The sequence below is a fragment of the Arthrobacter sp. THG-b23 genome, assembly GCF_059091265.1.
Window position 1 is genome coordinate 114,175 of sequence record NZ_JBNHGM010000005.1, and the last position, 57,671, is coordinate 171,845.

Genomic DNA, 57,671 nt, shown 5'->3' on the forward strand with positions numbered 1-57,671 from the left:
ACCTCGCCCAGGCTCCGCCCCTCGATATCGGCGAGCACATCGATGCGGCGCGAGGTGTCGTCGTGATGGATGACCGTTTGGTTCGGGCTAATGCGCACGTCGGCTACGTCGCCGAGCCGCACGCTGCCGCCATCAGGAGTATCGATGGACAGGTCGCGGACACTGGTGAGGCTTCCGCGGGTAGCTTCGTCGCCCTTGACGATCACCTGGAACACCTTTTGCTGCTCGAAGATGAACCCGACCTCGATTCCCTGCAGGATGGCGGCAGCGGCCCGGCGAACGTCACCCGGTTTGATGCCCACCCGTTCGGCCGCGTCCAAGTCGACCTCGATCTCCGCGATCGGCTGCTCCACCGCAATGTCCAGCCGCGAATTGGCTACACCGTCGATACCGGCCATGACCTGTTGGAGTTCCTCGGCCTTCTCCCGCAGGATGGGCAGCTCGATTCCGTAGACGCGTACTTGAAAGCCCTGCTCGTTGGCCTGCCGAACCCGGTCGACCTGGCCTTCCGGATAGGTCAGCACCCGGTTCGCCAGGCCGGGGTAGCCGTCGACGATTCCTTGTACGTCGGCTTTGACCCGGTCGAAGCTCGCGCCGTCCTCGAGCGTCACCCAGATCTCGCTGGAACTGACGTTCGCCTCGGTATCCGACGTGATGGCCCTCCCCACGTGGCCGCCGACGGCAGCGACGCCGTCGACCGTCCTAAGTTCATCGCTGGCCCTGGCGGTAATGCGGTTCATCTCGGTATTGGCGGTGCCGGGGGCGGCGTCCCACTGAATCAGCAGGGTGCGGTCCGGCACGGAAGCCACCACGGGGTTTCCGGCAGCGACGAGCGGGATCGCAGCCAGGGCAGCGATCCCGAGTATGGCGACTACGCCGGCTGCCAGCCAGCGCCGCCCCTCGGCGGCGGAGGCGAGCAGGTGGTCCAGCCTGCGCTGGATCTTCTGCACGGCGGCGGGGACCGGCCTCGTCTTCTCCCGGGCGGGCACGAGAATGCTGGCCAGGGCAGGCGTGACGGTGTGGGCCACGATAAACCCGACGGCGACGGCCAGCAGGTAGGAGAGTATCAGGGGCCTCAGCAAGGCGCCGTCGACGCCCCGGATGAACAAGGCCGGGGCCAGCGCGAGCAATGTTGCCAGGGCCGCGAATATCATGGGCATTCTCGACCGCCGCAGGGCCCGGGCCAGCAGGCTTTCCCGGCCGTCGGTCGCCGTTGCCTCCGCCGGTTGCTGGTTCCCGCCGAAGCCGGCCGGGTCGCCTGCCGCCGTTTCCTGCCCCGAAGGGTGCGCGGGGGCCGGCGCCACGGTTCGCGCAGGCTGGCCGGTGTCTTTGTGCCGGACGCTGTGCAGGTCGGCGATGACGTCGCCCACGCCGACGATCAGCGCCAGCACGATGCCTGCGAAAGCCATGGTGTTCAGCACGGCTCCCTGCCACTGCAGTATCAGCGCCGCAGCCACCGCCGACAGGACGATTGCCGCCAGCCCGATGAGGGCATACCGCCAGGATCGGAAGGCAAGGCCGATGCCAACGGTCACCACGAGCAGGCCGATGAGCAGCGCCAGTCCCAACTGGTTCGCGGCGGACTCCAAAAAGCTTGCCGGGCGGAAGATCGTGGAATCCACCTCGATGCCGGGCAAGCCGGGGCGAAGCTCGTCCAATGCCTCCTCGAGGTGTTTGGTGACTTCGACGACGTTGGCATCGGGGAACTTTTCGATGACCAGGATGAGTCCCGGGGCGTCTCCGGTGACCGCGTCGCCGATCAACGGCTGGTGGTCCTCCCTCAACTCGGCCACATCGGAGAGCTGGAGCGGTTTGTCGCCGGTCCCCTCGACGCTGACCTTGCCCAGGTCCTCGGCGTTCTGGATCGGCAGCACGTGCTGGATACCGATGCGCTGGTTGGCCGACTCCAGGAATCCGCCGGTGCCCGGGGTCGAGGCTTCCAGGAAGCTCAGCGGGGACACCCATACGGAATTTCCCGTGGTCTCGATCACTTGGTTCAGCGTCACGTCCTGTGCGCGGAGGCGCTCCGGGTCCACATGGACCTGGAGCTGTTGTTCACGCTGGCCCCAGATCGACACGTTGGCCACCCCGGGGACGCCCATCAGCACGGGCTTGATGTTCCAGCGGGCCAGCACCGACATGTCGATCACCGACTGCTCGGCCGAGCTCAGCTGGACCATCATGACCCGGCTGTTCGACGACAGCGGCTGCATCAGCACCGGTGCCGTAGAGACGTTCGGCAGCGCGAAGGCCTGCGTCAACCGCTCCGCCACCAGCTGCCTGGCCCGCAGAATATCGGTGCCGGGTTCGAAGATCATTTCGATGGAGGACAAACCCGGGACGGAGACCGAACGGATTTCATCCAGCCATGCCACGCCGTTGAGCAGGTCGGCCTCCATCGGAGACGTGATCAGCTGCTCGACTTCTACGGCCGACAGACCCAGCGCCTCGGTCTGGATTTCGACATGGGGCGGGGCGAATTCGGGGAGGTTGTCCACCGGCATCGACGGCAGGGTCACCAGTCCCAACCCGAGAATGCCCGCCGCGGCAGCCAAAACCAGCAACCGGAATTTGAGGGTCCAGCGAACCAACAAGCCAGACATAAACACGCCCCCAACGGCGCAGAGCGTTTCGGGTGACTACCCGTCCCCGCTCACCCATGATGCTTGTGCGGACGCCCGGTCCGCACGGTAGGAGCTCATCCTGTCCCGGCGTAGCTCCGGTCCCCATCGAGGCGTTGGCCGCCTGGCGTGTTCCCCAACGGATCACTCAAAATACTGTCCTCAGTGTGGCACAAACGGCCAGCGGGCGACAAGGAAATTCGCGAAGAAGTTTGACCGTCTTACGCCGGGCACCTAGACTGTGGCCCCGCGAACGCCCGGTAGCTTTCCGACCGGCAGCCAAATTCCTTCGCGGCGAGGAGGCCTCATGCGTCCGGCTCGGCTGGCTGCCATAGCCCTGACCGCCCTGCTGCTGCCGTGCTGCAGCAGCGCGGGGCAAGGCTCCCCCGCCCCGGCGCCGCCAGCCTCGGCGGGCTTTCCCATGACCTCCCGCGCGCCGGCCGCCCCGCCGGTTACGTCACCACCTGCCTCAAACCCGGCCGGCCCGGCGGCCCCCGGGCCTCGGACAGGCGGCAACTCCGCGGAAAGCCTGAAATTCGCGGCTGCCGGGGACTTCGGCTTCGACGAAGGTGCCGCGCAGGTGCTGGAAGCGATGGCGGGAAGCGGTCCCCGTTTCGGACTCGCGCTCGGCGACCTGTCCTACGGGCTTCCCGGCACAGAACCGGGGTGGTGCAGTTTCGTCACCGACCACCTGGGGCCGGATATCCCCCTGCAGTTGGTTTCCGGAAACCACGAAAGCGATGGCCGGAACGGTTCGATCGACGAATTCGCGCGCTGCCTTCCTCCCCGCTTACCCGGTGTCCACGGCACCTATGGGCGCCAATGGTTCGTGGACATCCCGCAGCGGGATCCCCTGGTGCGGCTGATACTGATTTCGCCGGGCCTGGAGTTTCCCGAATCCGGCCGATGGGACTACCTTCCCGGCACGGAGCATTACCGGTGGACGGCGGCTGCCATAGACTCGGCCCGCACGGCGGACATTCCGTGGGTTGTGGTTGGCTCCCACAAGCCCTGCCACTCGGTGGGCCGCTACGAGTGCGATCCCGGCCCGGCCGTGACGGATCTGTTCCTGGACAAAAAGGTGGACCTGGTGCTGCACGGGCACGAACACCTCTACCAGCGGACACACCAACTCGCCCTGGGCCCGAACTGTCCGTCGCTGCTGCCCGCGCACAGCAATAATGCCTGCATCTCCGACATCGATGCCGACTTCGAGTCGGGTGCCGGCACGGTCTTCGCGACGGTCGGCACCGGCGGGCAACCGCTGCGCGACATCAACGGCTCCGATGCCGAGGCGCCCTACTTCGCCGCCCGCTCCGGCGCAAACGCCGACCCCACGCACGGGTTTGTGGAGATCGAGGTGACCGAGGACTCCCTGAAGGCTACGTTTGTCGGCGCCGGCGACGGGAACTTCACCGATTCGTTCACACTGGGGAAACCCTGAGTGCGGCCGCGTACTCCTGCGGTCCGTGGGCTGCCTAGAGGCGCTTGACGAAGACCAGCAGCCGGATATCCGTTCCGGGCACCGGCCAGTCCCGTTCCGGCGCACGGTCGAATCCCAGCGATTCATACAGCCGGTGTGCCGCGGTCCAGTCGCTGCCGGTGGTCAGGCTCACGGCGTTGATGCCCTGCAGCGTGCGCGCGTACTCCACGATGGCGTCCACGAGCGCCCGGCCGACGCCGGAGCGCTGCAGCCCCGGATCCACGGCCAGCATCCGGAACTCCAGTTCACCCTCCCGGGCGATGTCGGCGTACTCCCCGCCAGCCTGCGCCAGCGTGACCGCCCCGGCCACCTTTCCGCCCCGCTCGGCCACCCAGATCTCGGCATGCTGTGCCCGGTGCGCCACGTCGGAAACGTGCACCAGATACGGGTGGTCGGCTGCCGGGAAGTGTCCCGCGGCCAGGTACGCCTCGCGCGTCAGGCGCTCAACGTCGTCGAAATCGGTGGCGGTGGCAGGGCGGATGGTGATCTGCATGTGCTTGGGCGGTGTCCTTGCGGGTATTGAAAGTACGACGTCGGGGCTTGCCTGACCAGTTTCCCGCACCGCGGGCGGTGCGCGCCAATACGGGTTCAGGCCTCGCCGCCGTATTGCCGTCCCGCCGGCGGTCCCGCCGCCGGGCGGGGCAGGGGCGGGAGCAATTCCGGATTGACCCGCCGCTGCAGGGCGGCGACGGCCTCGGCCGGCAGCGCCAAGAGACCGTCGAGCTCCTTGCGGGCCCGCGCGTAGGCCAACTGCCGCTCGGCGGGGGTGGCCGCCCGGTCCACCGCGATGGTCAGCAGCCGGCGTGCGGTGTTCAGCCGCAGCCGTTCGGGGCCGCTGAAGTGCTGGTCCTGAATGCGGCGGGCCTCGCGTTCGGCGATGTCGAAGGCCACCTCATAGGCCCGCACCGCCTCGCGGTATTCGCGCAGCCGCTCGTCGGTGGCAACTTCCGCGGCGGTGACCGGCCGCAGCCCGTCCGCGGTCCGTTTGGCGCGCAGGAACGCCACCGTGAGCGGCTCGCGGACATCGGACATCATGGGGAAATCGATCAGCTTGGCCACGTCCAGCTCGTAGTCCAGCCAGCGCGCGTTCACCGCGTCATGGTCGGCCATCACCGCCGCGGTGTCGCGGAGCCGCTGCTGCTCCGCGGCGGCGGCGGCGCGCATCCGTTCGGCCTCACGCCGGGCCGCCTCCGACCGTGCGCTTTCGCGCCGCCGGCCACCGGTCCGGTTCCAGCCCTGACCGCGCCGGGTGCGCTTGGCACGCTGTCCCAGACCGGAGACCACGGCGAAACCGACCCAGATGAACCACCAGGGAAAACCGTCGGCAAAGAACTCGTTCATGGCTCACCTCGCACATCCATCGTCCCATGGCCGGTGATGCCAGTCACGATAGTTTCACGAGGGCGCCGGGATGTCCGCGCGTTTCGCGAAGTGGCTGCCGCTGCTTTCGGCGCAGCTTTCCGCTGCTACTGCTGCCCGGGGCCGTTGGCGCGGCGGTTCGCGATCCGATAGGCGCTGCCGTCCGGCTCGCGGTCCAGGAAACCGTAATCCACCAGGGCACGGCGGAGCATCGGTACATCGGGGGTGAAGGCGGCCAGCCTGGCGTTCAGTTCCTTTTCGGCCATGACCTCGCTGCCGGAAATGATGCGGTCGCGTATATGGCCCAACAGTTCCAGCCGGTCGGAGGCACGGGATGGCAGCACCACCAGCTCGCCGGCGAGGAACCTTTCCGGGCCCGTCTGCTGGGGTTTCCGTGCCGCGGCCAGCGCGGCCTTGAACACACCGGGCTCAACTGTGAGGGCACCGCCGTCGTCCGTCACGAGGCCGGAGGCGAGCAGCTTCTGCCGTTCCTTGGCGGTCATCTCCGGCTGTTGGCCCAGCACCAGGGCAGCGTAGAGCCCGCGCAGGCGGTGGCTGGCCAGGGCGGAGAGCAACTGCTGCCAGCCGGCGCCGGGCCCTGGCCGCTCCCCCGTCACGCCTTGCCGGTTTCCAGCAGCCGGCGGAAACCGTCCTCGTCCAGCACCGTCAGGCCAAGGGACTCGGCCTTGTCCAGTTTGGTGCCCGCGTTCTCGCCGGCCACCACATAGCTGGTGTTCTTCGAGACGGAGCCGGAGGCCTTGCCGCCGCGGATGATGATCGCTTCCTTGGCCTCGTCGCGGCTGAAGTTCGGCAGCGTCCCGGTGACCACCACGGTCAGCCCCTCCAGGGTGCGGGGCATGCTCTCGTCCACCTCGTCGGCCATTCGCACGCCGGCGGCGGCCCAGGCGTCGACAATCCCGGCATGCCAGTCCTCGGCGAACCACTCTTTCAGCGCCGCCGCGATGGTGGGGCCCACCCCGTCCACGTGCGCCAACTGGTCCTCGCTGGCGGCCCGGATGGCGTCCATCGACCCTAACGCGGTGGCCAGGGCGCGGGAAGCGGTGGGACCAACGTGCCGGATGGACAACGCCACCAGTACCCGCCAGAGCGGCTGGGTCTTGGCCTTCTCCAACTCCTCGAAGAGCTTCCTGGTGTTGGCCGTGGGCACAGAGGGCTTCTTGGCGGTGCCCTTGGTGTAGAAGTAGGGCACCAGTTCCGTCTCGCCGGTGGGCACGCCCTTCGTCTTCTTCTCGCGACGGATCCGCACGTCGGCCAGGTCCTCGGGCCTGAGGCTGAAAATCCCCGCCTCGTTGGTGAGCGGAGGCTGTTCGGGTTCGGCCGGCCGGGTCAGCGCGAACGCGGCCTCGTAGCCCAGCGCTTCGATGTCGAAGGCGCCGCGGCCAGCCAGATGGGCCACCCGCTCGGTCAGCTGCGCCGGGCAGGACTTGGCATTCGGGCAGCGCAGGTCGACGTCGCCTTCCTTGCCGGGAGCCAGCGGGGTGCCGCACGAGGGGCAGTCGGTGGGCATCACGAAATCGCGCACCGGCGGATCCTGCGCATCCCGCAGCGCCAGCACCGGGCCCACGATCTCCGGGATCACGTCGCCGGCCTTGCGCAGCACCACGATGTCGCCGATCTTCACGCCCTTGGCCTTGACCACGTCCTGGTTGTGCAGCGTGGCCATCTCCACGGTGGAACCGGCCACCTTCACCGGTTCCATCACGCCGTACGGGGTAACGCGGCCGGTGCGGCCCACGTTGACCCGGATGTCCAAGAGCTTGGTGTGGACCTCTTCCGGCGGATACTTATAGGCCACCGACCAGCGGGGCACCCTGGAGGTGTGGCCGAGCGCCCGCTGCAGGCCGAAGTCGTCCACCTTGACCACGATGCCGTCGATTTCGTGCAGCAGGTCGTGCCGGTGTTCGCCGTAGTGTTCGATGAACTCCAGTACTTCTTCGTAGCTGTCCACGACCTTGTAATAGGGGCTGGTGGGCAGCCCCCATTCCTGCAGCATCGCGTAGGTGTCCGATTGGCTCTCGGCGACGAGCCCTTCGCGGGCGCCGATCCCGTGGACGAACATGTGCAGCGGCCGCTCGGCCGTCACCTTCGGGTCCTTCTGCCGCAGCGAGCCGGCCGCCGAGTTCCGCGGGTTGGCGAACGGCGCCTTGCCTGCCTCCACCATCCGCTCGTTCAGCGCCAGGAAGTCCTTGGTGGGGATGAAGATCTCGCCGCGGATCTCCACCTCGGACGGGATGTTGCCGCCGGAGAGCCGGCGCGGGATGTCGGCGATGGTCAGGGCGTTGTGGGTAATGTCCTCGCCGGTCGTGCCGTCTCCGCGGGTCGCGGCCCGGACCAGTTCACCATCGCGGTAGAGCAGGTTGACGGCCAATCCGTCGATCTTCACTTCGCTGAGCCAGCGCAGTTTCCTGCCGTTGCCCAGGTTGGCCACAGACGCTGTGGCGCGGTCCACCCAAGCCTTCAGCTCGTCCAGCGAGAAGACGTCCTCCAGCGAGTACATCCGCTGCAGGTGCTCCACCGGGGCGAAGGCGGCGGAAACCTCGCCGCCGACTTCCTGCGTGGGCGAGTCGTTGGCCACCAACTCCGGGTGCAGTGCCTCGATCTCCTCCAGCCGCCGGTACAGCTGGTCAAATTCGGCGTCCGAGACCAGCGGGGCGTCCTCGTTGTAATACGCGTAGCGGTACTTGCGGACGTCCTCGGTCAACTGCTCGTACTCGTGGCGGATCTCGTCGCCGGGAATATCGCTGGCAGGTGTTTCGACTGTGCTCACCTGACTATCTTGCCCGAGAAGCGCGGTTCAGGCGACGATGGCGGAGCCCGCAAGTCCCCGCTGGACCGGCGGCCGCTCAGTCTTCCGCGTCCGGCCGTTCAGTCTTCCGCGTCCGGCCGTTCGTCAAGCAGCGGCAGGTCGGCCGCGGTGACCAGGTGCGAGGTCACCGCGTGTTCGACCAGCCGCGCGCGCCGGTTGGTGGCAAGCTTTCCGCCGCCGCCGCGCAGTCCGGCGACGCCCACGCGGTCCAGTTTGTCGCAGACGTTGTCCAGCTTGCGGTTGAACTTGGTCAGGGGCCAGCCCAGCCTGGCCGCCGCCTGCGAGGACGACGGGATCGAGCTGAGGCCGGTCCCGTCGCGCTTGAGCATCGGTTCAGCCAGGGCCAGGATCAGGGCCTTCTGCGACGCGGTGAACACCACCGGGCCGATGGTGGTTTCGCCCACCGCATCCGTGTCCCGGTGTTCCTGGCGGAACGACGGCGTCTTCACATGGACCGACAGCTCATAGGTCGTGGGGCCGGCCGTGAAAACGATGTTCGTCTGGCTGAAGACCATCGGGATCCGCGCTCCCGGCGCCAGCCACGCCTGCATGCCCCCGGTCGAATCGGCAATGGTCGCGGAAATGAGGGAGCCAACGTTGGCCAGCCACCAGATGCCGTCATAGTGGGCGATCTGCAGGAACCTGCGGTGCAGGTAGGGATTGTCGTCGATCTCCAGGTCGCCTTCGCGCCCAATGGTGAACACGTCGTTGTTCGTGGCTTCATACCATTCGCCGCAGAACTCAATGCTCACATCCGCCACCGCTATCCCCCTTGTCTGCACTGACCGCGTGGGCAGTGCGTGATTCAACGTTTCAAAACTACCCGCAAAAGCCGCGCAGGCCGGGCAGCTACTTGTCCGCGCAGCCGCGGACCGGATCCGAGGCCCGGCCATTGGCCCGCACCACCACCACTTCAATGCAGGTCCGGTCATTCTGCGCCAGGGGCATGGTTGCCTCGGGTTCACCGGTGCGCTCGGCCTCGCCCCGGCCCAACGCGGTCACGGGCGTCCAGATATACAGGTCGCCGTCCCGGGGGTCCGGATTGGTCCAACTGAAGACTGCCTCGCCGCCCTGCACCCGGCCGGCCAGGTCCTCCGGCGGCACCACGTTGCCGGACAGGCCTTCCAACGCGTTTGCCGGCGGCCGGCTGACGGGGGTTTCGGGCACTGCAGCCTCGGAGGCAGGGCGGTTTAGCACGACGACGGCACCGGCGAGCACCGCTGCCGCGGCGGCGGCCCCGGCCACCCAGGCCCAGGGGCGGCGCCGCGCCTCGCCGTCGGGGTCCGTCGCTTGGTCCTGTTCCGAGTCCCGCAGCACTGTGGCGCCGTCCGGGTCCAGCTCCAGGCGCCACCCGTGGGGGCCGCCGGGCAGCCACGGCCCGGCTGCGGTGCCTGCTGCCGGCTGCGCCGGCCCGGCGGGCTGCCTCCCGGTGCGTTCGGGGAAGGCGAAGCCGGGTGCCGTCGGTGCCGTGCCGGCGGACGGGTCGATGGAGACAATCCCGCGGACACGCGTCGCCTCGCCGTCGTCGCCGCCGTCTGCCTGAGCCGACCGCGCTTCCTCCAGCACCTCGAACGGGGTCACCGAGAGGTTCAATTCCGTCTGGACCCGCTGCAGGGCCAGCGCGAAGGCATAGGCCGATGTGAACCTCGAGCCCGGCGACTTGGCCATCGCCGTAGCCAGGGCCAGTTCCAGGGATGGGGGCACGTCGGCACGGCGCAGCGGCGGCAGCGGCGCATGCGCAATGCGGTCCATCAGGTCCCGCTGGGAGTTGTTCCCGCCGGGCTGGATGAACGGGGACCGCCCGGCCAGCAGCGTGTAGACGGTGGCACCCAGGGACCAGATGTCGCTGCGCGTGCCGTTGCCCGCAGCACCCTGGAATGCTTCCGGCGGCGACCAGGGGATGGACATGCCGGTGTCGCCGTCCCCGCCGTCAGCGCCGGAGGAGGAGATGCCGAAGTCGGTCAGGGCCGGCCGGTTGTAGTCGGTGACCAGGATGTTGGCTGGTTTGATGTCGCGGTGCGCGATTCCCGCCCGGTGCGCGGTTTCCACGGCCGAGGCCACCTGGATTCCGAGGGCCAGCACCTCGTCCACCGCCAGCGGCCCGTTGCGGTACCGCACGTCCAGACTGGGACGCGAGCAGTACTCCATGGCCAGGTAGGAATGTCCGTCGGCGGTGAGATTGGCCTCGTAGATCGTGACGATGAACGGATGCGTGGACAGCTGCGCCATAAGGTTCGCTTCGGATTCGAAGCGGCGGCGGGCGTCCTCGGTCTTCAGGCCGGACAGCAGTACCTTGACCGCAACCCGGCGCTTGGGTCGATCCTGTTCGTAAAGATAGACATCGGAGAAACCGCCAGAGCCGAGCAGCCTGACGTAGCGGTAGCCATCGATGGCGGGCGGCGGTGCGGGCGGGCGCTTCATGCTCACGGCAGGTCCTCAAAGCGCAGGGAGATGCCGTCGCCCAGGTCCGCGATGTCGCCGTCCAGCAGCATGACCGACTCGCCGTGGCCCAGCCGCCGGGGCGCCTGCTGGCCGCGCAAGAGCAAGGTCCCGTTGGTGGAGTCCAAGTCGGCAAGGATGACGTGCCAGCCTTCCAGCCGGACTTCCACGTGTGAGCGCGAAATATCCCCGCTGGCGCTGTGCACCGGAACCAGCCGCGGCATCACACTGCCCTGGACCCGGTTCGCGGAGGGCTGCCGTCCAACGATCACGGGCCTGTCCAGTTCCACGACTTCCCCGGTGGACAACCGCAGGTGCCCCAGCGCCGGCCGCTGCACCTCCTGGGCCTCGTCGCCCAGCTGCCCGCCGCATGCAGAGCACGCTGAACTGGTCGGTGGATTGGCGTGGCCGTGACCGCACAAACGGGCCAGCACCATGGGCGCGGTGCTCGGCACGGACGACGGCGCCGCGGCGGCAGCGGCGGGTGCTGCGGGTGCGGCGGGTGCTGCCGGGACCTCGGGCAGGTCGCTGCGCATCAGCGTCTGCCCGTCGTGGTCGCCGTCGGCGTGGTCCCCCGGGACGAACCCGGCAGGCGGGCCGGCAGCGGCAGGGCTGCGGTCGGTCGGATCGGCCGGCTGGGAATCCCTGGCCGCTTCCGCGGCGGCGGCGCGGGCGGACGCAGACGGCGTCAGCCAGGGGACGGCGTCGATCAGGTCCACCGGCTGGCCGGGCTGCCCGGCGGTCCGGCCCGCCGCCGCGGGACGGGCTGCGACGGCGACTCCCGGCTGGGCATCGCCGGCGGCGGCATGGGGCGGCGGTGCCTGCAGGTTGGCCCGCTGCGCGGCGGCGTGGACAACCGTCTGGTCCAGGCCATCATCTGCCGCCCCGGTGTCCTGCACCGCTTGGGCGCCGGCGGCTTGCCCGGCGTCCGGCACCGGTTCGGCGCCCTGCACCATTTCATCGGCGGCAGCGGCGGCGTCGGACTCATCTTCCGGCATGTAAAGACTGGTCATTTCCAGGCTTTCGGACCATCCGGCCTCCGCCCCGCCGGACTCCGGCCCTGCCGCTTCGGTCCGCGCCGCCTGAGCCGGTACCGGTGCAGGCGCAGGTGCCGAAACGCCGGCAGCCGGGCCAGTCCCTGTCGAATCCGTTGGGCTCCCCGGTCGTGGCTCCCGTCCGGCGGCAACTGCCGCGCACATGCGAAGGGCACCCAACTGTACCGCGCCGGCGCGCAGCGGCAGCCATGGGTCCGGCTGGCCTGCCGGGTGGGATCCGCCGGCCCCGGCCGCAATAACCACGCGGTCGGCCGCCAGCCGTCCTTCGGTCCAGCTGGAGACACCGCGTCCGCTCAGTTCCTGCCCGTCCGGATCCGCGGATGCCACCACGTCGCCGCGGAGCACCGCGTGGATGCCGCCGGCGCAGGAGATGATGCCGAACTGCGGCATGGCCGACAGGTTGGCGCCGTAGCCGGAGACGACGGTTCCCAGCAGCGCTTCGAGCGTGGCGCCGGACTCCAGCGCCTGCCACAACTGCTGCACCATATCATCGGGGGCGCCCGATTCGAGGAGTACCGCTGTGTCGCCGTTGACCAACCCAAGCCAAGGCCCGGGGCTGTACGCCATGCCCGCCATCAGTCATCCCCCACGGCGGTTGCCTGTTCGGGAGCTTCCAGCCGGGGCAGCGTCGTCGTCTCCTCCTGCCGCGGCGCGGTCGAGGCGTCCTCGGCCTGGCCCGCGGGACCGGCGGCATCAACGACAACCACGGTGATGTTGTCCCGTCCGCCGGAGCGCAGCGCGGCCTGGATCAGCGCATCGACCGCGTCCTGGGGATGGGACAGGGAGGTGAGGATGCTGTAGATGTGGTCGTCGCTGACCTCCGAGGTCAGCCCGTCGGAGCAGATCATGATCCGGTCCCCCGGTTCCACGGGCACCATCCAAAAATCCGGCTGGTTGTCTTCGCCGGTGCCCAGCGCCCGGGTGATGACGTGCCGGCGCGGATGCACCAGGGCCTCCTGGGCGGTGATTTGTCCCGCCTCGAGCAGTTCCTGCACCTCGGAGTGGTCGACACTGACCTGTACGAGTTTGCCGTGGTTGAGCCGGTAGGTGCGGGAATCGCCGACGTTGAACACGAGCCAGTAGGGCACGCCGCGTTCGGAGACCAGCGCGGCCCCGGACACCGTCGTGCCCGCCCGCGATGCCGCCGCCACCCTGATCCGTGCGTCGGCCCGGGCGATCAGCTGTTCCAGCTCGTGCGCGCCGAGTTCGTGGCTGGCCACGTAGTCCCGCATCGTCTCCACGCAAATGCGGCTGGCCACTTCGCCGGCCTCGTGTCCGCCCATGCCGTCGGCCACCGCGAACAGCGTACCGTCGGCCAGGTACGCGTCCTCGTTCAGCTGCCGCCGCAACCCGCGGTCGGACCCGGCGCCGACGTTGAGCCGGATGGGCTCCGCTCCCGACGCCGTGCTCATGCGCGTCCGATGGTAAAGCCGCGGTCGCCGAACTCGACGGTCGCTCCGGGTTGGGCAGCCACCGCTTCCCCGGGGGCCAGCTGGCGCCGGATGCCGTCGCCGCCGGTCACCGCGGTCCCGTTGGTGGAGTTGCGGTCGGTCACCCAGACGGTGCCGCCGTCGACCCGCAGCAGCAGGTGGGTCTTGGATACGGAGCGTCCCATGTCTGCGAAATCGATCAGTTGGTCGATCTCCTCGCCGGCGCCTGCGGCCGGGTTGCGCCCGATCAGGGCCGTCGTTTCAAGTACCACGTTGCGCCCGTCGTCGAAGGTGATGGTGAGGGGGCCGGCAGGCGGGGCCGCCGTGCGGACCCGGGTCGCGGCGAATTCTTCGTCCGGGTGGTTGTCCCGGCCCACCTCCGCAGTCTGGCCCGCCGCTGCCGGGACGTACGACGGCGGTGCCTCCGGGGTGCCCTGGCTGACGGCCGCCGGCGCAGGCGGCGCGGCGGAGACGGCGCCGGCTGCCGGGACGGTGGGCTCCGGCGCTACCGGTGCGGGGCCGAATCCCGGGATCGCGGAGATGACGGCGGAAGGCTGCGGAGCAGGCTCAGCGACGGGCCGGTGCGGGTCTTGTCCTTCCGATGCCGCGCCGGCAAAGCCGACCTGGGCGTCGGTACCGTCCGGCGCAAACGCCGCCGGCCCGTACAGTCCGCCGGTGGTCAGCGGATCGCGCCCCTGTGCCACGTCGAGCACCAGGGTCTTGGCCACCTTGTCGTGCCAGCCCTGGCGCTTGTGGTTGCGGTCCCAGACGTTGGAGACCACCACCACGACCGCGCCCACGGCCAACACCAGCGAGCCGACGGCGATGATCAGCCCGCGGAGGAAAATGGCTCCCCAGCCGGCCGCATGTCCGTCCTCGTTCGCCGTACGCAGGCCCAGCAGCAGGTTGCCGGGAGTCTTGCCGCTGGTCGCTTCCCAGCCCCAGAGCCAGATGGTGTAGGCCAGCGACAGCAGAGATGCCAGCCCGATCCACAGGAACATGCCGCCCAGCGCTTCCGCGGCAGCGGAGGCGCTGCCGGAGGCCGCGGCCTCCATCACGGCCGGGACGCTGGCAGCATAGGCGGCCAGCATCAGCACGGCCGGCGGAATCTTGTCGATCAGCCACGCCCCCAGCCGTTTGCCGACCGGGGCGCTGACCAGATTCAGTCTTGCTGCCACGTGCTGCTCCCGCCCTGTTCCGGCCGTCCGGCCTGTGAGTCTACTGTACGGATTCTAGTGGCGGCCGTTGTCCGCCGCTGCGCCAGCCGCCGCTTGGCGTCCGCAACCAGCGAGCGGGGTGTGAACTTGGCCCGCTGCCGCTGCCAGAAACCCAGCGAGTCCTTCATTTTGGCCAGCGAGTCGTCCACCTTGTCCCAGTACTGCTGCACCTGGACCTCCGTCGGCTCGGCTGCCCCGAAGATGGCCGCGTCGGCGCGGTGTGCCAGCAGCGTGGTGCCGTGCGCCGTGGTCGGGAACTGCCCCGCCAGCATGGCGGCATGTTCGCGCCTGGTGGCGTTCGCGGGGGCTCGCGCTCCCATATCGGTGGCCAGCGACATCACCTCGCGCCAGCCGCCGCCCACGCGGTGGCTCGGCAGGCCTTCGCTGGCCCGCCGCCTGCGCCGGCGCAGCTTCAGCCAGGCGATCAGCAACAGCGGCAGCAGCAATACAGCCAGCGGGACGGCCGCCATGCCCACGGCCGCGAAGAGCCAGCCCCACAGTTCCCAGAACGACTTCTCCTGCTGCTCGGCGTCCTGCGGCTCCGGGGCGGTGTCCGGCGGCAGCTCGGCCGGTTCCTGCGGCGGAGGCGGCGGCTGCAGGACCTGCGGCTTGGGCGTCGACTTCGGTTCCTGCTGCGGTGGAGTCGGCTCGTTGTCCTCGTCCGGAGTCGGATCAAAGGCGACCCAGCCGGCATGTTCGAATGCCACCTCCACCCAGGCGTGCACGTCTTCGCCCTTGATCTGAACTGCTTCCCCGGCGGAATGGCCTTCCTTCGGATCTGGGTAGAACCCCATCACCACCCGGGCCGGGATGCCCAGGTGCCGGGCCATCAACGCCATCGCCACCGCGTATTGCTCGTCGTCGCCAATCATCTGCTCTGCATCGAGGAGCTGGATCATCCGCCCCGCGTGGTGGCCGGACAGGCTGCGCGCTTCGTCTTCCTTGCCGTTGCTGAAGAAGCCGTTCTCGTGCAGGTTCCGTTCCAGTTGGCGCACCTGTTCGATCGGCACCGTCGCTTCACCCACAAACTCGTTCGCCTTGGCCGCGACGATGTCCGGCACCCTGGCCGGTTTCGGCAGGCGGACGGAGGCGAAGTCATACTGTGCCAGCTGGGCGTCCTCCAGCCGGCCGGGGAACGTGGTCTCCACCGAGTAGCTGTCTCCGGCTACCAGGTACCGCGTGGTCAGCGCTGTCTTCGAGTCGTCGTTGTAGAACAGCGAGCCGCCCAGCTCCGTCGCCCGCTCCCCCTCGAACGCCATGCCGTCGATGTGCCCGCCCGCGGGAAGCCAGACGCCGCTGTAGTCCCCGATCCGGATGTCGAGCCGCGCGGTGCCGCCGGACGCCGGACCGAGCGAGCCGGCGTCGCCCACGGGTTTGAAATTGCCCCCGCTTTCGGGGTTGACGTTGTAGACCGTGCCATCGAAGGTATCCAGCGCCGCCAATCGCACCCGCTGGCCCTCGGGCAGCCCCGCAACGGTGAAGAGCGTCTCCTCGGCCTGGTCCTTCACGTAGCTCCGGAAATCCATCAGCGGGCTCGGATAGTCGTAGAGATTGACCGGGGGAACGACGACGTCGCGCAGCACCTCGCGATCGCCGCGCGCCGTGAGTGCCGGGCCGGCCAGCGCCGTGAGCGCCACCGCTGACGCCAGCATTCCGGCGCCCAGGCCGAGCCTGCGCCGCAGCCCGGCCCGGTGTGCGGCGGGGTCGGCCAGTGCCGGGGTAGCCACGCCGGCAGCGGCATCCCCCCGGGCCAGGTGGCGGTGCCAGGCCAGCCAGGCGGCGGACACCGCCACCAGCAGCACGCCCCGCAGCACCGGCAGCGCCGGGACATCGGTGCCGAACGCGATGCCCAGCAGAAAGAACCCCAGTACCGGCAGCAGCGGCCAGTACGGCCCGCGGACACGCCACGCCAACGTGCCGGCCAGCAGGGCGGCGGCCAGGGCGCCCAGGAACGGCACCACCAGCATTCCGCCGGAGATCCCTACCGGCGGGGCGACCGTGAGGATGTCCTTCCACGCGAACACAAAGCCGGTCAGCACGGTGCGCAGCGAGTCCAGCGACGGCAGGACGCCCCCGATGGCTTCGGTGGGCGCGGCGAAGGTGCTGCCGAGCAGCAGGTAGGCCCCCATCCCGGCGGTGGCCGTGGACAACAGACCCATCATCCGGTAGCGGGCGCCGACCAGCGAGAGCAGGAGCCCGACGGCGATGCCGCCGAAACCGGCGGTCAGGTAGCGGCCGTTGCCGCCGAAAACGTGGTGGAATCCGGCCAGCCCCAGTCCCAGCAGCACCACCAGGACAGCCGCATCGAGTGCCACCTGTCGTGCGGGCCGCGGCAGCCAGGCCGCCAGTCCACCCGCAGCCGGCACGCGCCGCTTCCGCGGGGCGGTAGGGCCGGCGTCGTTCTTTGCTTCGGCGGCACGGCGGCGGACCCGGCCGGGTTGTTGCTCCGGAAGCGGAGCTTTTGCGCTGCTCATGCAGCGGCCTTCCGCAACACGATGGCCAGGTCGTCCAGGCTGGACAGTGACAGCACGGACAGGTCGCCGATGGTCGCCCGGGCGACTTGGAGACCGCCGCCGCAGCGGATGGCGAAGGCACGGATGCCGGCCGGCACGGCCGATGATGCCTGGCGCAGCTGAGTGGCCGATACGTGATCGCCGACGATCAGGAACATGACGGAGGCATTCGGCACCGCGTCGGCGGTACTGCGGGCCAGTTCCACCGCGCTGGAGCGCTGCGGCTTGCCTTCGATCCGGGTCATTTCATCCAGCAGGATGCGGCCGGTTTCGCTGCGCAGCGGGCCCCGCTGGGTCAGGACGCTCAGGTTGCGCTGCTCGCGGAGGGCCTGCAGCCCAATCGATGCGCCCACGGAGACAGCCAGTTCGAAGTCTTCCTCCGAGCCGTACTCCTCCGTGTTCGTGGAGACCGCGACGGCGAGATGCGCGCGGCGGGTCTCCTCGAACTGGCGCACCATCAGCGAGTTGGTGCGCGCCGTGGTCTTCCAGTGGATGTAGCGGCGGTCGTCGCCGGGGACGTAATCGCGCAACGCGTGGAAGGAGACGTCGGCGCTGGCCAGTTCCTTGGTGGGCAGTCCCTCAAGGTCGCGGATGAAGCCGGCGGCCGAGCTGCCCAGCGCAGTGGTGCGGGGATGGACGAACAGGTCGGTCGGTTCCGTCCACATCATCTGCCGGCGCAGCAGGCCCAGTGGATCCTGACGCACCGAACGGACCGGCCCCACCACGATGACGGCGCGGCGCTGCGTGGGGATGGTGAACAGGTCCTCGTGCACTTCGCCGGCCTTCATGCGGGGCAGCTGGAACACGGCCGTGGCCGCCCCGACCGGCAGTTCCAGCGCGGCCGGCAGCAGAGGTTTGTCCGCGGTGTTCGTCACCGCTACGCTCCCCACGGCCTGGTCACCGACGGCGACCCGGGTGCGTGCCAGGTCCAGTTCCACGCCGTACGAGGAACGGCCCAACACAAAACCTATGGCCAGCGCCAGCAGGAACAGTCCCGTCAGCGCCGCGATCTTGGCTTCCTGCCAGCCAAAGGCGGCCCCGGGCACCAACAGCAGGACCGTGCCGCCGGCCACCACCCAGCCAAGCGGGCTCACGGTGTCCAGCACAGGCCGCAGGTAGCGCTCCGCGGCACCCCGTACCCGCCGCCAGCCCGGCCACACGTACTGCCCGGCCAGCGAACCAGCCTGGGCGGCCAGCGACGCCGGATGCAGCTTGCTGCCTTTGTCCGGAGCCACCCGCCGAATCGTTTCACTGAGGCCGCCGAGCCGGTTCGTTTGCTCCGTGGCCTGCTTCGTCGTGGTCTCGGTCATTCAGCCGCTTTCGGCCGGAAGAGTTCCTTCGGCACGGCGCTAGACCGTCACCCGCTGCTGGGGCGCCGGCACGTCGGCCAGCACGCGCGACATCACGGCCTCCGGGGTAGCACCGGCGAACTCCGCCTCGGGGTCCATCACGAACCGGTGGTTCCAGACCACGGGAGCCAGTTCCTTGATGTCGTCCGGCAACACGAAGTTGCGGCCCTGGGATGCGGCCCAGACCTTGGCCGCACGGACCATGGCCAAGGCGCCGCGTACGCTCACGCCGAGGCGCGACTCGGCCGCGTTGCGGGTTTCCTCGCACAGGGCCGAGACGTATTCCAGCACCGACAGGTCCACGTGGTTGGTGGCCCCGAGGTCCGCCATGTCCCTGACGGCCTGCGGAGTGATGATCGGCGTCAGGGCGGCCGACCGGTCGCGCGTGCTGGCTCCGCCCAGCAGTTCCACCGTCGACGCGCGGTCCGGGTAGCCGATCGACGTCTTGATCAGGAAGCGGTCCAGCTGGGCTTCCGGGAGGCGGTACGTACCGGCCTGCTCGATCGGGTTCTGCGTGGCGATCACCATGAAGGGGCGCCCGGCGTCATAGGTCACGCCGTCGACCGTCACCCGCCCTTCCTCCATGACTTCCAGCAGCGCCGACTGCGTCTTCGGCGAGGCACGGTTGATCTCGTCCGCCAGCACCACGGTGGCGAAGATCGGGCCCTTGTGGAACTCGAACTTTTGCGTCTTCTGGTCGTAGATCGTGATGCCGGTGACGTCCGAGGGCAGCAGGTCCGGCGTGAATTGGATGCGCGAGTTCGAGCCCTGCACGGTGGCCGCCAGCGACCGGGCCAGCATGGTCTTGCCGGTTCCCGGGGCGTCCTCCAGCAGCACGTGGCCCTCGGCCAACATGGCCGTGAGCACCAACCGCACCACCTTGTTCTTACCAAGCACCGCTTGGCCGACGTTGGCGGCCAGCTTCCCGAACGTCTCGGCGAACCACTCGGCCTGCTCGGAAGTCATCGTCATGCTGTTCCCGGTCTCTCTTTTTGTTGCATCAGTGTCAAAAGCCTTTGTTAGTTTAGGAACCGACAGCCGTGGTCCCGAATCCCGACCTGCTGTCGTTCCACGACGGCGCTCCGATCAGCACTTGTCATCATCTGTGTTCATGCCCGAAGGCAGCCGGCTTCCGAGGTGCCCGGCGACGCCTGACTCCCGCACGTGGATGCCCTTGACCACCAATCCGTTGTTATGGGTATACGACGGGTTGGAATACGACTGCCGGTACCAGTAGCCATCGGACGATGTGATGTAGCACGCGACGGTGATGGTGGTGTGCTTTCGCTCGAGATTAGCCCAGTGGTCACCGGCACATTCCCCGTTGCTGAAGTTGGCGCCGAGACTCCCGATGTACTCCATGCAGGTACGCCACCCAGACTGTAACTTTGTTTCGTTGCCGCCGACGATAACATCCCAGCTCGTTTTCGGCGGAGGCGGCGGCGGTGGAGCGTCGCCGGAGCTTGCCGCAGCCGACGCTATCGCACCGGCCGTGCCGCGGGAATTGATCGACTGCGCGTCGAACGTCACCCGCTTGTTGTACGCGCGGGTGTCGACTGTCTCGCTTCCGGAGTTGGCCACGTTCCGCCAAGCGCCCCCATCGATCCGGATCCGGATCTGGGCAACGTCGTGGCTGTTCGCCGCCGGTGCGCTCCAGTTGAACGTCACGGACTGCTGTTCCCTGGCGCCGTCCTGTCCGGAGACACTGGGCTTCCCGGGAGCTCCATACGGAGTCGCGTTGTTGGACGCGGCGCTCGGCGCACTGGAGTAGCTCGCGCCGTCGCTGTCGGCCACGGAGGTGATGCGCACATTGACGGCCTTGCCGTTGGTGAAGCCTCCCACCTGCTGCCCGTTCGTGATGGCCATGGTCCGGCCGTCGCTGAAGGTCGCCCGGTAGCTGACTTCGCCGGACTGGGCGCCGTTGCGCTGCGCGGCGGTCAGTTCGTTGAAGGACACCGTGACCGCGCGTCCCGCCCCGCCGGTCTGCGCCTCGCTCAGCGAGGCGCCGGTCGGGGCATCGGGTGCGCCGACCGCCCGCCGCGCGTTCGACTGCGGGCTGGCCTCGCCCGACCCGGCCTTGTTCCGGGCCGTGACGGTGTATGTATAGGCGATCTCCGAGTTCGGTGCCGTCACCGTCTGCGACGTCGCATTCACCGCCGGGAAGGTCCGGGTCAGCCCTCCGCCCTGGTATTCGCGCACGGTGTAGTCGAGAATCTCGCCGCCGTTGTTGGCCGGCGCGGCCCAGCTCACCTTCAGCTGGCTCTGGTCCCCCACGGACTTCACCCGTTCGGTGGCAGGAGCGGTGGGAGCAGCCGGCGGACCGGCCGGCACCTCTGCGGCGGAGTAGGCGCTGAAGTCGCTCGGTTCCGGGGCGCGGTTGTGCGCCTGCACCCGGACCTCATACGCCTGGCCGTTTTCCAGCCCCTCCCACTTGTAGCTGGTGCCGGTCAGGCCGTTCTTCTGCAGCTGGCCGCTCGGCGGGGCCGGCGAAATCTCCAGGGTGTAGCTCTCGATGGCCGAGCCTTCGTTGGCCGGTGCGGTCCAGCTGACGTCCAGTGACTTGTCGCCGAACTTCAACTGCGGAGCGGCCGGGGTCGCCGGCCGGACATCCGGCCGGGCCACCGCCGACTCAGCCGACGGATCGGACGTGCCCACGGCGTTCTCCGCCGTCACGGTGAAGGTGTATTCGACGTCGTTCTGCAAGCCGGTCAGGGTACAGGTAGTGGTCGCGCACTGCTGGCTGAATCCCCCGCCTACTGCGTTCACGGTGTAGCCGGTGATCGGCGCGCCGTTGTCGCCGGGCGCCGTCCAGGACAGCACCACGGTCTGGTTGCGGACCGAGTCCACCAGCGGCGTGCCGGGCGTCTCCGGCCGGCCCTTGACGACGAGCGAAACGTTCGCCGTAGCCTGCCGGCTCCCCTCGCGGGTCTTGTCCTCCACCGTGTATGCGACGGTCATGGTGCCGGAGAAGTCCGCGCCGGGCGTCACGATGATCCGCTCCCCGTCGATCTCCGCGGTGCCCCCGTTGCCGGCCACGGCGCTGACGATCGTCAGCGGTGTTTCCGGGAACGGGTTCACGTCGTTGGCGAGCACGTCAACCGGCAGCGCTTCGCCCTGCACGGCGTCCGGCACCTCGTCGTCGTTGGCGACCGGCAGTGGGCGGGTGGAGGCGGTCGCCCGCACACTCACCCGGCTGGTCACCTTATCGGAGCGGCCGTCGGTAACGGAGAAGTTGACCACGCCGGTGGCGCCGGTCTGGAGCGCGGCAGCCGCCGCCACACGCAGCACGCTGCCCTCCAGGCTGACGTCGAATCCTTCCGGCGTCCCGCCTTCGACGGCGAACTGCAGCTTCTCCAGGTCCTCCGGGTTCGGGTCGCTGGCCAGCGGGCGCAGGTCATAGCTGACGGCGTCTTCGCCCTTGGCCACGTCGAGCGTTCCGGTGGTCAGTTCGGGCGGGAAGTTCCGGTCGGCGGCCGGGATCACCTTGGTCATGATGGTGAGCGTGGACTTGAGCCCCTCGGGGTCGTCGGGGCCCGACCCGTCGGTCACCTCGAACGTGATGGAGCCGCGGCCGGCGTAGTCGCGGTCCGCCTTGTAGCTGAGCGTGCTCGCGTCGGCCATCCATTCGTCGTCGCTGGTGCCGATCGCGCGGATGTTCTCCGCCACGGTGATCCGCGGGGTGCGGCCGGGCCGGACTTCCACCAGTTCGGTCAGGTCCAGCTGCAGTTCGTCGCCGGCCGTCACGTCCAGCGGGGTGTTGTCGCGCAGCACCGGATACTGCTCGCCCAGCGGCGGAACCCAGATGACCGCGGTGGCCTGCAGCCCGTCCACGTCCCGGACGGTGTAGGGAATCAGCTGGACCGCGTCGGTCAGCTCCACGTTGACCTGGCCGTCGGCGACCGCCCGGGCGGTCGGATAGTCACCGTCGACCAGGACGTCCAGCTCCTTGGCCACGCCGTCCGGGTCCTCGTCGTTCTCCAGCACCGGCACGTCGACGGCGGTGCGCCCCTTGATGTCGGCCGATTCCACCCGATCATCACGGGCCAGCGGCGCCTGCAGCGGGGCGTCCCCGCTCACCTGGACCGTCACGGTCCCGACGGCGGAGCCGCCGCGGTCGTCGCCCACGGTGTACCGGGCGTTGACCGTGCCTTCCTCGGCCGGAGTCGTCAGATAGACGCGCCCGTCTTCGGCCTTGGCCGCAATCGACTCGGGCGTTCCGACGATTTTGTCGGGGTCCAGCAGGAGCGCGTCGCCGTCCGGATCCGAATCGTTCTTGAGCACGTCGACCGCCACCGTCCGGCCCGGCCGGATCTCGATCCCGTCGTCGATCGCCACCGGGTTCTGGTTGCTCTCCGGCGCGGGGGCAATGCCCACCCGGACCGTGGCCGTATTGACGGCGCCCAGCCGGTCCCTGACCTGGTAGGTGAAAGTGTCGGTTCCCGCGCCCTGCGCCGATGCCGTGTAGTCGATGTAGTTGGGCCCGGCGACGGCCGCGCCTTGGGTGGGGGCCTTGTCGATGCCCGTCAGGTATACCGAGTCGCCGTCGGGATCGATCCCGTTCAGCGGGATGGGAATACGAACCGTCAACCCCGCGATGGCGCGGGCCTCCTGGTTCCTGGGGGCGGGCTGGGAGTTGGACTCGTCGTCGCGCGGGAGGATGTTGATCCTCAGCTGGGCCGAATCCCTCTGTCCTGTCGTGTCAGTCACCTCGTAGACCGCATAGACCGTCTTGGCCTGCTGCCCGGCGATGAAGCGCACGGTGTTCTCGGCCGTGAAGATGCGGCCGTCGGCAGGGTCCGGGGTCTCGGCGAGCTCATCCACCAGCTCCAGCGTGTCGCCGTTCGGATGAGTGTCATTCGCCAGCACCTCCACCGTCACGACGTCGCCGACCCGCACGGTGGCCGTATCGGCCTCGGCCTGCGGCGGCAGCAGCTTGTCCTGGCCGGCCACGGAGATCACGCTGACCTCGCCCGTGGCAGAGGCGAAGCCGTTCGACACGGTGTATCGGATGGTGGTCTGCTGGTGCAGCCCCTTCACGTCGGAGAGGCGCAGGATGTTGTGGTCCAGCACCTCGACGGCGACGGGCGCACCGTCCGCGTCCACCGAGGTAACGACCAGGACCCCGCCGGCGGGGTCGGTGTCATTGGCCAGCACATCCACCAGCACCTGCCCGTTCTCCGGCAGCAGCGCAACGTCCCGCACGGCCACCGGCGCGCCGCCGCCGTCGTCTTCGGTGGCATCGATGCGGATCAGGCCGGTGGTGCTGGAGGGCCCATTGGTGACGAGGTAGGTGAAGTAGTGGGCGCCGGCGGCATCGGCCGTGAACTTGACCGTGCCCGCGTCGTAGTCGGGCACGATCGAAGTGTTCGGCGCGGAGCCGGTCTTGGCCAGCCGGAGTTCCCCGCCGTTCGGGTCCTGATCGTTTTTCAGCGGCGCGATCTGAATTTCCTGGCCCACGGTCGCGGAAAAATGGTCGGCGTTGGCCAGCGGCGGCAGCGCGCCGGGCGGGCGGACGTCGAACACCACCACGTCCTCGGTGGTTTCGGAACCATCGGACACCCGCACCGTGACGTCCTTTTTGCCGAACGTCTTCCCGACGTCCTGGAAGGTCAGCAGCCCGTCGGGCCGGGTCCGCACGAGGTCGCCGTCGGCGGTGTTGTCGGCGCGGACCAGGAACAGGTCGTCCCCGTCCGGGTCGATCCAGTCACTGAGGATGTTCTGGCTGATTTCGCGGCCCTGTTCCACCAGGATGGTGGTCTTCCGCTTCGTTTCCGGCGGCAAGTTGCTGCCCTCGGCGCGCACGTCAATCGCCACCCGCGCCGTGTCCGTACCGCCCCGGCCGTCGTCGACCTCGTAGTTGAAGGTGTGCCGGCCGGGTGCCGCATCCCCGTTGACCACGATCTGCAGTCCGGTGCTGTCATAGATGCCCTGCACCTCGCCGATGCCCGGGCCGTCGCCGGTCAGGCGGGCGGTGAGCACGTCGCCGTCGGGATCGGAGTCGTTATCCAGGATGGTCAGCGTGGTGGTGCGGCCGGCACGGACGCCGAAGGTGTCGTCCTGGGCGACCGGCGGCTGGTTTTCCTCGGTGCGGTCGGGCAGCGTGTTGACCGGGTTCTCGTCCGCCGAGTCTTCTTCGTCTTCTTCGTTCTCCTGCTCCGGCGGGATCAGGTCGCTCCAGTTGTCCACCAACTGCATGTTTTCGAGCACCAGCCACACGTTTCCGGCGTTCACATCATTGAGGACCACAATGTCCCGGTTCACCCGGAAGACGAGCGACGCGTTCGACCCGATGCCCTGGATCGGCTGCGCGAGATCATCGGCGTCGTCGCCGCAGTCCCGCAGGTAGTGGTTGACGCCGGCCCAGGCCGCGTGCAGGCAACCCGCGAGCTGGACCGGCGCGGCCGGTGTTCCGGTGCCTTCCAGCGGGACGACGTCCGCGTCAGATCCATTCAGCGGCTGCTTGATCAAGGCCGACTCGGTCGCCAGCGCCACGAACGGGCTCTTGTCTCCGCTGAGCTGCAGCGCCCCGCCGCGGGCGTCCGGCACGGTGACCTCGCGGCCGCCGGGGAGAACCAGCAGGCCCGAGTCGGCGTCGAAGACCACCGCCTCCTCCCCCACGGCGGCTATCTGGAGATCCCCGGCTTCTGCCAGCGACTCCACCCGGTGCCCGCCGGTGCGTTCGGCCACGCCTTCATCGTTGACTTCGAAGCGGGCCACCTCGCCGGCATCCGGATCGGCGACGAAGATGGTGTCCTGCTTCGATACCGTGGCCACGCTGCCCTTGGCATCGGTGAGCAGCGGCTCGGCCGTTTCCTCGTTGAACGACCCCAGCTCGTCCGCCGGGCTGATCCAAACCTGGCCCTTGACGGTGTCGGTGATGGACAGCAGCGTGTTGCCAAAGGCCACGTCGGCGGTGCCGGGCAACTGCTGCTCCGACCCTCGCTCCATCTGCGCCACGTCCACCGGGCTGAGCATCGACTGGTCCTGGTTCTCCATGAACACCGTGCCGGCGTTCTGCATGACGTCGAAGCCGTCGCTGTTGGCCCTGAAGCCGCCGTCGAGCACCTGGGACTGGTAGTTGAGGTGGCCGACCATCCCCTGGCTGTTGTTGGTGACCCACACCCCGCCGTCGTTCAGGTCCACGTCAGCGGTGGGGAAACCCTGGTAGTAGATGGCACCACCGACCACCAGCGCCGTCGCCACAGAGAAGGTAGTCGTCGATGCCAGCGTCTTGCGCCGCCGCGTCCGCCCGAACATTCTTCCCCGCAATGCCCTGATTCCTTTGTGATCCCGCGCCGATTCCCCGTCGACGCCCCGCGGAATTCCGCGACGACACGCCGGCAAGGCACCCAAAGACGGCCCTTGGTGCACCAAGGGCCCTTACCGACTATTGCACGTATAACCACCGAGCGTAAACCCGAGGGCATGGGGAGCGCTCCCCTGCCGGGCGAAGTCTCGGGAACGACGACGGCGCCGCTCGCTCCGAACCTAGTCGACGACCAGCCCTTGGCCGGTGCCGTGGGCAACGGTGACCGGGTTGACCTCGCCGAATCCGCGGACGGTGCGCACCTTCTGCGGGATCAACACGAACCTCTCATCCCCGGCCAGCGTGGACGCGGTGGACGCGTCGACCAGCACGGTGCCGGGCTCCGCGAGCGTGGTCAACCGGGCGGCGAGATTGACCGTGGGGCCGTAGATGTCACCGAGCCGGGAAAGGACCCGGCCCCAGACCATGGCCACCCGCGCCGACGGCAGCAGGTCGTCGTCACCGATGGCCTTCGCCAACGCCAGGGAGATTTCAGCCCCGGCCTGCGGCGAGGACGCGATGTAGAGGACTTCATCGCCGATCGTCTTCACCAAGCGCCCGCCGCCCACGGAGATAATCTCGGCACAACGGTTTTCGAACCGCTGGACCAGTTGGGCGAGGGTCTTCTCGTTCATCTGGCGGGACAGGCTCGTATAGGAAACCAGGTCGGCGAAACCCACGGCCCGCAGCAGGGGCAGCGAATCGACGTCGCCACCAGCGCCGGCGCCGGCGCCCAGGGCGGACTCGGCCCGCACGGTCAGGCGGGCGACCCCGGCGTTGAGCTGTCGGCGGTAGGAGTAGAGCAACAGCTTTTCCAGGGAATCGATCAGGTTCGGCAGCTCATGGACCAGCCGCTGGCGGGCCTGGGCATCGGTGAGCCCCCGCTGGTGCACCATTTCCTCCACCAATGCCTCCACCTGCCAGACCACCATGCGGTCCGTCATCTGGCCGACCGACCGGGTGATCGAAATGGCCGCTTCTTCGGTCAGCCGCTCCTCGCGGACCAGATCGATGATGGTGGTCAAGGCATCCAGGTCGGCCTGGGTGAAGGCGAGGTCCTCGTCCCCGAGGTTGGCGAACCCCAAGGCCCGCCAGATCTTGCGGGCCGACAAGAGCGAGACTCCTGCACCGGCGGCCACTTCACGGCGCTTCATGGTCCGTTCGGAGCCCAGCAACCGGATCTCGAGATCCTTGATCGCTTGCCGGTCCACTTTCCCGTTGGACTCGGCGGCGGGTGCTGATTGGGCGGGCAACGGCACGCGCGGCATGGACAAGGTCAGCGGCTCGGGCTCCCCGGCCGGGTGGCCTCCGGTGGCCCGCAGCCCTTCCGGTGCCGGCTCGGCCTCCAGCACAGGTTCCGGATCCTCCGGGCGGGTTTCCTCCAGCTCTTCGTCCGGTTCGTCCGCGGCCGGCGGCGGGACTTCGCGGCGCAGCAGGTGGGGCAGCTCGGGATCACGCGGGACCGGTGCCCGGCGCGGTTCATCCTGTCCGCTGCTGATGTCCATCCTGTGCTTTCCTCCCTGTCAGCTGTCCCAGCTGTTCCACTCGGTTTCCGTTTCCATGTCTACACCATCAAACATGGCGGTGCGTGGCAGCTCCTCAATGGCCTCCACCACCAACGATCTGAACCGGTGGACCTCCGGTACGTCAACCAGCCTGCTGGTGCGTCCGTGCCCCAGGTCGATCGTGAGATTGCCGCTGCGCAGTGTGCGCTGGATGATGGACTGTTCGCTGTGGACTTCGGCAATTGCCACCAGCAGCAGCTGGCGTTCATGCCGCCGCCCGACGCCCTGGCGGATGATCAGCCGCCTGCTGGTCAGCAGATACCGCGTACTCATCCAGCGCAGCAGCGGTAACAGGAACAGCCGTGACAGCAGCGCCGCCACCGTCACCGCCAGTCCGGCGAGCAGCAACGGGCGCCACTCGACCACCCAGTCCGGCGGGCTGGGGCGGCTGAGGTTGCCCACCACGTAGGAGCCAACGCCAACCACAAGCAGTGCTGCCACCACCGGCCAGGAAAGCTTCCGGGCCTGCGGCCGTGTCGCCACGATCACGCGCTCCCCCGGATCCAGTTTCAACCGCAACGCGGCTCCCGGCCGCAGCAGGGCGTATGGAGCAACTCAGGAACCTTCGTGCGGGCGGAGGTGCACGACGTCGCCGGCTGTCACGACGTGCTCCGTGCCCTCCGCATCCCGGATTTTCACGGCGCCGTAAGCGTCCAGGCCGAAGGCCTCGCCGATGATCTGCTTCCCGTCCGGAAGCTCGGCGCGCACCTGCTGTCCCAGCGTGACCATGACGTCGCGCATGCGCCCGATCAGGCTGGATCCGTCGTCCCATTCGGCCGCGGGGTCGCCGCTGACATCGCAGAACTGCCGGTAGCGCTGAGAGAACACCCGCAGATAGGACATCAGCAGGATATTCCGGTCGGTCGTCCGGCCCTTTTCCAGCGCGACGCTGGTGGCCGTGGGAACGGGCAGCTCATCCCTGGAGAGGGTCACGTTGAGGCCGGTGCCGAGAACGACGGCGGGGGGCGAGCCGTCGGGGTAGCTGACGATTTGGGCCAGGATGCCGGCGATCTTTCGTCCGGAGACCAAGACGTCGTTGGGCCATTTGACCTCGGCCTTGAGCTGCGCGTACTCGCCGAGCGCCTCTGCCAGCGCGGCGGCGGCCAGCAGTGAGAACCAGGAGTAGCTCTGGGTCGGCACGGGCCGGCCGGCGTGGTTGAAGGGGCGCAGCAGGATGCTCACGATCACTGACGAGCGCGCCGGGGCGCTCCATTGCCGTTCCAGCCGGCCGCGGCCTGCGGTTTGCACCTCTGCGGCCAGGACGCTCAGGTCCGACCAGCCCACCTTGTCGGCGACCGCCTTGGCCGCCAGGTCGGTATTGGTGGAGCCCGTGGATTCCACCAGTTCGAGCCTCCGGTACGGGCCCAAGGGTGCGCAGAGGGCGTCGCTGAGGCCGTCGAAATCCAGGGCCGGTCGGTCAACGTCGGAGAAACTCGGGCTCATGTATCCCATCCTACTGACCGCGGGCCGCCGAGGGGCTGCCGCCGGACCGCCGTCGTCGGCCTCGATCGGGCAAAAGCAGTTGCGGCGAAATTGTAGGGTTCCTACAGCGGGCGCGACGCCGATGCTCACTAGACTTGGTTCAGCGGCGTGCCTGTGCCCTGCTGTTTTGTGCGAAACCTACTTAAACAGCCTGCAGAGCGCCGGCATCCGACACCCTCGGCAGAATCCGGAGAATCCATGAGCCTCGATCAAGACCTTGATCTGCAGACCACTGCAGGCAAGATTGCGGACTTCCGCCGCCGCCAGGCGCAGTCCATGCAGCCTTCCGGCGCCGAGGCGATCGAGAAGCAGCATGCCCGCGGCAAGAACACCGCTCGGGAACGGATCGAAATGCTGGTGGACGAAGGCTCCTTCGTCGAGTTCGACGCCTTTGCCACGCACCGGTCGACGGCCTTTGGGATGGAGAAAAAGAAGCCGCTCGGCGACGGCGTCGTCTCCGGTTACGGCACCGTCGACGGGCGCCTGGTGGCGCTGTACAGCCAGGACTTCTCCGTCTACGGCGGCTCGCTGTCCCAAGTCAACGGCGAGAAAATCGTGAAGGTGCAGGAATTCGCCCTGCGCAACGGATGCCCCGTTATCGGGATTAACGACGGCGGCGGGGCGCGCATCCAGGAGGGTGTGGCATCGCTGGCGATGTTCGCTGACATCTTCCGCAACAACGTCGCCGCCTCCGGCGTGGTGCCCCAGATCTCGCTGATCATGGGTCCGTGCGCCGGAGGTGCCGCCTACTCCCCCGCCCTGACGGACTTCGTGGTGATGGTCGACAAGACCAGCCACATGTTCATCACCGGACCGGATGTCATCAAGACGGTCACCGGCGAAGAAGTGGACATGGAGACGCTGGGCGGAGCGCGCCAGCACAACGCCACGACGGGCACCGCGACCTATCTGGCCGCCGATGAGTCGGACGCTGTCGAATTTGTCCGCGAGCTGCTTGAGTTCCTCCCCTCGAACAACCTGGCCGAGGCTCCTCCGCTGGACTTCGAGGAGGAACTCGAAATCACCGCCGACGACCTGGCCCTGGACGAACTGATTCCGGATTCGGCCAACCAGCCGTATGACATGCGGACCGTGATCGAGCATGTGGTCGACGACGGCAATTTCCTGGAAATGCAGTCGCTGTATGCGCCGAACGTGATCATCGGTTACGGCCGCGTCGAGGGGCATACCGTCGGCGTCGTCGCCAACCAGCCCATGCAGTTCGCCGGCACCCTGGACATCAACGCCTCCGAAAAGGCCGCCCGCTTCGTCCGTCACTGCGACGCCTTCAACATCCCCATCCTCACCCTGGTGGACGTGCCCGGCTTCCTGCCGGGCAAGGACCAGGAGTTCAACGGCATCATCCGCCGCGGAGCCAAACTGCTCTATGCGTACGCCGAGGCCACGGTGCCGAAGTTGACGGTCATCACGCGCAAGGCCTACGGCGGTGCCTACATCGTGATGGGCTCCAAGAAGCTCGGTGCCGACCTGAACCTAGCCTGGCCCACGGCCCAGATCGGCGTGATGGGCGCCCAGGGCGCGGTCAACATCCTGTACCGCCGCGATCTGGCGGCCGTGGCTGCCGAAGGCGGCGACGTCGAGGCCCGCCGGCAGGAGATCATTTCACAGTACGAGGAAGAGCTGCTCAACCCGTACCAAGCTGCCGAGCTCGGTTACGTCGACGCCGTGATCGCACCGTCCGATACCCGCCTCCAAGTGGTCCGCGGCCTGCGGGCGCTGCGCGACAAGCGGGCGACCATGCCGCACAAGAAACACGGGAACATTCCGCTATGAGCCGTTGGTCAGACATGAACACAGCACAGTCTTCGGACACGGCCGCGGTGCGGCGCGACGATGCCGCCGTGCGGCCGCAACCGCTGCTCACCGTGGCCAAGGGAAATCCGAACGCCGAAGAGCTGGCCGCCCTGACCGCCGTCGTCGCCGCCCTGCAGTCCGGCGGGTCGGCGGGTTCGCCCAAGAGCGGGTCCGTGCGAAACCGCCGGCCGCTGCTGCGGCCGTTCGTCTCGCACGGACCCGGCGCCTGGCGGCACACCTTCCGGTAGCCGGCTCCGGGGTCCGGGTACCACTTTCCGGGCGCTCAGCGCGGGTCCAAGACCGTGCCGAGGAACAGCGGGAGTCCCGTCGGCAGGTGGACGATCTGGTACAGGAACGGCCGGTCGAACGAAAGCTCGACGTCGGGCCGCGGTGGCAGCGAACCGGCCAGCACGTCAAGCTCCGTCACCGCCGCTGCGACCGTCCCCTTTTCCCCGACGGCGATGTTGGCTTGCTGGGCCGCGCCGGTCACCGAGGCGTCCTGCTGAATGGCCTCCAAATCGGGATTCGGCCCGAAGGTCTCGGCGAGTCCGAGTCCGCGCAGGATCGGCAGCAGGTCCTGGTGGTGGGTGTGGTTCCAGGTGGGCAGCTGCAGAAGGACCATGGCGTCGGCGGCGCTGTCCATGACCGTAGCCACGTCCCCCAAGCCTTCCTCGTCCAGGACCGGCGCGCCGCCGTCGGGCAGGACAAGGCGCATCACGAATCCGTCGCTGTACGGCAGGTCGATGCCCTGCCAGCCGTTCCCGCGCCCGTACGCCGCCTGCACGAGATTGCCCATCATGGGTACTTTGACCGTCCCGCCCGAAGCCGTCGTGAAGGCGCCGTCCTCCGTTGCCGACGGGTCGAACGGCTGTTCCCAGGCAGCCGCGAAATAGACGGCGTTGAGGAGGGTCAGCGTGTTCCCCGGGTCGAAGGTGCCGGGGGCCTCGGTGATGCGGCCGCCGGTGTGGTGGTCCACCCACGCATCCATGGCCTGTTTGGTCGCTGGATCGGAATAGTCCACCGGATACACGCCGGAGCCGTAGTGCCGGGCCAGGGTGTGGAGGTAGTCCTCGCCGGTGGGCGTCCCCTCGTCCACGAAGATGCCGTTCGCCAGGTGCAGCAGCGGCCGGACCGGCGGCTCCTCCTCGTCGACCGAGCCGGGATCGCCGTCGAAACCTTCCCACCCCGCCAACAGCCCGTTCATGGCGCCGTCAAGATTTCCGTCCGGCAGCCCCAAAACGGCATCCATCTCGCGGGCCGTAGTACTGCCGGCGCCCGCGCGGAGCATGGCAACGGCGTAGAGCAGGCTCACCGGGCTGGTGACCTGGTTTTTCTCCGGCGCCGCAGCGAGCATGGCTGCTCCCAGCTTGTAGGCCGATCGCCGCAGCGCGTCGACCTCGGCGGGGTAATCCCCCGCTGCCGCGTCCACCCGGGCCACACCGTCCGCGGTCAGCAGTTCCGGAGGCGCCGCACAGCCGCCGAGCACCATGGCGGGCGCCACCCCCAAAGCCGCCAGCGCCGCCGTCGTCCTCTTCCGCACCATGCTCTCCTCACCGTTGATCCCCCAACCTAAGGCGAGGCAGGCCCTGAGGGCCAGAGGCAGCACACTACAATTCCGTGACAATCGTCGCGTGCCTGATCGGCCTCAGGCGCCGGACAGCAGCCGCGCACGGCGGCGTGGCCGGGGCCAGCGGGTTGGTAGGCTCTCCCTGTGACTGAGCAGACATCTGAACTGACCAAGACCCCGGATACCGGGCGCACTCCGTCCGCCATCGATGCCGTCGCAGACGCCTACACGGCGGCCCTGCTGGAGTTGAACCCTTCGCTGGCAACCTCCCTTGGCATCCCCGGACACGAGACCGAGTACCCGGACTACTCCCCTGCCGGCGCCGAGGCCTTCGCCGAGGTTACCCGGGAGGCGCTGCGGCGGCTGGAGGACCTGGAACCGACCGACGACGTGGACCGCGTCACCCTCGATGCGATGCACGAGCGGCTGGGCCTTGAGCTCGAAATCCACGAGACCGGGTGGGACCTGGCGGACCTGAACAACATCGCCTCGCCGGCGCAGGACATCCGCGCCATCTTCGACCTGATGCCCACCAACACCGTCGAGGACTGGAACAACATCGCCGGCCGCATGGCGCACGTTCCGGACGCGATTGCCGGCTACGTGACGTCGCTGCGCGAGGCCAAGGACCGCGGTCTGGTCGCCGCCAAGCGGCAGGTGCGGATCGTGATCGAGCAGACCCGTGCGTACGCGGCCGAGGACGGTTTCTTCCGCGCGCTGGCCGGGCACGCTGCATTGGAAGAGGGCGAGCTGTCCCAGGACCTGCGCGACCGGCTGGGCGAAGCCGCGGGCACCGCGGCGACCGCCTACGGCCGGCTGGCCTCGTTCCTCGAGGCCGAGCTGCTCCCGGCGGCCCCGGAGAAGGACGCGGTGGGCCGGGAACGCTATGCCCTGATGTCGCGCCGTTTCCTGGGGTCTGCGGTGGATCTGGAAGCCACCTATGCCTGGGGCGTGGCGGAACTCGACCGCATCATCGCGGAGCAGGAAGCCATGGCGGAACAGATCCGGCCCGGGGCCAGCATCGAGGAAGCGATGGCGCTGCTGGATTCGGATCCCCAGCGGCAGCTGCGCGGCACCGAAGAGCTGCAGGGGTGGATGCAGGGCCTCTCGGACAAGGCCGTGGAGGAGCTGGCCGACCACTTCGACATTCCCGAACCCATGCGCCGGCTGGAGTGCATGATCGCCCCGACGCATGAGGGAGGCATCTACTACACCGGGCCCAGCGACGACTTCGCCCGGCCGGGCCGGATGTGGTGGTCGGTGCCCGAAGGCGAAGACAGCTTCACCACGTGGAAGGAAACCACCACGGTCTACCACGAGGGCGTTCCGGGCCACCACCTCCAGGTCGCGACGGCCACCTACCGCCGCGAGCTCCTGAACAACTGGCGGCGGAACATCTGCTGGGTTTCCGGCCACGGCGAAGGCTGGGCGCTGTATGCCGAACGCCTGATGGATGATTTGGGCTACCTGGCCGATCCGGGCGACCGGATGGGCATGCTCGACGCGCAGCGCATGCGGGCCGCGCGCGTGGTGTTCGACATCGGCGTCCATCTGGAGCTGGAGATCCCCGAGCGCTGGGGCTCGGGAACCTGGACCCCGGAGAAGGGCTACGAGTTCCTGCGCAAGAACATTGCCATCAGCAAGGGCCAGCTGGACTTTGAGTTCACCCGGTACCTTGGGTGGCCGGGACAGGCCCCGTCCTACAAGCTCGGCCAGAAGCTCTGGGAGGAAATCCGCGACGAGCGGCGGCGTCGGGAGGGCGATGCCTTCGACATCAAGGCTTTCCACAGCCAGGCGCTGAACATCGGCTCGGTGGGACTGGACACCCTGCGGCGCGCACTGCTGGGCGAGGACCCGGTAGCCGCCGCCAGCTGACCCGGGACCCGTCCGGCCGTGCCCGGACGGTCCGTCCGGGCACGGACGAACAGGAGGGCCGATGCATCCCCCAACGGTGCACCGGCCCTCATCTGTGCCGGGTCCCTTCGGCCCGGTCAAGGGCGTACTCTCCGGCGGGAGAAGCTCCCGCCGAAATCGTACGGTCAGGCAACCGGTCCACGGGACAACGGCGGCAATTCTTTACGCTCAGGTCACGGGCCGGAAACACCCTAAGCAGGGTTCGCTTTGCGGCGCCGGATAAGCTTGGTCGGATGACCGACCTTCGCCTGATCCTGGCCTCCGCATCCCCCGCCCGCACCAAACTCCTGACCGAAGCCGGCATCGCGCACGAGGTCCTGGTGTCGGACGTGGACGAAGAAGCAGTCACGGCCGGCTACGGCATCACCGACCCCCACGACACTGCGCTGTTGTTGGCACGGGCCAAGGCCGAGGCTGTTGCGGCGCTCCCCGCGGCCGAAGGCGCCCTGGTGCTCGGCTGCGACTCGGTGTTCGAACTCGACGGTGCGCCGTACGGCAAGCCGCATGAGCCGGACGTCGCCCGTGAACGCCTGCACCGGATGAGCGGGCGGCACGGCGTGCTGCACACCGGCCATTGGCTGGTGGACTGCCGCCCCACCGCCTTCGAGGCCGGCGCTCAGCAAACCCCCGACGCCGGATCGGGTGCCACGGTTGGCGCAGTCGCCTCCGCCGCGGTGCATTTCGCCCAGCTCACCGAGACGGAAATCGACGCCTACGTGGCCAGCGGCGAACCGCTCCACGTTGCCGGTTCGTTCACCATCGACTCGCTGGGCGGCGCCTTCATCGAACGGGTGGACGGCGACCCCCACGCCGTCGTCGGCCTTTCCGTCTCCACCCTGCGCCGGCTGCTGGCCAGCGCCAACGTGCAGATCACCGACCTCTGGAACTGACCGCTCGGACGTTTTGTAGGACCCCTACAAAGAACCGCCCCTTCACACGCAGAAAAGGGACGGTTCATGAGCGAATCCCGCAAAAGCAAGCTAGGCTCCTCAAGGATAGAAGGAGCTTTGAATGACCCAGCGCATCACCAAGGTACTGATCGCCAACCGTGGTGAAATTGCCGTCCGCGTAGTTCGTGCAGCACGGGACGAAGGCATTGCCTCGGTCGCCGTCTACGCCGATCCGGACCGGGATGCCCTGCACGTCCGCCTGGCAGACGAGGCCTACGCACTCGGCGGGAGCACCGCGGCCGAATCCTATCTGGTGATGGACAAGCTCCTGCAGGTGGCCGAGGCCGCCGGCGCCGATGCCGTCCACCCCGGCTACGGCTTCCTGTCCGAAAACGCAGAGTTCGCCCAGCGGGTCATCGACGCCGGCCTGACCTGGATCGGCCCCTCCCCCGACGCCATTTCCCAACTGGGCGACAAGGTCCAGGCCCGGCACATCGCCGAACGGGTCGGCGCCCCCTTGGTGCCCGGAACGCCCGATCCGGTGGGCAGCGTACAGGAAGTCCTGGACTTCGCCGACACGCACGGCCTGCCGCTGGCCATTAAGGCGGCCTACGGCGGCGGCGGCCGCGGCATCAAGGTGGTCCGCGACCGGGAGGCCATCGCCGAGTCCTACGAGTCGGCGGTGCGCGAGGCCACGGCGGCGTTCGGGCGCGGCGAATGCTTCGTGGAGCGTTTCCTGGACTCTCCACGGCACGTGGAAACCCAGTGCCTGGCCGACGCGCACGGCAACGTGGTGGTCATCTCGACCCGCGACTGTTCGCTGCAGCGCCGCAACCAGAAACTCGTGGAGGAGGCCCCGGCCCCGTTCCTGTCCCCCGAGCAGAACGAGCGCCTCTACGCAGCGTCCAAGGCGATCATGCGCGAGGCCAAGTACCAGGGCGCCGGCACCTGCGAATTCCTCGTCGGCCAGGACGGCACGATTTCCTTCCTCGAGGTCAACACCCGCCTGCAGGTGGAGCACCCCGTGTCCGAGGAAGTCACCGGCATCGACCTAGTCCGCGAACAGTTCCGCCTCGCCCGCGGCGAAGAGCTCGGCTATGACGACCCCGACGTGCGCGGCCACTCGTTCGAGTTCCGCATCAACGGCGAGGATGCCGGCCGCAACTTCATGCCGGCCCCCGGGACCGTCGAGACCCTGCGCCTGCCCACCGGCCCCGGCGTCCGCGTGGATTCGGGCATCGAAGCGGGCGAAGTCATCGGCGGCAACTTCGACTCCATGCTGGCCAAGCTCATCGTCACCGGCAGCACCCGCGCCCAAGCATTGGAGCGGGCCCGCCGCGCGCTGGACGAGATGGAAATCGGCGGCATGCCCACCGTGCTGCCGTTCCACCGCGCCGTGGTGGCCGACCCTGCCTTCGCCCCCGCGGATGGGCCTTTCAGCATCCACACCCGCTGGATTGAAACCGAGTTCGTCAACGACATCCCGGCGTTCCAGTCGGTCCCGGCCGCCGGACCCGACGACGACGGCGAACGCCAGCGTGTGACCGTCGAGGTCGGGGGCAAGCGGCTGGAGGTCGTGCTGCCGGCGGGTCTGGGCAGCGGTTCCGGCGCGCCGGCGAAGTCCAATGGCAAGCCCAAGCGCGCCGGCCGGGGCCGTTCCGGCTCCGCAGCCGGTGCCGTGACCGCTGGCGACGGATTGGCCTCGCCAATGCAGGGCACGATCGTGAAGGTAGCCGTCACCGAAGGCGACACGGTTGCAGAAGGCGATCTCGTCGTCGTCCTGGAGGCGATGAAGATGGAGCAGCCTTTGACCGCGCACAAGTCCGGGACCATCCTGGGGCTGGCCGCCAAGCCCGGGGACACCGTTTCAGCCGGTGCCGTGCTGGCCACCATCGCGGATTAAGAAGCCATTTTCCGGGCGAACTGTATCACCGCTTGTAGTCTTGTCACGTTTTAGTACCAAGTGGGCGCGGGAACTTACTAAGCACGCTGTCCATGCGGTAGCGTGATGCTTACTAAGGAGCAGAACCCGGCCTGACCGGGAGAATTGACGCAGCACCTAACGAAGGAGATGCACCACATGAACTTCCTAGCATTCCTCTTACTCGGACTTATTGCCGGAGCCATCGCCAAGCTGATCCTTCCCGGACGGCAGGGCGGCGGCTGGATTGCCACGCTCGTCCTCGGTGTCATCGGTGCCCTCCTGGGCGGATGGATCGGCGGTGCTGTGATGGGCGCCGACATGAACGAATTCTTCAGCCTCGAATCGTGGATCTGGGCCATTATTGGCGCCCTGATCGTGCTGGTGATCTGGGGCTTCATCACCAAGAGGAGGAGCACAACCGCTTAACCTTGGCCGATTAAACTGCTCCTTCAGCGGCACCTGGCCCGCCGTCCCACCGGGGACGGCGGGCCTTTGCCATGCCTGCTACTGCGGCGGCACCTGAACCACCGCAAAGGAAAGACCCGCGGCCACCGGCCGCGGGTCTTTCCTTTAGTCCAACGAACAGGTCAGCTCGACTGGTTCTCGTAGTCCATGTCCTTGGTTTCCTTGGTCAGCAGCAGGGCCACCAGGGTCAGGACGGCGGCGCCACTGAGGTAGAGGCCCACCAGGACCGTGCTGCCCCCGGCCGCCTGCCACAGCGCGACGGCGATGAACGGAGCCACCGAAGCGCCCAGGATCGAGGAGAAGTTGTAGGCCACGGCCGAACCGGTGTAGCGCACGTTGGTCGGGAACAGTTCGGGCAGGATGGCGCCCATCGGCCCGAAGGTCAGGCCCATCAGCGTGAAGCCGATGATCAGGTGCGCCATGGTGCCGGCGAAGCCGCCGTCGAAAAGCGGCACCCAGAGGAAGCCGAATGCCACGATGCCCAGGGACACCCCGATCAGCGTCTTCTTGCGGCCATACTTTTCGGCCAGGGGTCCCGACACCAGGGTGAAGATGCCGAAGAACACCACGCCGATGATCAGCATCAGCAGGAAGTCGTTGCGGGCGTAGCCCAGCCCGGCGGCGAAGGTGTCCGGATCGAACGGCTTTCCGGCCGCCTCGGCCGCGGCGGCGGCGTCCTCGGCGTTGGTCGCTGCCGTGCCGTAGGAGAGCGTGAACGTGGTCATCAGGTAGAACAGCACGTAGGTCGCCAGCATGATGAACGTACCCAGGATCAGCTGGCGCCAACTGGTCTTGAACACCCGGCCCAGCGGCAGCTTGGTCACCTCGCCCTTGTCCACGACCTTCTGGAAGGCAGGGGTTTCCACCAGCTTCAGGCGCACCCACAGGCCGATGATGACCATCACCGCGCTGGCCAGGAAGGGAATGCGCCAGCCCCAGGCCATGAACTCGTCATTGGCAAGGTTGATGCTCAGCACCAGGAACAGGGAGTTGGCGATGATGAAGCCGATCGGGGCACCCAACTGCGGGAAGGTGCCGTAGATGGCCCGCTTGTTGGCCGGCGCATTCTCAGTAGCCAGGAGGGCCGCGCCGCTCCATTCGCCGCCAAGGGCCAAGCCCTGGGCGAAGCGCATGACCACCAGCAGGGCGGGCGCCCAGAAGGACCAGCCGTCCACTTGGGCGGTGGGCAGGCAGCCGATCAGGAAGGTGGCGATGCCCATGGTGAGCAGCGAAGCCACGAGCGTTCCCTTGCGGCCGAACTTGTCGCCGAAGTGCCCGAAAATGATGGACCCCAACGGACGGGCGATGAAGGCTACGCCGAATACCGCGAACGAACTCAGCAGTGCGACGGCGCCGCTGGCATTCGGGAAGAACAGCGCCGGGAAGACGAGCACGGCGGCCGTGGCATAGACATAGAAGTCATAGAACTCGATGGACGTGCCAACGAGGCTGGCAACGATGACGCGGCTGCGGGAGTTCACCGGCGCGGCAGGCGCCCCCGCGGTAACTGATGCTGGTTTGGACATTGATGTGTCGGCTTTCGCTCGAATGAATAACTTATGAATCTTAGCCAGAAGGGTCCGGGATCCGGACAATTGTTTCAATATATGGACAGCTGTGCTAGGCGTCCTCACCGCGCCGCGGCGTCCCCGGGCCGCCGGCCAAGGCTCGCCGCGGCCGACTGGCCGCCGTAGGCTGGTGCGGACCGGCAGGAGGAATGCCCGGCAAGGGAGAGCTCAATGAAGGCCAATGAACGGCACAGGATGCTGGCGCGCCCCGATGCGGCCCTCTCCGTTTACTCCTACGGCCCGCCGCACGGTCCCGGGATTCCAGCCGTCCTGCTGGTCCACGGCTACCCCGATGACCACTCGGTCTTCGCCTCCGTCGCCACCGCGCTGAGCGCCGATAGCCACGTCATCTCCTACGACACCCGCAATGCCGGGGCGTCCCGAACCACCGTCGCCCGTCGCAGCGCCTATCGCCTGCCCGTCCTGGTGGACGATCTCTTTGCGGTGATCGACGCCTCCGGGGCAAGGGGTGTGCACCTCGTAGGACATGACTGGGGATCGATCCAAGGATGGGCGGCAGCCCAGGATACCCGTGCCGAGGGTCGGATTCTGAGCTTCACCAGCATTTCCGGCCCAGACCTGGGCCACCTTCAGCGCTGGTTCGGCCGCAGGATACGCAGGCCCGCCCTCTGGCCCCAGGCGGCAGCACAGGCATTGCGCAGCTCGTACGTCGCCGGGTTCCAGCTGCCGGTACTGCCGGAACTTGCCTGGCGGACGCTCCTGACCCGTCCGTACGAGCGGTTCGCCGGCCGGAGGATCGGCGACAATGGTGCCCGCGGCCTCGCCCTTTACCGGGCGAACTGGTGCCGCCCCCAGATTCTGTCGGGCCGCTGCCGGATTCCCGTGCAGGTGATAGTCCCACGGCGGGACCCGTTCCTCTCGTCCCACCTCGTGGATGGGCTGGAGGATTGGGTGCCGCAGCTGAAGGTCGTTGAAGTCGATGCCGGCCACTGGTGGCCTGCAGAGGCCGGAGAATCAGCTGCGCGGATGGTGAGGAGCTGGATTGCAGACCTAGCGGGGGCTTGAGGTTCCATTTGAAGGCACCGGCGAGCGGGCCTGCTATCCCCGCGGCCCCGGCCGGCTGTCCCGAAGGCGCGTCCGGTGCAATCCCCGCGGGCGTGCCCGGCGTGACACGGCGTAGGACGGAGCGCGCAGCTTCTCGATCCACCGGTAGGTTGCCGCGTCCGGAAGCCGGTTCACGATCGGATCAAAACGAAGCGCGGTGTCTCCCCCGCCCTGCGCGGGCCGCAGCGTGAGGGTAGCGAACCGGCGCCACCGGCCCCACGGCTGTGCATGGAACAGCGCCAGCACCCAGTCCTCGCCGCCCAGCGCCCGTCGGAATCCGAGGGGATCCGCCGGAAGCCGCCCGTTCGGCCGGAGCGTGCGGGCGGCGAGCTGGACCGGGCCGCGTGCCCCTCGGTAGGGCATCACCGTGGTCAGCGCTGCCGCACGAACATCCCGCCGGGGCTGCAGAAAGTACCTTCCGACCCGGGAGGCGCCGCTGGAAGCCAGCAGGATGTCGGCCTGCCCGCCCTCTGCGGTGACCCGCAGCGCGAGCCCGATGATGTCGGGAAACCGCGGCGGCAGCCCGGCTGACCTTGACAGCCGCGCCTCGACGTCGTTGTTCCCCGCTTGATCCAGCCACGGTATGCCGCTGGCGAAGGAATTCCCCGATCTCTCCAGCCACCCTTCAAGGTGAAGTCCGATCGGATGGATGGGCCGGGCGGGCCGCAGCATCTTGAGCGCCGCGAAGACAAAGGCCAGGCCACGCCCCGCCACTGTGCCAATGTGATCTGGCATGGCCGCCGGCTCCTTCCCCCATGACGCTGCACCGCCTTCTGCAAACGCTCGCGTCCGTCATCGCCGTCCGATGTCCTGCCGGCAGGGCTTTCGGGCTGCGGCGCCACCATAGACAGCATGCTGAGCATCAGCCTACTCTGATTGGCATCGGGCACTATGCGGACTGCGCCACACCGGGTCCGCCGCCCCTGGCGGGAGGAAGTCCATCATGAGCAGTGGCAACGAATATTCCGGCTCCGGGGAAGAGGAAGCAGCAGCTCCCCCAGATCCTGCGCCTGGCGACGAAAAGAGCACGGAATCCGGGAATCCAACGGAAACCTCCGGTCCCGATTCCAAGGATGTGCAGGGGGAAGCCGCAGCCGAAAACGCCAAGGAATCGGGCGGATACGGCTACTGAAGCCGCCGCTCCCGGCTCGAGACAGTGCCGTCCGTACCGTCCGCGCCGGATGGCAAGGTTGCCACATGAACAAAGTAGACGTCATGACCGCCAGCCGGTATGCACGGAACCGCGGCGAACCGCGCCCCCGCGCCGAAGACCGTCATGCCGGGGCCACGCGCGAGCCCTACTGCCGGGAACCTTATGTCCGGGTGCGCCATGAGGGGAAGACCTTCGATGCCAAGGCCATTTCCTGGGACCGGACCAGCGTGCAGGTGAAGTGGATGGATACGCACGGCTCCGCCCGTACCGCCTGGGTTCCCGGCAGCGCGGTCCGGCGGATCCACCGTGACGAGTCCAGCTGGCGCGACCCCTACGACGACTACGCCTTCTACTATCCCGGCACCTAGGGCAAGCCTCGAATACGGCACAATGGATCGGTGACCGAATCATCCGCGCCTGCCCCGCCCGCCCCCGCAGCAACCCTGCCTCCTGTCGATCCGGCCGCGCTCAATGCCCGGATCCATGCCCAGCTCGCCCAGGAGCTGGGCGTCCATGCCTGGCAGGTCAAGGCCGCGGTGGAAATGCTCGACGGCGGCGCCACCGTCCCGTTCATCGCCCGGTACCGCAAGGAGGCCACCGGCACCCTTGATGACGCGCAGCTGCGTGATCTCGAGGAGCGGCTGCGCTACCTGCGGGAACTGGAAGACCGCCGTCGGGCCGTGCTGGAGGCCATTGCCGCACAGGGCAAACTGACCGCCGAGCTGGAAAGGTCCGTCAACGGAGCCGAGACGAAGGCGCGGCTGGAGGACATCTACCTTCCCTACAAGTCCAAGCGGAGGACGAAGGCGCAGATCGCCCGCGAAGCAGGCCTGGAGCCGCTCGCCGATGGCCTCCTGGCCGACCCGTCCCAGGATCCGCTGTCGGCTGCGGGAGGTTTCCTCAATGCCGGGCACGCCATCAATGAGCCGGCCGATGCCTTGGCCGGCGCCCGGGCGATTCTGGTGGAGCGGGTCAGCCAGGACGCCGATCTGGTCTCCGAGCTGCGCGAACGGCTGTGGCAGCAGGGCCTGGTGCGGGCGGAGGTCCGCGAGGGCCAGGCGGAAACCGGCCAGAAGTTCGCCGACTACTTCGACTTCGCCCAAGACCCCGCCGGCCTTCCATCGCACCGAGTGCTGGCGCTGCTTCGGGGCGAGAAGGAAGGCGTGCTGAACCTGGACATCAGCGAGGGCAATCCGGCTCATCCGGAGGACTTCGCCGAGGCGCGCGGCCGGTTTGAGAACGCCGTGGCGTCACGGATGGGCGTGGTTGACCGCGGGCGGCCGGCCGACCGCTGGCTCCAGCAAACCGCGCAGCTGGGCTGGCGGCGGATCCTGGTCAAGCTGGCCATCGATCTCCGCGTGCGGCTGTTCACGGCGGCAGAAGACGAAGCCGTACAGGTCTTCGCCGCCAATTTGCGGGACGTGCTGCTGGCCGCACCGGCCGGCAACCGCGCCACCTTGGGGCTGGACCCCGGACTGCGCACGGGCGTGAAGGTCGCGGTCGTGGACGGCACCGGCAAGGTGGTGGCCACCGACACCACCTATCCGCATGCTCCGGCCAGGAAATGGGACGACTCGCTCGCCACCCTGGCCAGGCTCGCCGATCAGCACGCCGTCGAACTCGTAGCCATCGGCAACGGGACCGCTTCGCGGGAAACCGACAAGCTGGCCACCGAGCTGATCAAACTCATGGAGCCCACCCGCAAACTGCAGAAGCTGGTGGTTTCGGAGGCGGGTGCGTCGGTCTACTCGGCCTCGGCCTTGGCCTCGGCGGAACTGCCCGAACTGGATGTCTCGCTGCGCGGTGCCGTCTCGATCGCCCGACGGCTGCAGGACCCGCTGGCGGAACTGGTCAAGATCGACCCGAAGTCCATCGGTGTGGGGCAATACCAGCACGACGTCACGGCCAGCAAGCTGGAGCGGTCCCTGGACGCGGTGGTCGAAGACTGCGTCAACGCGGTCGGTGTGGACCTGAACACCGCCTCCCCGTCGCTGCTCTCCCGCGTGGCCGGCCTGGGTACGCAATTGAGCGAGAATATCGTGGCCTACCGCAATGCCAACGGCCCGTTCGCCAAGCGCTCCGAGCTGAAGAAGGTCCCGCGGCTGGGTGAGAAGGCGTTCGAACAGTGCGCCGGGTTCCTTCGCATTACCGGCGGGGCGGAGCCGCTTGATGCGTCCAGCGTGCACCCGGAGGCGTACGGCGTCGCCCGGAAAATCCTTGCCGCCGCAGGCACAACCGCGACGGCGGCGGGACGGGGCGCCCAGTCCCTGGCCGTACTGGACCCGCAGCAGTTCGTCGACGAGCACTTTGGCCTTCCGACGGTAGTGGACATCATCACCGAGCTGGAGAAGCCGGGCCGCGACCCTCGGCCGACCTTCACCGCCGCCTCTTTCACCGAGGGCGTGGAGAAGATTTCCGACTTGATCCCGGGAATGGTGCTGGAAGGCACCGTAACCAACGTCGCTGCATTCGGAGCCTTCGTCGACGTCGGCGTCCATCAGGACGGGCTGGTCCACATCTCCGCCATGTCGAACAAGTTCGTCTCGGATCCCCATGACGTGGTCAAGTCCGGCCAGGTCGTGAAGGTCAAGGTTCTCGAAGCAGATCCTGAGCGCAAGCGCATCTCCCTGACGCTGCGGCTCGACGACGACGCACCCGCCGGCGACCGGAGCCAGCCCGGGTCCGGCCACACAGGCCGCGCCGGCGAAACCCGCACCGGAAAGGGCGGGGCACGTCCCGGTCCCGCCGGGGGCAAGGGGCGTCGCGACGGCCGGAAACCCGGTGGAAGCACCGGCCGCGCGCCCGGCCCCGGCGCCTCCGCCGACACCGCGATGGCCGAGGCGCTCCGGCGGGCAGGCTTGGGCAGCTAGCAAAGGAACAGCCCCAGCACCACCCTCATGTCCGGAGCACTCCCTCCGGACGGGACAAGGGCAAGGTACTGAGGCTGTTCCTTTGCGGATGGTGGACTAACGGAGACTGTGCCTCCGGCCCCGGTTAAGGGGTGAAACCACAGACACCACTGTGACTGACGTCGCTTAAGGCAGCGGAGGCATCCGCTCAAGATTTGCTCAGCTTTGCCCTAAGCGTGCCGCCTGGTCCACGCCCAGCGCCCTGCCCACTACCGGCGACGCCACGGACCCCGTCTGTCGGCCCGCCCGCCCGGCAGCGCCGGCAGGCGAAATTGGTGCTCAAGAGTTACCAAGGATGCGGCCGCCCGCCTCGGTTGGCCCCGACAGTCGCTTACGATGTAAGTAGTTCGAAGTTGCAACAAGTTTGAAAGGAGCGCCGCCCGATGCTCCCTTCCGGGCAGTCCTCCACGTCCGGCCATCGGGCGTTCTCATGACCGCCATCTCGCCCGATATGCCTCTGGTTTCACCCGCAGTCCTGGAAAAACTGGCAACGGACCTCGACGACCACGACGGCAGCATGCGCCGCCGCTTCATCGGCAATTACGTGGGGCTCTGGGAACACCGCTATGGAAGGGTTTGCAACGCCATTCGCGCCCGGGACGCCGAAGACGCCATGGATGCAATCCTCAGTTTGAAGATCTCCAGCAGCATGGTGGGGGCCGGACGGCTCGGCCAAATGGCAGAACATCTCGAAGGCCTGGTCAACGGCCGGCTCTTTGACGCCGCGGCCATTCTCTTGGACGAGCTGCGCACCTGCGGTATGACGACGACGTCACAGCTGCGCAGCCTGCATCTGCAGTAGCGCGTCCGTCAGGTGGGTTGCGCGCCCGGTGGCGTTACCGCTTCGGTGCCAGGCTGTAGCCCACGCCGCGTACTGTCTTGATCCAGCGCGGGGATTTCGTGTCGTCACCGAGCTTGCGGCGAAGGTTGGCCATGTGCACTTCGATCGTGCGTTCGTCGGAGTCCGAAATGTAGCCGCCGGTGTTATAGGGCTCGTTGCGAAGCCGGCGGACCAGATCGGCCTTGGTCCGCACCACCCGGCCGCTTTCCATCAGGGCGTACAGCAGGTCGAATTCGCTGCGGGTCAGTTCGAGCTCGCGCCCGGACCGGATCACCGTGCGGGCCCGGTGGTCGACCACGATGCCGTTGTGCTCCAGCACGCCGTCACCGGCCGGGCTCGCCGCCCCGGCTGCGGCAGGTGCTGCCCCGGCGCCGGTTTCGGCTGCGAAGGCCGGCGTCCCGCCGCCTCCTGACAGCGCTACCGAACCGGACGTCGACAGCGACAGGCCCGGGTGCCCCCCGGTGCCCACGCCTGCCCCCTGCAGGACCGGTTCCGGCGCCGGAGCGGTGCCCGCTGTGCCGGCCCCGGCAGCCGCTGCGGGCGCGCCCCCGCTGGCGCCGCCGTCCACCGGCGAACCGCCGTCGCTGCCCTTGACGGTGCGCGGGCGGCGCAGCATGGCGGTGATCCTGGCGCGCAGTTCCCGCGGGCGGAACGGCTTGGTGAGGTAATCATCGGCACCGGTTTCCAGGCCCAGCAAAGTGTCCAGCTCTTCGGCACGCGCGGTGAGCATGATGATGTAGGTGTCGCTGAAGCGGCGCACCTGGCGGGCCACCTCGAAGCCATCGATGTCCGGCAGGCCAAGGTCGAGGGTGACGACATCGGGATTGTGGCGCTTGATGGCGGCAACGCCTTCCATCCCGGAGGAGGCGGTGTGCACCGTAAACCCGGAACTGGACAGGACCGTCGAGATCAACTCCCGGATGTCCAGGTCATCCTCCACAATGACGGCAGTACGCTGCTCGCTCATCCTTTTATCCCCCAACTGACTAACTTCGGTTCATCGTTTCATTACAGAGCTATTGAATGATCATAGACCCAGAAACAAACAATGGGGCGAAATAATAGTCGGGAATAACGGCGGAATCTTCCGCCTAGAGATGCACGTGCAGCCGCCTCGCCGCCTCGGAAATGGAACCGGTCAGGGACGGGTACACCGTGAACGTGTTGGCGATATCGTCCACGTGGAGTTTTTGGCTGACCGCCAGCGCGATGGGGAAGATCAGTTCGGAAGCCCGCGGGGCCACCACCACTCCCCCGATAACCGTGCCGGACCCCCGGCGGGCGATGATTTTCACGAAGCCTTCGGAGACGTTCATCATCTTGGCCCGCGCATTGGTGTTGAGCGAGAGTTTGATGATGTCGCCCTGATACTTTCCGGCTGCAACTTCCTCCTCGGTCACCCCCACGGTGGCGATCTCCGGGCTGGTGAAGATATTGGACGCCACCTGCTTGAGCTTCAGGGGCTTGACGTAGTCGCCCAGCAGGTGGGCCACGGCGATGCGGCCCTGCATCGCGGCCACCGAGGCCAAAGCGAGGACGCCGGTGCAGTCGCCGGCAGCATAGATGTTCGATGCGGTGGTGCGCGAGACGCCGTCCACCTTGATGTGGCCGCTCTCGGTCAGGGCAACCCCCGCTTCTTCGAGTCCAATGCCGGCGGTGTTGGGAACGCCGCCCACGGCGAGCAGGCAGTGCGACCCCTCGACCACCCGGCCGTCGGCTAAGGTGACCAGCACGCCGTCGTCCGTTCGTTCCACGCTGGCGGCGCGGGACTTGGACAGCACGGTCATGCCGCTGCGGGCGAAAACGTCCTCGAGCACCTCGGCGGCGTCGGCGTCTTCACCCGGCAGCACCCGGTCCCGTGAGGAGACCAGGGTGACTTTGGTGCCAAGCATCCGGTAGGCGGAGGCGAACTCAGCTCCGGTCACGCCCGAACCGACCACGATCAGGTGCTCCGGGATCTCGGTCAGGTTGTAGACCTGGGTCCAGTTGAAGATGCGTTCACCGTCCGGCTTGGCCGTGGACAGTTCGCGGGGCGTGGCGCCGGTGGCCACCAGGATGGCATCCGCTGCGACCGTCTCGGTTCCGGTGTCGGTCGACACCGCGATGGTGTTCGGGCCGGAGAGCTTGCCTTCGCCCAGGATGACGCGCACCCCGGCACGTTCCAACCCGTGGTGAATGTCCGCCGACTGGCTCTCGGCCAGCTTCAGCAGGCGGTCGTTGACTGTGCGCAGGTCGGCATAGGCAGCCTTGGAATCCTCGTCGAAGCGCACCCCGAGGTCATGGGCACTCGCGACCCGCCGCATGGCATCGGCGGTCGCGATCAGGGTCTTGGACGGCACCACATCGGTGAGCACGGCCGAACCGCCCAGACCCTTCCGTTCGATGATGGTCACCTTGGCGCCGAGCGAGTTGGCCACCATGGCCGCCTCATACCCGCCGGGGCCCCCGCCCAGGATCGCCAGACGCGGGGCACTGAAATCTATTTGGCTAGTCACGGACTTCATTCTGTCGCATGCCCCGCAACGCCTCAACCTGCCGCTGCGCCGTGAAGCAAGCGGCCGCTGCCCCGCACCGCGCCGGGTCATCCCCAATGCCGGGAACGACGGCGGCGATGCCCGCCTGACGCTTTCAGCAGCAGTTCACCAGCGGGTAGGTTAGGGGCTGTGACTACAGATCCCTTTGAACTGGCCGCCGAGGCAGCCGCTTTCCTCGCCCGGCAGACCGGTGTTGCCGCCCATGATGTTGCGCTGGTGCTCGGCTCCGGCTGGGGCGAAGCCGCCGACCTCGTCGGCGAAACCACCCACTCGATTCCGGCCACGGACATTCCCGGGTTCTCCGCCCCCGCCGTCGAGGGCCATGTCGGCACCATCCGCTCCGTCCGGACGCCCGACGGCAAGCGCGTGCTGGTGCTCGGCGCCCGCACCCACTACTACGAGGGCAAGGGCGTGCGCGCGGTCGTCCACGGGGTCCGGACGGCCGCGGCGGCCGGATGCAAGACGCTGGTGCTGACCAACGGCTGCGGCGGACTGAACCCGGCCTGGGCGCCGGGGACGCCGGTGCTGATCAGCGACCACCTCAACCTCACCGCTGCCTCCCCGCTGGAAGGCGCAACCTTCGTTGACCTGACCGACCTCTATTCGGGACGGCTGCGCACCTTGGCGCGGGAGGTGGATCCCAGCCTGGACGAAGGCGTGTACGCACAGTTCCCCGGCCCCCACTACGAGACTCCGGCCGAGGTGCAGTACGCCAAGCGGATCGGCGCCGACCTGGTCGGCATGTCCACGGCGTTGGAGGCCATCGCCGCCCGCCACGCCGGCATGGAGGTTTTCGGTATTTCCCTGGTGACCAACCTGGCGGCCGGCATCAGCGACACTCCGCTCAGCCACACCGAGGTCATCGAGGCGGGCCGGGCCGCGGGGCCGCGGATCTCGCGGCTGCTGGCCGGAATTGTCGCCAAACTGTGAACGGGAGCGACATGACCGCCATGCCCGACGAGTTGAAGGCCGCCGCCGAAGCCTGGCTGCAGGCCGATCCGGACGCGCAGACCCGCCGGGAATTGCAAGACCTGTTGGCAGCGGCCGGCGGCAGCGCCCCCGATACCGCCGCGGTGCGGGCCGAACTGGCGGACAGGTTCTCCGGAACCCTGGCCTTCGGTACCGCAGGGCTGCGTGCCGCGCTCGGCGCAGGGCCCTTCCGGATGAACCGGGTGGTGGTGCGCCGGACCGCAGCCGGGCTGGCCCGCTTCCTGCTGGACACCGCCGACGGCGCCTATGCGCCGCGTGCGGTGGTCGGTTTCGATGCACGCCGGAACTCGGATGTCTTCGCCGCCGAATCCGCTGCCATCTTCACCGCGGCCGGCATCGAAACGTTCCTGATGCCTTCCGCCCTGCCAACACCGGTGCTGGCGTACGCCGTCCGGGCGCTGGGGTGCGAAGCGGGCGTGATGGTCACCGCCAGCCACAATCCCGCGCACGACAACGGGTACAAGGTGTATCTGGGCGGACGTGCCGTGGACGAAGGCGGCCGCGGAGCGCAGATAGTGGCACCCTACGACGCCGAGATCGCCGCCCGGATCGATTACACCCCGCCGCTGGAATCGATCCGGCTGGCCGAGGAAGGCTGGAACGTCCTGCCGGACGGTATCGCCGCCGACTACATCGCGGCGGTCACCGCGCTGGCCGACCCGCGGCTGTTCCCGCAGCGGGACCTGAGGATCGTGCTCACACCGATGCACGGCGTCGGCGGAGCCACCATGCGGGCGGTCTTTGAGCAGGCCGGTTTCACCGACGTGACGCTGGTTGCCGCCCAGGCGGAGCCGGATCCCGATTTCCCGACCGTGGCCTTCCCCAACCCGGAGGAAGCCGGAGCGATCGACCTGGCCTTGGCGACGGCAGCCGAAATCGACGCGGACCTGGTGATCGCCAACGACCCCGACGCGGACCGTGCGGCGCTGGCTGCCAAGGATCCGTTAACCGGCGCGTGGCGGATGCTTCGCGGCGACGAGGCCGGCGCCCTGCTCGGGGCGCACATGGCGGCACGTTTCGAAGGCCAGGACCGGTTGCGCACGGACCGCGACGCCTCCACCGATCCGATCGGTGCACGGGCGGACGAGAGCGCGGCTGCGTCCCGGGTCTTCGCCAACTCGATCGTGTCTTCCCGGCTGCTGGGCAAGATCGCGGCCGATGCAGGGACAGCCCACGTGGAGACGCTGACCGGCTTCAAGTGGATTTCCCGCGTCCCCGGCCTGGCCTACGGGTATGAAGAGGCCCTGGGTTATTGCGTGGCACCCCATCTGGTCCGGGACAAGGACGGGATGTCCGCCGCCCTGCTGCTCGCCGAGCTCGCCGCCGACGTCAAAGCCGCGGGCCGGACACTCTTCGACGTCCTCGATGAACTCGCGCTGAAGCACGGGCTCCACGCAACGGACCAGCTGAGCATCAGGGTGGACAACCTTGGCTTGATGGAAACGATGATGTACCGGCTCCGGGAGCGGCCGCCGTCGTCGCTGGCCGGTTCCCCGGTGGTGACCAGCACGGACCTGTCCATCGGCAGTGAAGCATTGCCGCCGACCGACGGGCTGCTGTTTCTAGGCCAGGACGATACCCGCGTCATTGTGCGGCCGAGCGGCACGGAGCCCAAGCTCAAATGCTATCTGGAAGTCATCCGACCGGTCGCCGCCGTGGACCGGCTGGCGGAGGAACGCGCGGAAGCGGCCCGGCTGCTGGAGACCATCAAGACCGACATCCGCACCACCCTCGGGGTGCCCGGTTAGCCGGTGCGGGTCTCCGCCAAGCGGGAACGGCCAGCATTCCTCCAGGGCGGCCGAGCTGTGCCAGAGCGGCCTTACGCGACGGGCCTGTGTCGACTTTCGGCCGCCCTGGAGCCAGCCCGGGAATCCAGCCCTGTTCATCGGCACGGATCCAGGCCCTCCCCCCTGGCACCCGGACTACCAACACAGCCGCTCCGCCAGCGTTCCTTCGGAGGGGCGGTATCCACAATCACCAATGAGGCCGGCGACGCTTTCATGCCGTTGGCCAAGACTGGTGCCATGGCTCGTGCAGTTCTCGACTCTCGACTGGCAGCGCTCTGGCCGCAGCAGTATGAGGTCCTGACTTCCCAAGAACTCCGACAGTACGGTGCCGGCGAGCGCTTGATCCGTGATGCTGTTCGTCACGGTGCTTTGATCCGCATTCGGCATGGTGCGTATGTCCTGGGTTCGCGGTGGATTGCCAGCAGTTCCAGGCGACGGAATCTGCTCCGCATTCAGGCCCATGCCCTTGTGACTGGTCCTGCCGGAACCTACAGCCACGCCTCCGCTGCGCGCCTGCATGGGCTGCATGTCTGGGATGTTCCGGCAACTGTTCATCTCACCCAGCCATTCCCCCGACCAGGCACACCAGAAGCCCGGACGTCAGCCCGCACCACTCGGTCTTGCCACCCGGTGAAGTCACGGTACTGCGTGGTCCGCGCGGCGAGCCGGTGCCCGTCACCAGCTTGGAACGGACAGTTGTGGACTGTGCCAGGACCATGCAGCTTGACCGGGCTGCCATCATCGGCGATCACGCCCTTCGTAGCGGCGCGGTCCTCGAGCGGATTAACGAGATCCTCGATTCGATGCCGGGTTCTCGGGGAGTCCGCCGCGCCCGAACTGCCGTCGCCTTGCTTGATGGCCGGGCCGAGTCGCCGGGAGAAACCCGCACCAGGCTGTTGCTTGGCACGTTCGGTATTCCGATGCCCGTACCGCAGGTTGAACTAACCACGAGGCTGGGCAAGCACCGCGTCGACTTCGCATGGGAGGACCTCATGCTGATTTTGGAATTCGATGGCCGGAGCAAATACTTCGACTACAGGCCTACGGAACAGGTACTGCTTGAGGAACGACAACGAGAAAACGCCTTATCGGAAATCCACTGGAACTTTATCCGTGTGGACTGGGCGCAGCTAGGCCGGCCTCACGAATTCCGGGGCCGGATCGCCGAAGCCATGGTACGCGCCGCCAGCAGAACGGCCGCCCTGAAAAATCGTCCTCCGGCCGCCAGACGGGACGCGCCCCACCCCGGCCCGGGATGATGTGGCAGGGCGAGGCACACACATCGGAGCATCGACCGTGCCAGCGCCTAACAGACACCCTGACCGGGGGCGAAACCTCCAGTGATTCATCACCTTCGGCACCTTTTCGGCAAGGGCACCATGTGGGACGATGCAGCCATGGGCATCGAAGAACAGCTGCCCCGTTCCGCAGGGACGAGGCATCAAAGCCCTGAGGAGGAGCCGGCGCACAAGGCCTCGGACGAGCACATTCCTGCCGACGACGCCCGGGCCATCGCGCGCCGCCGGCAGGAAGCCGAGGAGAAGCTCGAGGAGCACCGCCGTGCGGCCGAGGAAGAGGGCCATTCCACCGGTGGCACTCACTGACCCGTGGCCGGTTCCGCAACGCTCGCGGCGGCCGTCCAAGACGGTGCGCCGCTCCTGTCGACGCCTGTCCGGTATGCGAGGATAGAAGTTCCTTCGAACCCAGCAGATGAAAGGGATGGCCATGTCTGAAGACATCACATCCGGATCCGCTCCGAGCGCGACCTATCACGATCCGACGTCGATCGCTTCGGTCATCGACCACACGCTGCTGAAGCCGGAAGCTTCCCGCGAAGACATCCTCACGGTTTGCCGGGAGGCGGTCGAGTACCGTTTTGCCGCCGTGTGCGCGAATCCTGTCTGGACGGCCTTGGTGCACAGCACGCTCAAGGGGTCCGGGGTCAAGACTTGCGCGGTCGTCGGGTTCCCGTTCGGTGCCACTCCCACCGACGTGAAGGTGCACGAGGCCCGCGGCGCCACCCTGGACGGCGCCGACGAGATCGACATGGTGATCAATATCGCCGCGGCCCGGGCGAACGACCGCGCCACGATCACCGAGGACATCGCGGCGGTGGCCGAGGCCGTCCACGCCGGCGGTGCCATCCTCAAAGTCATCCTGGAGACCCATTTCCTGACAGACGAGCAGAAGCGGATGGTCTGCGAAGCCGCCGCCGAGGCCGGAGCGGACTTCGTCAAGACTTCCACCGGGTTCAGCGGGGGCGGAGCCACCGTCGAGGACATCGCGCTGATGCGGGACGCCGTCGGGACGCGCCTGGGAGTAAAGGCCTCCGGCGGCGTGCGCTCCGTCGACGACGCGCGCGCCATGCTCCGGGCCGGCGCAACACGAATTGGCGCCAGCTCATCAGTGGCTATTGTTAAAGGTGAGCAAGCCGCCGGCGGCTACTGATGCCACATCGCACTATTGAGGAGAAACACCCCATGGCCCACCCCAAGCAGCGCACCCATTCGGGCGAGGGACACCTGGTCGGCAATCTGATCACCTTTGCGGTCATCATGCTGATGTTCTTTGGTTCCCTGTACGCCTTCAGCCTGGAGCCGGTCATCGGCGCCATCCCGGCCTTCGCCATCGGGCTCGGCCTCTTCACGCTGGCGTTCTTCATTCCCAAGCAGTTCCTGGGCCGTTCCGACACCCACCACAACGCCTGACGTTTTCGCGGGCTTTCCCGGGCGCTCAGCCAGGGGGCAGGCAAGTCCTGTTTCCCTTCGCTGGGTGCCCGGCGTTCTTAAGGGCCGGCGGCCCGCCCCAAGGCCCCCTCATTCCCGGGACGGCCCCTTTTCCGGGCGGCACCGCACGGGCGTGTACACTGGCACACGGTGTGACGGGAAGCCTGGTCGTCGATTGATTCGTCGAGCCCACAGGGCTTAGCAACCGTCAGGAGTCTGCATGGCCGCCCGCTCTCCCCAGGACAAAACCACCATCCTCGGCCGGGGCAGCTATCCGGAATTCGTCCGCATCAGCGAATTGATGCGCAAAGAGACTGTCGGCGGCATCCTGCTGCTGGTCGCCACCGTCGCAGCACTGGCTTGGGCCAACTCGCCCGCCGCCGATACCTACTTCGCCATCCGCGACTTCACGATCGGCTTCGATTCACTCCATCTCAACCTCAGCATCGGCCACTGGGCCTCCGACGGCCTGCTGGCCATTTTCTTCTTCCTGACCGGTCTGGAGCTCAAGCGCGAGTTCGTGGCAGGTGACCTGCGCTCCCCGGCTCGGGCCATCGTCCCGATCGCCGCCGCCTTCGGCGGCGTCGCCGTACCCGCCCTGATCTTTGTTTTCATCAACCTGGGTGCAGGACCGGAAGCGCTGCGCGGCTGGGCCATCCCGACGGCCACGGACATTGCCTTCGCGGTGGCCGTATTGGCCGTGATCAGTTCGCACTTGCCCGGCGCACTGCGCATTTTCATCCTGACCCTGGCCGTGATGGACGACTTGATCGCCATCGCCATCATTGCGTTCTTCTACTCCTCCGACGTGCAGGTGCCGTACCTTCTGTGGATGCTGCTGCCGCTGGCTGTATTCGCGTTCCTGACGCACAGATTCGCCAGGTTCTTCGCCCGGCACCATCTGGCGGCCTGGGTCATCCTGCTCCCGCTGGGCATTATCGCGTGGGGGCTGATGCATTCCTCCGGCGTACACGCAACTGTGGCCGGCGTGCTGCTGGGCTTCCTGGTCCCCGTGCTGCGCAGCAAGAAGGACGGCGGCCCCGACGCCGGCCCCGGACTGGCCGAGCAGCTGGAACATCGATTCCGCCCGCTCTCCACGGGATTTGCGGTGCCGGTCTTCGCGTTCTTCGCCGCCGGCGTCGCTCTCGGGGGCTGGGAGGGCATCAGCAGGACCTTTACTGACACGGTAGCGATTGGCATTGTCGCCGCCCTGGTGATCGGCAAGCCGCTGGGCATCATGCTCACCACCTGGCTGCTGACCAAGTCCACCAAGGCCAGCCTGGACCCCTCGCTAAAGTGGATCGACGTGTTTGGCGTGGCTGTACTGGCCGGCGTGGGTTTCACCGTTTCACTGCTGGTCAACGATCTGAGCTTCCCGCTCGGGTCCGACCACCACGACCATGCGAAAGTCGCCGTCCTGGCCGGTTCACTGGCCTCGGCGCTGTTGGCGGCTGTCATCCTGCGTGTCCGCAACCGGCACTACCGCGCCATGGAAGAGCTGGAAACCGCTGATCTCGACGACGACGGCATTCCCGACGTGTACCAACGGGACCGGCGCGCAGCGGACTGATCCGCCAACCGGCCGCAGCACTCCAACACCCCGCCCCTGCGACTCGCGTCACAGACCGCATCGTTCCACGGTGCGGGGCAGCACGCGTGCCATACTGAACCAGTCATGGCCAGCCCGGCTCCGGCAACGCAACCGACAACGAGGGCTGCCCGGAGTAGGGGGACCTTCGATTATGTCTGCCGCACCAAGCCCACTGTTGTCGTGGCTGACCGGACGCCGGCAGTTCCATGAGCTGCCCCTGCGCGCACGCGTTTTCCTGAGCCATCTGCCGCTCTGCATTTCCGTGACGCTTACGGCGGTGATAGCCGCCGCATTCTTCCCCCAACTGCTGGGCAACGCCCAATTCACCGGCGGACTCATCGGCATTGCCGTGCTCTGGATCCTCGGCGCCGCCATCCCGTGGGACCGGCTGCCCTATCCGTCGTACTGGGTGATCCCGCTGCTGGACTTCGTCGCCATCGGGGCCCTTCACCAAGGCGCCGGGGCGGAACTCCACAGCGTCGGCCTGTTGGCGGTCTTCCCGGTGTTCTGGATGGCCTGGTCGGAGATCGCCCCCGCCGCCGCGCGCATCGTCAGCTTCGCCGCGCCCCTGCTCATCGTTTGGATTCCGGTGTTCAGCGGCCCGGAGCCGGTAACGCCGGAAACCCTGTTTGCCCCGATCCTGGTCCCCATCGTGACCCTGGGGGTTTCCATTACCGCGTCCGTTTTCTCATTGAGCATGACGGCACAGCAGCAAGCCCTGGCCAACAAAGACAGCGAGCTGCGGGCCTTGCTGGAAGAAAGCAAGGTCCATGTGCGGCGGCTGGACACCGTCTTGAACGCCGTCGCGGTGGGGGTGCTGGTCACCGATGCCGACGGCCGTTACATCCTGAGCAACGTGCAACAGGAGCGGGACCGCTCGCTGGCCATGCCCCAAGGAATCGACAATCCGGACGAGGCCGATTTGCTGGTCTTCGAAGCGGACCGGGTGACCCCGGTGGTCCCCGAAGACCGCCCCATTCGCCGTGCCATTCAGGGGGAGTCTTTTTCCGACCGGCTGGTGTGGATCGGCGACGGAGACAGGCAACGCGCCATGTTGTCCACGGCACGCCCCATGCAGAATGATCTCGGCCAGTTCGACGGCACTGTGATGGCCTTCAGCGACGTCACCGACCTGGTCAATGCGTTGACGGTGAAGGATGAGTTCGTCGCCGGCGTCTCGCACGAGCTCCGCACTCCCCTGACGTCGATCATGGGCTACCTGGACCTCGCGCTCGAGGACGCTGACCAGCTGCCCCAACATGTCACTGCTTCCCTCGGCATCGCCATGCGCAACTCGGAACGCCTCCTGCAACTGGTGGAAGACCTGCTGGTCACGGCGTCCGGGACGCTGAGCATCGAGCCCCGCCGCACGGCGTTGGCCGACCTCGTCGCTACCAGCGTTGCGTCGGCCATGCCGCGGGCAGAACACGCGGGCGTGGACCTGGCCGTCGACGCCGCCGACGGGCTGGAGGCAGAGATCGATCCGAACCGAATGGGCCAGGTGCTGGACAACTTGCTGTCCAATGCCATCAAGTATTCGCCCGACGGCGGCCAAGTCACGGTACGGACCCTGGCGACCGACGGCGCCGTCCTACTGGAGGTCAGCGACACCGGGATGGGCATGTCGGAGGCGGATCAGGCCGAAATCTTCACCAAGTTCTTCCGCACCAGTTCCGTCCGTCAGGCGGCCATCCCCGGGCTGGGGCTGGGGCTGGCCATCAGCAAGTCGATCGTGGAAGCACACGGCGGCACACTGACCTTTACGAGCACCCTGGGAGCGGGCACGACATTCAGCGTTTCGGTTCCGCAGCGCAGCGAACAGGGAGGCCGTCCGGAGACGACCTCCCTGAGCCAACTGCTGCCTTAGGGACAGCGGCGGTCCGGTGGGTTAGCGAATGGCCTGCGGCCCCTTGAACGGCATCTTGGTGCTGCCCGTTCCCTTGCCCTTGGCCGTGCCCTTGACCGCTGAGGTCGTTTCAGCAAAGGTCAGCGTGGTGTGCGCAATGGCGTCGGCCATCTGTTCCAGTACCACCAGGTCCACGTTCGCGAGCGTGTCGCATGCCTCGTGGTAGCAGGGATCGTAGGCAACCCCCGCGGTCCCCCCGTAGATTGCTGCCTGCTCTTCGGTCTTGATCTCCTCGGCGCCGGTAAACAAGCCTCCGGCCGGAATGCCGTTGTTGATGAAGGCGAAATAGTCCGAGCGGCCGTCGAAGGCCGTGGGCTCCGAGGCGAGTCCCTGCGAGGCGAAATAATCTTCGAAGACGCGCTCTATGTCGGCCGAACCGTTAGGCCCGGCCAGCCCGAACGCATCGCCGTCGCCGTCATACACGAAGCGCACGGCATTGGGCGAACCGACCATATCGAAATTCAGGTTGAGCGCATGCTGCTTGATCTCACGCTGGCTTAACTGGGACACGTAGTAGTCCGAGCCGAGCAGCCCGTCCTCTTCACCGCCCCAAAAAGCGAACCGCACCCGGTTTTCCGGCGCGTCCCCCGATGCGGCGATCTGAAGCGCCGTTTCCAGGATCGCTGCGCTGCCGGACCCATTGTCGTTGATGCCCGGGCCCTCGGATACCGAATCCAGGTGGGCGCCGACCACGACGGTGCGGTCCGCGCGCCCGGCCGTGTCGGCGAGGATGTTGAACGTCTCCGTCACGACGATCTCGGCGTCCACCGCGATCCGCAGTTCCACCCCGGTGGTCCCGGCCAGCTCCTCCCCCAGGTCGAAGCTGGTGCTGACGGCCGGGATGGCCTGCGGCGTTCCCAGCGTGCCGCCGAACAGGTCAAGCCGGTCCGGCGTGCCTCCGTTGCCCTGATTGAAGATGACCACGCCGACGGCGCCTGCTGCCGCGGCATTCGAAACCTTCGTGGCGAAATCGCACGTACCGCGCTGGATCAAGGCGATGTTTCCGGCGGGGAAGCTTGCGAAGTCGGTCGCCTCGCAGCCGCTGGTGGATGCCCTGTCGCCTGCGAGGTTGATATCCACAGCGGTTACCGGTGCCGTGACGTCGCCGGAGGCGGAGTAATCCATGGCCAGGAACTCCTCCCCTGCCGTGTAGACCGTCGGCGTCGGGGCGACCTGCTCGAACTCTTGGCCGTGGAGCACGAACCGTTCGTAGGAGAACACCTGCCGAACGGGCGTGTAGCCGGCGGCCGACAACTGGGCCTCGATGTATTGGGCCGATGCCTCGTAGCCGGACGTACCCGCCGCGCGGTTGCCGCCGTTGGCATTGGCCGCGTCCTGCAGGGCCTGCAAGTGGCTAACGATGTTCTCGGCCGTGACCGC

Annotated in this window: 43 protein-coding genes and 1 pseudogene (2 of these 44 only partly in view); 21 read left to right on the forward strand and 23 right to left on the reverse strand. The window is 67.8% G+C overall.

All coding sequences use genetic code 11. From position 1 onward, the window contains the following. Positions 1-2,603: the 5' portion of an efflux RND transporter permease subunit gene (locus AC5RVD_RS11095; protein ID WP_494126935.1), read on the reverse strand. The gene continues 664 nt to the left of window position 1, outside the view; 2,603 of the gene's 3,267 nt are visible here — the first part of the coding sequence; its start codon is at positions 2,601-2,603; its stop codon lies off the left edge, out of view. 325 nt (positions 2,604-2,928) lie between these two features. Here AC5RVD_RS11095 and AC5RVD_RS11100 point away from each other — a divergent pair, with 325 nt between their 5' ends. After that, positions 2,929-4,065: a metallophosphoesterase gene (locus AC5RVD_RS11100; RefSeq protein ID WP_494126936.1), complete on the forward strand. Its 1,137-nt coding sequence runs from the start codon at positions 2,929-2,931 to the stop codon at positions 4,063-4,065. 34 nt (positions 4,066-4,099) lie between these two features. Here the strand turns inward: AC5RVD_RS11100 and AC5RVD_RS11105 are convergent, their stop codons facing one another. The 16 genes from AC5RVD_RS11105 to AC5RVD_RS11180 form a co-directional block, all read right to left on the reverse strand. Beyond that, complete coding sequence (locus tag AC5RVD_RS11105) at positions 4,100-4,597, reverse strand: GNAT family N-acetyltransferase (protein ID WP_494111450.1); 498 nt, start codon at positions 4,595-4,597, stop codon at positions 4,100-4,102. Positions 4,598-4,692: 95 nt separating this feature from the next. Further along, on the reverse strand, positions 4,693-5,445 hold the full coding sequence (locus AC5RVD_RS11110) for a hypothetical protein (protein ID WP_494111451.1): 753 nt from the start codon (positions 5,443-5,445) through the stop codon (positions 4,693-4,695). Between the two features lie 125 nt (positions 5,446-5,570). After that, positions 5,571-6,080: a DUF2087 domain-containing protein gene (locus AC5RVD_RS11115; RefSeq protein ID WP_494126937.1), complete on the reverse strand. Its 510-nt coding sequence runs from the start codon at positions 6,078-6,080 to the stop codon at positions 5,571-5,573. Beyond that, positions 6,077-8,251, reverse strand: a complete 2,175-nt coding sequence (ligA, locus tag AC5RVD_RS11120; RefSeq protein WP_494126938.1) for an NAD-dependent DNA ligase LigA — start codon at positions 8,249-8,251, stop codon at positions 6,077-6,079. Before ligA ends, AC5RVD_RS11115 begins: the two co-directional genes overlap by 4 nt. A 98-nt stretch (positions 8,252-8,349) precedes the next feature. Beyond that, positions 8,350-9,051: a hypothetical protein gene (locus AC5RVD_RS11125; RefSeq protein ID WP_493988059.1), complete on the reverse strand. Its 702-nt coding sequence runs from the start codon at positions 9,049-9,051 to the stop codon at positions 8,350-8,352. A gap of 88 nt (positions 9,052-9,139) precedes the next feature. Then, the gene (locus AC5RVD_RS11130; RefSeq protein ID WP_494126939.1) at positions 9,140-10,717 is read right to left on the reverse strand and encodes a serine/threonine-protein kinase; all 1,578 of its coding nucleotides are present in this window, start codon (positions 10,715-10,717) and stop codon (positions 9,140-9,142) included. Then, positions 10,714-12,351, reverse strand: coding sequence for an FHA domain-containing protein (locus tag AC5RVD_RS11135; protein ID WP_494126940.1), 1,638 nt, complete (start codon positions 12,349-12,351; stop codon positions 10,714-10,716). The genes AC5RVD_RS11130 and AC5RVD_RS11135 overlap by 4 nt, the downstream gene beginning before the upstream one ends. Before the next feature lie 8 nt (positions 12,352-12,359). After that, complete coding sequence (locus AC5RVD_RS11140; protein ID WP_494122873.1) at positions 12,360-13,196, reverse strand: PP2C family protein-serine/threonine phosphatase; 837 nt, start codon at positions 13,194-13,196, stop codon at positions 12,360-12,362. After that, on the reverse strand, positions 13,193-14,392 hold the full coding sequence (locus tag AC5RVD_RS11145) for an RDD family protein (protein ID WP_494111457.1): 1,200 nt from the start codon (positions 14,390-14,392) through the stop codon (positions 13,193-13,195). The genes AC5RVD_RS11140 and AC5RVD_RS11145 overlap by 4 nt, the downstream gene beginning before the upstream one ends. Beyond that, entirely contained in the window at positions 14,377-16,905 is a 2,529-nt protein-coding gene (locus tag AC5RVD_RS11150; protein WP_494126941.1) for a transglutaminase TgpA family protein, read from the reverse strand. The genes AC5RVD_RS11145 and AC5RVD_RS11150 overlap by 16 nt, the downstream gene beginning before the upstream one ends. After that, positions 16,902-18,254, reverse strand: a complete 1,353-nt coding sequence (locus AC5RVD_RS11155) for a DUF58 domain-containing protein (RefSeq protein WP_494126942.1) — start codon at positions 18,252-18,254, stop codon at positions 16,902-16,904. Before AC5RVD_RS11155 ends, AC5RVD_RS11150 begins: the two co-directional genes overlap by 4 nt. 39 nt (positions 18,255-18,293) lie before the next feature. Then, on the reverse strand, positions 18,294-19,265 hold the full coding sequence (locus tag AC5RVD_RS11160) for an AAA family ATPase (RefSeq protein WP_494126943.1): 972 nt from the start codon (positions 19,263-19,265) through the stop codon (positions 18,294-18,296). 114 nt (positions 19,266-19,379) lie between these two features. Beyond that, complete coding sequence (locus tag AC5RVD_RS11165) at positions 19,380-25,550, reverse strand: Ig-like domain-containing protein (RefSeq protein ID WP_494126944.1); 6,171 nt, start codon at positions 25,548-25,550, stop codon at positions 19,380-19,382. Positions 25,551-25,781: 231 nt separating this feature from the next. Then, positions 25,782-27,104: an adenylate/guanylate cyclase domain-containing protein gene (locus AC5RVD_RS11170; protein ID WP_494126945.1), complete on the reverse strand. Its 1,323-nt coding sequence runs from the start codon at positions 27,102-27,104 to the stop codon at positions 25,782-25,784. Between the two features lie 18 nt (positions 27,105-27,122). Next, positions 27,123-27,683, reverse strand: coding sequence for a PH domain-containing protein (locus tag AC5RVD_RS11175; RefSeq protein ID WP_494126946.1), 561 nt, complete (start codon positions 27,681-27,683; stop codon positions 27,123-27,125). Positions 27,684-27,719: 36 nt separating this feature from the next. Beyond that, positions 27,720-28,607 carry a biotin--[acetyl-CoA-carboxylase] ligase gene (locus AC5RVD_RS11180; protein WP_494111463.1) on the reverse strand — a complete coding sequence of 296 codons (888 nt, stop codon included), beginning with the start codon at positions 28,605-28,607 and terminating at the stop codon, positions 27,720-27,722. 237 nt (positions 28,608-28,844) lie between these two features. Here AC5RVD_RS11180 and AC5RVD_RS11185 point away from each other — a divergent pair, with 237 nt between their 5' ends. Together AC5RVD_RS11185 and AC5RVD_RS11190 are read left to right on the forward strand one after the other, a co-directional pair. Next, the gene (locus tag AC5RVD_RS11185; protein WP_493988047.1) at positions 28,845-30,440 is read left to right on the forward strand and encodes an acyl-CoA carboxylase subunit beta; all 1,596 of its coding nucleotides are present in this window, start codon (positions 28,845-28,847) and stop codon (positions 30,438-30,440) included. After that, positions 30,437-30,709, forward strand: a complete 273-nt coding sequence (locus AC5RVD_RS11190) for an acyl-CoA carboxylase epsilon subunit (RefSeq protein WP_494126947.1) — start codon at positions 30,437-30,439, stop codon at positions 30,707-30,709. Before AC5RVD_RS11185 ends, AC5RVD_RS11190 begins: the two co-directional genes overlap by 4 nt. 35 nt (positions 30,710-30,744) lie before the next feature. Here AC5RVD_RS11190 and AC5RVD_RS11195 read toward each other — a convergent pair whose 3' ends face one another. After that, positions 30,745-32,004 carry a serpin family protein gene (locus tag AC5RVD_RS11195; RefSeq protein ID WP_494126948.1) on the reverse strand — a complete coding sequence of 420 codons (1,260 nt, stop codon included), beginning with the start codon at positions 32,002-32,004 and terminating at the stop codon, positions 30,745-30,747. 168 nt (positions 32,005-32,172) lie between these two features. On the opposite strand from AC5RVD_RS11195, the gene AC5RVD_RS11200 reads away from it, so the two are divergent. The 4 genes from AC5RVD_RS11200 (at position 32,173) to AC5RVD_RS11215 (ending at position 37,182) form a co-directional block, all read left to right on the forward strand. Further along, positions 32,173-33,903, forward strand: a complete 1,731-nt coding sequence (locus AC5RVD_RS11200; protein WP_494126949.1) for a DUF885 domain-containing protein — start codon at positions 32,173-32,175, stop codon at positions 33,901-33,903. A 272-nt stretch (positions 33,904-34,175) separates the two neighbouring features. Further along, on the forward strand, positions 34,176-34,832 hold the full coding sequence (locus AC5RVD_RS11205) for a Maf family protein (protein ID WP_494111467.1): 657 nt from the start codon (positions 34,176-34,178) through the stop codon (positions 34,830-34,832). A 121-nt stretch (positions 34,833-34,953) separates the two neighbouring features. Next, the gene (locus tag AC5RVD_RS11210; protein ID WP_494111468.1) at positions 34,954-36,735 is read left to right on the forward strand and encodes an acetyl/propionyl/methylcrotonyl-CoA carboxylase subunit alpha; all 1,782 of its coding nucleotides are present in this window, start codon (positions 34,954-34,956) and stop codon (positions 36,733-36,735) included. A 177-nt stretch (positions 36,736-36,912) separates the two neighbouring features. Then, entirely contained in the window at positions 36,913-37,182 is a 270-nt protein-coding gene (locus AC5RVD_RS11215) for a GlsB/YeaQ/YmgE family stress response membrane protein (protein WP_493977616.1), read from the forward strand. A gap of 161 nt (positions 37,183-37,343) precedes the next feature. On the opposite strand, the gene AC5RVD_RS11220 is transcribed toward AC5RVD_RS11215, so the two are convergent. Then, positions 37,344-38,747 carry an MFS transporter gene (locus tag AC5RVD_RS11220; protein ID WP_494126950.1) on the reverse strand — a complete coding sequence of 468 codons (1,404 nt, stop codon included), beginning with the start codon at positions 38,745-38,747 and terminating at the stop codon, positions 37,344-37,346. Between the two features lie 213 nt (positions 38,748-38,960). On the opposite strand from AC5RVD_RS11220, the gene AC5RVD_RS11225 reads away from it, so the two are divergent. Beyond that, entirely contained in the window at positions 38,961-39,815 is an 855-nt protein-coding gene (locus AC5RVD_RS11225; protein WP_494126951.1) for an alpha/beta fold hydrolase, read from the forward strand. A 33-nt stretch (positions 39,816-39,848) separates the two neighbouring features. On the opposite strand, the gene AC5RVD_RS11230 is transcribed toward AC5RVD_RS11225, so the two are convergent. Beyond that, positions 39,849-40,589 carry a hypothetical protein gene (locus AC5RVD_RS11230; RefSeq protein WP_494126952.1) on the reverse strand — a complete coding sequence of 247 codons (741 nt, stop codon included), beginning with the start codon at positions 40,587-40,589 and terminating at the stop codon, positions 39,849-39,851. Between the two features lie 208 nt (positions 40,590-40,797). On the opposite strand from AC5RVD_RS11230, the gene AC5RVD_RS11235 reads away from it, so the two are divergent. The 4 genes from AC5RVD_RS11235 (at position 40,798) to AC5RVD_RS11250 (ending at position 44,718) form a co-directional block, all read left to right on the forward strand. Continuing rightward, positions 40,798-40,986: a hypothetical protein gene (locus AC5RVD_RS11235; protein ID WP_494126953.1), complete on the forward strand. Its 189-nt coding sequence runs from the start codon at positions 40,798-40,800 to the stop codon at positions 40,984-40,986. A gap of 65 nt (positions 40,987-41,051) precedes the next feature. Next, a complete protein-coding gene (locus AC5RVD_RS11240) occupies positions 41,052-41,375 on the forward strand; it encodes a hypothetical protein (RefSeq protein WP_494126954.1) in 324 nt (107 codons plus the stop codon). A 30-nt stretch (positions 41,376-41,405) separates the two neighbouring features. Continuing rightward, on the forward strand, positions 41,406-43,877 hold the full coding sequence (locus AC5RVD_RS11245; RefSeq protein WP_494126955.1) for a Tex family protein: 2,472 nt from the start codon (positions 41,406-41,408) through the stop codon (positions 43,875-43,877). Between the two features lie 469 nt (positions 43,878-44,346). Next, positions 44,347-44,718, forward strand: coding sequence for an Hpt domain-containing protein (locus AC5RVD_RS11250; RefSeq protein ID WP_494111475.1), 372 nt, complete (start codon positions 44,347-44,349; stop codon positions 44,716-44,718). Between the two features lie 34 nt (positions 44,719-44,752). On the opposite strand, the gene AC5RVD_RS11255 is transcribed toward AC5RVD_RS11250, so the two are convergent. Together AC5RVD_RS11255 and AC5RVD_RS11260 are read right to left on the reverse strand one after the other, a co-directional pair. Next, entirely contained in the window at positions 44,753-45,724 is a 972-nt protein-coding gene (locus AC5RVD_RS11255; RefSeq protein WP_494126956.1) for a response regulator transcription factor, read from the reverse strand. Between the two features lie 124 nt (positions 45,725-45,848). Then, positions 45,849-47,252, reverse strand: coding sequence for an NAD(P)H-quinone dehydrogenase (locus AC5RVD_RS11260; RefSeq protein WP_494126957.1), 1,404 nt, complete (start codon positions 47,250-47,252; stop codon positions 45,849-45,851). A gap of 168 nt (positions 47,253-47,420) precedes the next feature. Between AC5RVD_RS11260 and AC5RVD_RS11265 the strand changes: the two genes are divergently transcribed. The 9 genes and pseudogenes from AC5RVD_RS11265 (at position 47,421) to AC5RVD_RS11305 (ending at position 56,252) form a co-directional block, all read left to right on the forward strand. Further along, positions 47,421-48,221, forward strand: coding sequence for a purine-nucleoside phosphorylase (locus tag AC5RVD_RS11265; protein ID WP_494111478.1), 801 nt, complete (start codon positions 47,421-47,423; stop codon positions 48,219-48,221). An 11-nt stretch (positions 48,222-48,232) separates the two neighbouring features. Next, complete coding sequence (locus AC5RVD_RS11270; RefSeq protein ID WP_494126958.1) at positions 48,233-50,029, forward strand: phospho-sugar mutase; 1,797 nt, start codon at positions 48,233-48,235, stop codon at positions 50,027-50,029. 276 nt (positions 50,030-50,305) lie between these two features. Continuing rightward, positions 50,306-50,458: pseudogene (locus AC5RVD_RS11275) on the forward strand (type IV toxin-antitoxin system AbiEi family antitoxin domain-containing protein); the annotation flags it as partial. Between the two features lie 326 nt (positions 50,459-50,784). Further along, positions 50,785-51,327: a putative endonuclease domain-containing protein gene (locus AC5RVD_RS11280; RefSeq protein ID WP_494127000.1), complete on the forward strand. Its 543-nt coding sequence runs from the start codon at positions 50,785-50,787 to the stop codon at positions 51,325-51,327. Positions 51,328-51,408: 81 nt separating this feature from the next. Then, positions 51,409-51,672 (forward strand): hypothetical protein, encoded by a 264-nt coding sequence (locus AC5RVD_RS11285; protein WP_494126959.1) that lies wholly within the window; start codon positions 51,409-51,411, stop codon positions 51,670-51,672. 121 nt (positions 51,673-51,793) lie between these two features. Next, on the forward strand, positions 51,794-52,516 hold the full coding sequence (gene deoC / locus AC5RVD_RS11290; RefSeq protein WP_494111481.1) for a deoxyribose-phosphate aldolase: 723 nt from the start codon (positions 51,794-51,796) through the stop codon (positions 52,514-52,516). 32 nt (positions 52,517-52,548) lie between these two features. After that, entirely contained in the window at positions 52,549-52,776 is a 228-nt protein-coding gene (locus AC5RVD_RS11295) for a hypothetical protein (RefSeq protein WP_494068119.1), read from the forward strand. Positions 52,777-53,014: 238 nt separating this feature from the next. Next, on the forward strand, positions 53,015-54,364 hold the full coding sequence (nhaA, locus tag AC5RVD_RS11300) for a Na+/H+ antiporter NhaA (RefSeq protein WP_494111482.1): 1,350 nt from the start codon (positions 53,015-53,017) through the stop codon (positions 54,362-54,364). Between the two features lie 172 nt (positions 54,365-54,536). Continuing rightward, positions 54,537-56,252 (forward strand): sensor histidine kinase, encoded by a 1,716-nt coding sequence (locus AC5RVD_RS11305; protein ID WP_494126960.1) that lies wholly within the window; start codon positions 54,537-54,539, stop codon positions 56,250-56,252. 21 nt (positions 56,253-56,273) lie between these two features. On the opposite strand, the gene AC5RVD_RS11310 is transcribed toward AC5RVD_RS11305, so the two are convergent. Then, positions 56,274-57,671, reverse strand: the 3' portion of a protein-coding gene (locus AC5RVD_RS11310) for a M28 family peptidase (RefSeq protein ID WP_494126961.1). Its footprint extends 117 nt past the window's final position; only the last 1,398 of its 1,515 coding nucleotides appear in the window; the start codon falls outside the window, past its right edge; the stop codon is at positions 56,274-56,276.

Excerpts from the sequence above, each read along its gene's own strand:
- nhaA (WP_494111482.1), top strand. The coding sequence starts at position 53,015 with ATGGCCGCCCGCTCTCCCCAGGACAAAACCACCATCCTCGGCCGGGGC.
- AC5RVD_RS11295 (WP_494068119.1), top strand. The coding sequence starts at position 52,549 with ATGGCCCACCCCAAGCAGCGCACCCATTCGGGCGAGGGACACCTGGTC.
- AC5RVD_RS11225 (WP_494126951.1), top strand. The coding sequence starts at position 38,961 with ATGAAGGCCAATGAACGGCACAGGATGCTGGCGCGCCCCGATGCGGCC.
- AC5RVD_RS11250 (WP_494111475.1), top strand. The coding sequence starts at position 44,347 with ATGACCGCCATCTCGCCCGATATGCCTCTGGTTTCACCCGCAGTCCTG.
- AC5RVD_RS11255 (WP_494126956.1), bottom strand. The coding sequence starts at position 45,724 with ATGAGCGAGCAGCGTACTGCCGTCATTGTGGAGGATGACCTGGACATC.
- AC5RVD_RS11205 (WP_494111467.1), top strand. The coding sequence starts at position 34,176 with ATGACCGACCTTCGCCTGATCCTGGCCTCCGCATCCCCCGCCCGCACC.
- AC5RVD_RS11100 (WP_494126936.1), top strand. The coding sequence starts at position 2,929 with ATGCGTCCGGCTCGGCTGGCTGCCATAGCCCTGACCGCCCTGCTGCTG.
- AC5RVD_RS11235 (WP_494126953.1), top strand. The coding sequence starts at position 40,798 with ATGAGCAGTGGCAACGAATATTCCGGCTCCGGGGAAGAGGAAGCAGCA.
- AC5RVD_RS11240 (WP_494126954.1), top strand. The coding sequence starts at position 41,052 with ATGAACAAAGTAGACGTCATGACCGCCAGCCGGTATGCACGGAACCGC.
- AC5RVD_RS11105 (WP_494111450.1), bottom strand. The coding sequence starts at position 4,597 with ATGCAGATCACCATCCGCCCTGCCACCGCCACCGATTTCGACGACGTT.
- AC5RVD_RS11140 (WP_494122873.1), bottom strand. The coding sequence starts at position 13,196 with ATGAGCACGGCGTCGGGAGCGGAGCCCATCCGGCTCAACGTCGGCGCC.
- AC5RVD_RS11195 (WP_494126948.1), bottom strand. The coding sequence starts at position 32,004 with ATGGTGCGGAAGAGGACGACGGCGGCGCTGGCGGCTTTGGGGGTGGCG.
- AC5RVD_RS11280 (WP_494127000.1), top strand. The coding sequence starts at position 50,785 with ATGCAGCTTGACCGGGCTGCCATCATCGGCGATCACGCCCTTCGTAGC.
- AC5RVD_RS11270 (WP_494126958.1), top strand. The coding sequence starts at position 48,233 with ATGACCGCCATGCCCGACGAGTTGAAGGCCGCCGCCGAAGCCTGGCTG.
- AC5RVD_RS11160 (WP_494126943.1), bottom strand. The coding sequence starts at position 19,265 with ATGACGATGACTTCCGAGCAGGCCGAGTGGTTCGCCGAGACGTTCGGG.
- AC5RVD_RS11220 (WP_494126950.1), bottom strand. The coding sequence starts at position 38,747 with ATGTCCAAACCAGCATCAGTTACCGCGGGGGCGCCTGCCGCGCCGGTG.
- AC5RVD_RS11165 (WP_494126944.1), bottom strand. The coding sequence starts at position 25,550 with ATGTTCGGGCGGACGCGGCGGCGCAAGACGCTGGCATCGACGACTACC.
- AC5RVD_RS11215 (WP_493977616.1), top strand. The coding sequence starts at position 36,913 with ATGAACTTCCTAGCATTCCTCTTACTCGGACTTATTGCCGGAGCCATC.
- AC5RVD_RS11135 (WP_494126940.1), bottom strand. The coding sequence starts at position 12,351 with ATGGCGTACAGCCCCGGGCCTTGGCTTGGGTTGGTCAACGGCGACACA.
- AC5RVD_RS11185 (WP_493988047.1), top strand. The coding sequence starts at position 28,845 with ATGAGCCTCGATCAAGACCTTGATCTGCAGACCACTGCAGGCAAGATT.
- AC5RVD_RS11210 (WP_494111468.1), top strand. The coding sequence starts at position 34,954 with ATGACCCAGCGCATCACCAAGGTACTGATCGCCAACCGTGGTGAAATT.
- AC5RVD_RS11155 (WP_494126942.1), bottom strand. The coding sequence starts at position 18,254 with ATGACCGAGACCACGACGAAGCAGGCCACGGAGCAAACGAACCGGCTC.
- AC5RVD_RS11150 (WP_494126941.1), bottom strand. The coding sequence starts at position 16,905 with ATGAGCAGCGCAAAAGCTCCGCTTCCGGAGCAACAACCCGGCCGGGTC.
- deoC (WP_494111481.1), top strand. The coding sequence starts at position 51,794 with ATGTCTGAAGACATCACATCCGGATCCGCTCCGAGCGCGACCTATCAC.
- AC5RVD_RS11170 (WP_494126945.1), bottom strand. The coding sequence starts at position 27,104 with ATGGACATCAGCAGCGGACAGGATGAACCGCGCCGGGCACCGGTCCCG.
- AC5RVD_RS11230 (WP_494126952.1), bottom strand. The coding sequence starts at position 40,589 with ATGCCAGATCACATTGGCACAGTGGCGGGGCGTGGCCTGGCCTTTGTC.
- AC5RVD_RS11180 (WP_494111463.1), bottom strand. The coding sequence starts at position 28,607 with ATGAGCCCGAGTTTCTCCGACGTTGACCGACCGGCCCTGGATTTCGAC.
- AC5RVD_RS11190 (WP_494126947.1), top strand. The coding sequence starts at position 30,437 with ATGAGCCGTTGGTCAGACATGAACACAGCACAGTCTTCGGACACGGCC.
- AC5RVD_RS11305 (WP_494126960.1), top strand. The coding sequence starts at position 54,537 with ATGTCTGCCGCACCAAGCCCACTGTTGTCGTGGCTGACCGGACGCCGG.
- AC5RVD_RS11110 (WP_494111451.1), bottom strand. The coding sequence starts at position 5,445 with ATGAACGAGTTCTTTGCCGACGGTTTTCCCTGGTGGTTCATCTGGGTC.